Genomic DNA, 56183 nt, shown 5'->3' on the forward strand with positions numbered 1-56183 from the left:
GCAAGACCTTCGACAGCGCTTGCTCTTTGAACTCGACAGAATACGTTTGTTTCGTCTTCAACCTACACCTCTGATTTCTTCAAATTAAAAAAATTCAGAGGCGACAACTACTATGACACCGGGGGAAGGTGAGTGCTATGTCGCAACTTTTGCGGGTGCCTTGGTGGCGACGATTATTTTCAAATCAGTAGAGCAGACCCGCGGGAGTCTATGGCTCGACCGCTCCGATGTTGCCAGCCTTGGCCAATTTGCCGTTGCGCCAGAGTTACGGTCGAAGGGCTTGGGAGCGCGCATGATGGATCTGGTGGAGTCGAGAGGCGTCGAAGCTGGCGCAACTGAACTCGCGTTGGATACGGCGGAGCCGGCCGATCATCTCGTCGCATGGTACCGCCGTCGGGAGTATCGGTTTATAGAATATGCGCAATGGAAGCATACGAATTACCGCAGCGTTATCATGAGCAAAGCAATCTAGCCAGGTCAGCAAATGTTCTCAGCAGCGATCTTCGACATGGACGGCCTGCTGGTCGATTCAGAGCGCGCGATCATGGACACGTGGATCGCGGTGGGATTGGACCTCGGGATTACATTGTCGGCGGGCGATTATCTTCGGATTGTAGGAAAGTCGTCTACGGAATGTGAACTGATCCTGACGGAGTTGCTCGGTGGGGCTGCTACATTTCGGGAGGCGCTGACTCGAGTCCGGCTGCACTTGAGCAAGCCATCCATGCATCCGGTATTCCCGCTGAAATCCGGAGCACGAGTTCTGCTGACTGAGTTATCGCGAGCAGGTATTCCATGCGCTGTCGCTTCGTCATCTTCCGTGGATGAGATCAGATCGCGCCTTGGGGGCGTAGGCGTGCTGCAATTTTTTAAGACGATCGCTGGCGGTGACGAAGTCGAGCGTGGGAAACCCGATCCGGCGGTCTACAAACTTGCAGCCCTTCGGCTTGGCGTGCCGGTGGCTGCCTGTTTAGCCTTTGAAGATAGCGATAACGGCGCGCATGCGGCTGCCAGTGCCGGTATGGCAGTGGTCGTCGTTCCAGACTTAAAACCACCGGCTGCTGAGGTCGCCGAATTGAGCTTTCGGATATTAGGGAAGCTCGACGTAGCCATTGAACACGTTGCTGACTGGTTCACGACGCGCGACCCAAAATTTGCATGAACGTCCGTTGTCGAGAAAGTTTAAGGTCGCCTGAGGGTCGCGTTATGTCTTTCGCATAACGCGCGCACCCGAGGCGATCGTCGGGCACGGTCGTGGGACGCAGTGCGGCCAGTTTCCGGCATTCGACATCGCTATGTAATTCCTCGAGAATCGGCAAGCATCATCAAATTTCTTCTGTTGGCGATTTCAGCCCTAACCAAACTCATGCACCAAGATCAGATACAAATCGCAACCCGAGAAGAGGCGATGAAAGTATGCGAACACTTGCAGGCTTTCAACGCATCAGCTATCGGTGACTATCGCTTCGACCCTGTATGGTTAGTTTGCCGGGGAACAGATGACGATGTGCTCGGGGGCATCGTTGGCGAAGTTATCTTTGGTTGGCTCAATATCAGCGTCCTCTGGGTAGCCGATAAGCACCGTGGGACCGGTCTTGGAGCCGCCTTACTCGCGGCGGCCGAGCGGTTCGCGGTGGAGGGCGGTGCTAGGCACGCTCATCTGGATACCTTCGACTGGCAAGCAGCAGGGTTCTATATGAAGCATGGCTACACTGAGTTTGCACGTCTCAGTGATTTTCCGCCCGGCAGACAGAGGATATTTATGAAAAAGCAATTGCTATCGCACTGACTCTTTGATCCAGCCGATCCCCATCCACGACTGTGCCTCCCCTCTCTGCCAAGCGTCCGTTATCGAGAAAGCCGAGTGTCCCTTGCGGCTCGCAAGCGGTTCTGCGCGATGCAACATCGTCGGCCCGCGTTGCACCTCAATACAGCCAATGGACTTAAATCCAGCGAAAGCGGTTGCGGGCGTCAGTTGCTGGGGCGCGGACGACGCGCCGTCCAATCTAGCCAGCCCCGGCTATCATTGGTGATCCATGCGCGAGCCTCGGCATCGTCAGTAAAGCCGGTGATCTGCTGTTCGTAACCGTCAGGCCACATAGCGCGCACTATGTACTCCGACCGGTCATTAAGCTGCACCGCCTCAAACGTTATGCACTTCGCATCGCTCATGCTGGGCCTCGGCTTTTTGTGATCCGATCATACGGCGCTGGGCGTATGTCTTGTTTGAATCAACACTCCAATCCGGAGGACGGCAGAAGACAGCCGCTCCGACGCGCGTTGAAAGCTTTGGCGGAGAATGAATGAGCGGCAGAATCATGTCGATAACGAGCAGGCCCCCCTTGCACCGAGTTCGCTCAACGGCCATGAAGCGACGGTCGATATCCCTCTCCGAATCGTCGACAATTTTCCCGTCGATGTTCCAATTTGCTCGACTACGCATTACTATCCGTTCCAAACGCCCGAGTAAAGGTCATAGACGGTCAAATGTCGTGGCGCCTCTCGAACCTTTGCCTCCCCCACAGTGTCAAGCAATCGGGTCGGGATAGAAATCCCGACATGCTCTCGCCCAATCGAAAATACTTCGGCTTTATCGTCGAGCAGGGCAAGGCTGCGCTCAACATCGCTCAGGGATGCCCCACGAGTTATAAGTTGAAGGCTCACGACCGCTTCACCCGAACCTCGGCGACGTCTCCGAGCGCTTTTTCCAGCCGACCCTCCAGATCGTCCACAACCGTTTGTCCACGCACGTCATAGTGCGCCACAAACCTTGTCGGCACAGGCACGTGTTGTCGGCCAAAAAGTATCCGCGCCCGTACGAACGCAACGCTTAGGTTTAGTGCATCTTCCGTCTCGACATAGTGATTGGCGATCAGCGTGTGTTCTGTGGCGTCGGTTGCAGAAAACTCTGGCGTAAACATGATATTTTGATCCGAGACATCCCAGACTGTTGAACGGCCGCTTTCGGGAAATCTGAAGGCCCGCTTCGGGCCGCCTTATGCCATTTGCATGAAACGAGTACCCGAAACGATCTTCGAGTTTAGCCGTGGGGCGCAGGTCGGCCACAAACGGCCAGTCGACACAGTCACCTGAATCGCTGACAATCGTCCACAAACCAGCGCTATTGAGGAAGGACCGGCAATGCTTGCCACGTCAAAACGGATAGAACAGTCTGCGGGACGCACGGTTTTCGGTAACGATGCCAACGGCTATGCCGAAGGGCGTCCTGATTACCCCGCCCGCGTCTATGACATTCTGAGGACGACTTGCGGGGCGGGCCCGTCAACTCAGGTGTTCGAGATTGGTCCGGGCACGGGACAAGCAACCGAAAAACTACTCGACCTTGGTTGTACGGTAACGGCAATTGAACCTGACAACCGTCTCGCCGATGTGCTGCGCGCGAAGTGCAAATCAAAGACACCTGGCCACCTCTCTGTGCACATAGCAGCGTTCGAAGACGTGGATTTCCCGGACGCGACGTTTGACCTTGGTATTGCGGCGACTTCGTTTCACTGGCTGGAGCAGGAAAGTGCTCTTGCTATGGTCAAACGACTCCTCAAGCCGGGCGGTCAATGGGCCATGTGGTGGACAATTTTTGGTGATTCCACGCGTGAAGATGGGTTCCAACGTAGAACTCGCTCCCTCTTCGCGAATCTTTGGCGCAGCCCTTCCCGCGATAGTGAGTCGCAAGTCCCGTTTGCTCTTGATGCAGAGACGCGGAAGGCTCAATTACGGGGGGCGGGATTTACATCTGTATCCCATGAAGTTATCCACTGGGCGACGACCCAAACGACGAGCCAGGTACTGGCACTCACAAGTACCTTCTCCCCTGTGGCCCAATTGGCTCAGGAAGAGAGGGAAATCTTGATGGAAAAGCTAGAGCGTATTGCAGACTCGGAATTTGGCGGGGTGGTAGCACGCAATTTTGTCACCGTCGTATATACCGCCTCGTGTCGTTCCGACACTTGACCTAAAGAGCGGGGCGATTCAGCCTCCTGACGTTACTCAGGACTGACGATGCCAAAGTCTCTCGCATATGCTCATCGCATAAGGCAGAGCGCGGCCAGCATGAGACACTCGAATAAGCAGCCTACATAGTCGGCAATCGATCTCCATTTCGCGAACAATGAGGCTTTCCTGTTGATGAGAAGGACACGGCATGCCGGATGGGACACCTAGGCGCAACGCGCGACTCTGGAAGCGGACGCTGTTGGGCAAGTCTGGCGCGGGCGTGAGACCTGCCAATCTTCGCAACGTGACGCGGGAAGACGTACCCTCGCTAGGCGCGCTTCTTTTTGGCGCGTTTCTCGGAACAATCGATGATGCTGGTCAGGCTATATCCCAATACGAATCAAAGGCAACCGCGATTGTCGCCGGTCGGTACGGGGAATGGATTCCGGCTGCATCGTGGGCGATTGAAGAAACTGACGGTCTTCGATCCGCATGCCTCGTTTGCAATTACAAACCGTATGGTTGTCCAGTAATTGCCGTGGTGGCGACCGCGCCTTCGTACAAACGAACGGGTGACGGTGGAAGGTTGGTGGACGCAGCACTGTTGTCGCTCTGGGCGCTCGGTTATCTCGAATGCTGCGCGATGATCCCCGTTGGGAACGATGCATCAGAGCAGCTATTCAAAAGTCGCGGCTTCTCGCCTGAAACTGCAGCCCGAATCGGCACAGCCTGAACTGTGTGTCCGTCTCAGCGCGGCCAGCTACGGACATTCATCCGCACGGTCTAATTTCAACAAGTAGCGACCGGTTTTATGGTCGCTGCATCTCTCACCGAACGTGTGGAATTGAGATTCCTCCATCGACCATAAAGGTCTGCCCAGTAACGAAACGGGCTTCGTCGGTCGAAAGCCAAACGGCAACGTCACCAGCGTCGGCCGGATCTCCGACGCGGCGTAGGGGAGTGAAGGACTCAATCAGATCCACGTGTTCGTCGCCGCCGCGCCTCTCAAACATAGGCGTTCTGATAGCACCGGGGTTGATATTATTAATGCGAATGTTGTGCGGACCATATTCGATCGCCACGGCGCGGATCAGCGCATCAAGGCCGCCCTTGCTGGCAGAATAGGCCGTGGATCCGACAGATGCACCCTTTGCCAGAAAGGAGGATGTATTGACGATCGACCCACCGTTGCCGACGCTTAGCATTGCAGCAATCTCATATTTGATCGACAACCATGCCCCTTTGAGGTTGATGGCAATGACTTCATCAAAGTCGGCCTCTGCCAGTTCCGCAATCGGCGCAAAAGTGCCCTCAACCCCGGCGTTATTGAACGCTGAGTCCAGACGCCCATAGCGTTCGACGGTCACGTCGACCAGCTCGCGCACCTGTTGAGCTATTGCTACGTCCGTGGGAACAGCGCAACCCACACCACCATTCGCAGCAATGAGCCGGACAGTCTCGTCGATGTCCGATTCACGCCGCCCAGCAACAACTACTTTTGCCCCCTCCCTGGAATAAGCCAGGGCAGCGGCACGGCCAATACCGGTTCCGCCACCGGTAACGAGTGCGACCCGTCCTTCAAGACGGCGGGATTGAAACTCCTGTGGCATCTCTTATCTCTCTTGTGGGGAAACGCAAATCGAAAACGGGCAGTAAAAATTCGCCCATGTTTCTTCGAGCATTCTGCCCGAATCGGCGTACAAGAGTACGTCCAGCTTTCGAGGTTGAACGTCTCCTCTCGGGAAAGTCGGAGGGCCGTTGTGGGTCGATCAGAGCCGGTCGTCGAGCTCAGTTCGGCCACGAAGAGACGTTCAACAGTGTCTCTACTGAGACATCTGGACGTCTGGTCCCGGCCATGAGCTGCCCTTGGGGGCGCCTCCTCGCAGGCCGTTCAAACGTCGCATCCACCCTGGCAACGGACATTCGTGCGCCGCTGCGCGTACCGGAACAAGGAGCAAATGACCATCGCAAATGACACCGGCTGCTACGCGAGGCTACTCGGGCAGTAACGTAGCAATGCCAACTGCCACCACTGCCTGGCGAACGCCTGAGGCAGCGATGATCATCGCAGTAGCGATTCTCGTACCGACACGGTCTGCCAGCGCCCCGCGCTGTAGGAACAATGGGTCGTGTGCCGGAATCTGTCGGACGCCTCAGACAACGAAAGCGTTAAAATTCCCGACACAACCCGTTGCTTCTATGTCGACCACTTTTTTGTTGAGACAAGCACGAGCTGCCTCGCGCGTTCGCCGATGGCTTTTTGCTCGAAGCAGGGGGACTTAAAGCGGTACGTTGGACGGCGCGCCATTGCGCGCGTGATCTTCCAGATTGCCACGTGCCGCCTTTGCGTCGTTCGTCGGTAGGGAGCGGGGCGCATCCCGCCATGTCACGGGTTCCTGACGCTCGCGATTCACCGTTAACGAAAACACGTCGTACCGGTTGTAGTAGCCGACCACGTCATGAAACTGCTTGGGCTCGACGCAGCGGTTCAGATCGAATTCGGCGTAAGCGATACCTTCGTCGTCGCTTAACATGTCGCCGACAGGCGACCCCGTCGGATCGACGAACATCGTCGCGGCACGCGGCGAGCCATCGAGCACCGCTGCGGAATCCGGGTCGCGCGCCACGAGATAGTCGCGCATCCCGGCATCCATATAGCCCGCCGAAATGATGCCGAAAGCCTTCGCCTCGAACGAATGCGCGCCGGCACGAAGACGGTTCGCGGCGACATTGTTGAAGTTGCCGCCGCTCGACGGTCGGCGCGTCGGCCATAGCGCTGGCCAGCTCGAAATGTGAATCTGCTCGCCTTGCGCAATCAACGCGTAACGTGCGAGCGGATTCGTATTCTCGCCGCAAATCAGACCACCGATGCGCCCAACCGGGGTATCGACGACTCGCAGACCCGCGCCGTCGCCAGCGGCCCAAACAAGCTTTTCGTAAAATGTCGGCACCAGCTTCCGATGATGATTCACGACCACGCCATGATCGTCGATCAACACGTTCGAGTTCCACAAACAGCCCACACTCGCATGCGAGCGCTCGCTAAAGCCAAGTGACACGAACACGCCGCTGCGCGCCGCTTCGGCGGCAATTTCTGCGATCTCGGGGCCATCCGCGTAGATGCTTTCTTGAGCAAACTTCTCGAACAGATCGTGATTGTCGATAGGCGCCCAAAGCGACCCCCACACCGGAAACGCCGGAATGAACGACTCTGGAAACGCAACCAGCTGCGCGGCATGCTGGCTCGCTTCGCGGATCAGCGAGATCGCTTTTGCGACTGTCGCGCGCTTGTTGAGGAATACCGGCGCCGCATGCGCCGCGGCTACTTTAACAATGGGAAGGCAAGACATTTTCGTTCCGCAAATGAGTCGACAAGATATCAATGATCGAGCGCCGTCACCGCGCCGTAGCCGGTTTCTCTGCGCACGACAAGTTCAGCCCAACGCGAGCGCGCTGTCGTATCGCGCGTGAGCAGGGAGACTAGGAAGACCAGCAGGAAGCCGATAGGGATCGAGATAATCCCGGGATTGCGCAGACCGATCAGCGGCGCTTTCAGCCCGATGATGCTCGCGGCATCCGGCGCAATGTTGCTCGCGGTCGCGAGAGCGGCTGTCCTTTCGGCGACCAGCGCGCTATGTTCAGCGGCGTCGTGAATCGTGGGCAAACGGGAGTCGATCGAGGCGATGTGGTCGAGCGCCGTCTGCCGTACCATAGCCGGGTAGGTCATGTTGGGCGATACGACCACGAGAAAGATAGCGGCCAGCGTCCCGCCGACGATGCCGGCGAGCACGCCTTGCGTCGTGCAACGCTTCCAGTACAAGGTCAGGGCAAGCGCGGGCAGATTGGCCGAAGCCGCGACCGCATAAGCCACCCCCACGAGTTGCGCGACGTTCTGACCGCGCGCCAGAATGCTCACTGAAATCGCGACCGCTCCCACGAATAACGTAGCGATCCGCGCGGCGAACACCTGTTGACGCTCGGTGGCCTGACCGTTGCGCACTGCGCCGACGTACACGTCGTGAGCGAGCGACGATGCCGCGGCTAGCGTCAGACCCGCGACCACCGCGACAATCGTTGCGAACGCAACGGCCGCGATAAACGCCAGCATCAGATCGCCTCCGACACTGTTCGGGCCGCCGGTCAACGCTTGGGCCAGTAACGGCGCGGCCAGATTGCCCCCTTTGTCGAGCGACGAAATCAGAGGCGCCCCCACAAAATACGCAGCAGCAAATCCGATCACGACGATAAACAGATGGCAGCCGCCGATTCCGAGCATCGCCCACATCACCGAGTGGCGCGCAGCGCGCGCATCTTTCACCGTGAAAAAGCGCATCAGGATGTGCGGCATTGCGGCCGTACCGAGCACGAGAGCAAGTCCCAGCGACAGCAGTTCCAGCGGCTTGTTGAGGAAGAGACCCGGTTCAATAAAACGCCAGCCGAGTTCGTCGCCATGCAATGACACCGCAGCCGACATGGTTGCGACATGTGCCTGCACGAGCGGGCTTTGCACGACAGCATTCATGAACGCCGGCACGCGAAAACCGAACGGCAGCCAGGCGAGCACGACCAGAATGAATGACGCGCCGATCAGCAGCACCGCTTTGATTACCTGCACCCAGGTTGTCGCGCGCATGCCGCCGCACGCCACGTAAATAAGCATCAACGCGCCGACGCCGATGACCGAGACGACATAGTCGATACCGACCAGTGCTCGCACGATCACTGCGCCGCCGACGATCTGCGGAATCATGTAGGCAAGCGCGACCACGACGCTCGAGATCGCCGACACCGTTTTGGTCGAGCGGAAACTGTTGCGCATGGCGAGTACGTCGCCAATCGTGTACCGCCCCAGATTCCGGCACGGCTCAGCGATGAACAGCAGAACCGGAATGAACGCCGCGAAAAAGCCGACCAGATAGATGATCCCATCGAAGCCGTACAGCGCAATCAGACCCGACGCGCCCAGAAAAGCCGCGGCAGACAAGTAGTCTCCAGCGATCGCGAGGCCGTTCTTTGCAGGGCTGATCGCGCCGCCTGCCGTGTAGAAATCACCCGCAGTCCGGTTGCGGCGCGAGGCGAACCAAGTAATGAGCAAAGTCGAAAAGATCACGAGACCGAACACGACGAAGGTCAACGCATGATGCGTAATGGCCGTCGTGGCGACCGGCTCGGCGCTGGCCGATGAGGAAACGACCACGGCCGCGCCTGCAAAGCTGGCGGCTTTCTTAGAACGCATGGCTTTCTTCCCGCGACGCGACGAACGTTGTCGTGGGCGCTAGCGTCGTTGCAGCGCGATCGAGTGTCCCGATGCGCCGCAGAAACACGTAGGCAATGACGCCGCCGAATGGGTACTGCTAGATCGCGAACAGCGTCCCCAGATTGATGCCCGGCGCGAGGCGGATCTTGAAGAAGTCGGGTGCCCACGCAATCAACGCGGAAATCGAAAAGTAGTAGACGGCTGCCAGCACACCAAGTGTGACGATCGTATTACGCCGTCTGCGCGCCAGTTGCTGGAAACGCTCGCTGCTGTAGATGGCGTCCCAGTCGATCTCTGCGTCATTCATGGTGATTTCCCTGTGAGGTATGGGGCGCAACCCGGCGCGCTGGAGGCGCTTGAACCGTGCGATAACCTGAGTCTACGGAGGCAGGTATTACCGACAAACTTGAAAACAATCACTGTCCTGTGCAATTTTGCACAGCGACAATGGTCGAACTGGACTCTCCATGACATCCGATGAATCTGAACCGTCTGAGCTGGGACGATCTGCGCGTTTTCCTCGCCGTTGCGCGTGCTGGGAACCTTTCAAAGGCGGGCCGGACGCTCAAGATGGATCACGCGACAGTCGGGAGGCGCGTTTCCGCGCTTGAATTTGCACTGGCGACGCCCGTTTTCGAGCGCGACCGGACGGGTTACCGGCTGAACGCGCAAGGCCGCGACATGCTGACGTTTGTCGAAGCGGTCGAAGCAAACGTGCTTGCGCTCGGCGATACGCTCGACGCGGATCACCCCGGCCTGACCGGGCATGTCAGGATCGCGACGATGGAAGGAATTGCATCGCTGTATCTGAGCGAGCAGTGCGTCGAACTGAAACGGCAGCATCCGTCTATCGCGATCGAACTCGTGACGTCGGCGCACGACGTCCGCATCTCGCATCGCGAAGCTGACATATTTCTGGGCTTCTTCGAACCGCAGGGACCGAACCTTGATATCCGGCGAATCGGACAGTTTCCGCTGCATCTGTACGCGCACGCCGCGTATCTGCGCGAATCCGGCACGCCGAAGTCGGTGAACGATTTGCAGAAGCATCGCTTCGTCGGCTATATCCCTGACCTGATCCAACTCGACGCCGTCCGATGGCTCGACGACGTGATCGTCAATCCATTGATCGGTTTTTTTTCGAGCAGCATGCTCGCGCAGATGTTCGCTGCCGCCTCCGGCGCGGGCATCGTGATGCTGCCGGCTTTCGCGAAGGCGGAACGTTTCGGCCTCGTGCAGATTCTCGAGGGGCAGATCGATGTACGGAGAGACGTGTGGTTAAGTTCACATCAGTATCTGCAACGGGTGCCACGGATGCGCAAAGTTGCCGCGTTTCTCGCTGAAATCATGGCGCGAGATTACCCGGGGCGGTGAGCGGCGCGGTGAACCGCGAACGTACGGAAAGTCCTCGCCTGGTGGACATCCAACGGACGTCTCTGGTCAAGGACCCGCCGGGCGACCAGATCGAGCGGAGGGCCGGAATACTTTAGAAGCGGTCGTTGCGGTCGCGCTGGCCGGAGCGGCAGAAGTGGGTCGGACAGCGACATCCCTGCGGAGCCGAGTGGCCAAGACGGCATCGTCGGTCGGGATGCGGCCAGAAGTCGCCGTTCGCCGACGCTTTGATGTGGACATTCAAGGGCCCCTTCAACTCCGAAAGCGGCCATTGACATGGCCGCCGCTTCCACGGCTGCCGAGATTCGAGTACTGTCTATAGCACTTGCGCAACGATCGGCAGCATTACGGCAATGGACTGGAAGTCGAGTGCGTTGCTAGCCTCTAACGTGCCTCAGAGACAGCATCCCGCGTGCGATCAGGCGAATCGGCGGAACGGAAGCGGCTTCGATAGTCAGCCGGGTTGATTTGCAGTCGCCGCTGGAAGGTGCGGCGCAGCCCATCCGTACCATCGAATCCGCAGCGTCGGGCAACCTCGCGTAGAGGAAGGTCGGTGCTCTCCAGATAGCGCCTTGCGGCGTCGATACGCGCGTTGTTCAGGAACAGTGTCGGACTGAGGCCACATTCCTTCGTGAACAGGCGGGTCATGTTGCGTGCACTCATATGAGCGCGCTCGGCGAGCGATGCAAGCGTATGCTCCACGGCAAGATTGTCGAGCATATATTGCTGGATCTCCACCATCTGAGAATCAGGCGCTGCCTGAGATTCGAGTAGCGGGCTGAATTGCGATTGACCGCCTGCTCGTCGCAGATACACGATCAGATATTTGGCGACATCCAGCGCCATTTTTCGGCCAAAATCTTCCTCGATCATCACCAGGGAAAGATCGATTCCTGCCGTCACTCCTGCCGTCGTGTAAATGCTGCCGTCCTTCACGTAGATGTGATCCGGCTCGATCCGGGCGCGCGGAAACGTGGTGGCCAAACGTGGCACATCCATCCAGTGCGTGGTCACCACGCGGTCGTTGAGCAGCCCCGCAGATCCAAGCGCGAACAGGCCATTGCAAATGGCGGACACGCGCCGGGCATGTTTATATTGTTCCTTGAGCCAGTCACTGAGCGCCGGGTCGTCAAAGGTTTCGAAAATTCCGAGGCCCCCCGGGACCAGCACTGTATCGAAGTGCGGGCACAGGTCGAAGATCGTGCGATCCGGTACGACCGTCAGCCCGCTCGACGACTGCACACTGCCGCGCGTGGTCCCCACAGTGAGCATTTCATATTGGCACTCGCCTTGACTCAATACCTTGACTTCCGCGAACGCATCTTTGGGTCCAGCAACATCCAGCAGCTGGAAGCCTGGGAAGACAATCATGCCGATTTTGATCTGTTTCATCCCGTTCACACGCTCAGGTAGTCATGGTCATGGAGAGTCGGGGGCAGTGTCAGAGCTGGTTTGTGCACGGGTCACGCCGAGGCGGCTTCGCGATCGTACCCCTTCAGTTTATAGAGCAACGCAGACGCCAGCCAGCCGATCACGAACACAGCGACAATGCCATATCCTAGCAAGCCGAAATTGTCGTTGAGACAACCGATGGCCTGCCAGAACGGCCCGGTCAGGCTCAGTTGGTCACCGAGCAGTCCAAGCACCTCGATGCCGCCGATCATCAATGCAACGACCGTGGAAATCAGCGTAATCGTCAGATTGTAGTAAAGCTTGCGCAGGGGCTTGACGAAGGCCCAGCCATAGGCGCCCAGCATCAGGATGCCGTCGGTCGTATCGATGGTTATCATGCCTGCCGCGAACAGGCATGGAAACACCAGGATGGTCCAGATCGAAAAGCCGGCCGAGGCCTGCGCGGCCGACGTGCCGAACAATGCCATTTCGGTGGCGGTTTCGAAGCCGAGTCCAAACAGGATACCCAGCGGCAGCATCAGCCAGCTCGAGCGGACCAGACGAAAGAGCGGCCTGAACAGACGCGCCAGCAGATTGCCCTCGAATTGCGTCAGACGAAGGTCGCCGTCACGGCGCTGGCCGCGACGCATGCGTCCGAACGCGCGGAACAGACCTAGCAGCAGCACGATATTCATGGCGCCGATCATGATCAGGAAGGTCGCTGATACGACGGTGCCGATTGCTTCGCCGGTCTCTTTGAACGCATCAAAGTGATGTGCCAGAGCTTTGGTTGTGAACGCAACCGCCACCGCGCCGAATACCACGGTCAACGAATGGCCAAACGCGAAGAAAAAGCCAACTGCCACGGGACGTTTCCCGTCGTTCATCAGTTTGCGTGTCACGTTGTCGATTGCGGCGATATGGTCCGCGTCCATGGCATGGCGCAAGCCGAAACTGTAGGCGATGAAGGCGGTACCGATCAGCGCGGGTGAAGCGCGCAGTACGATCCATGCCCATGTCCATGCAAGGATGTTGATGAGCGCAAGCGCGACATACATTGCGCCCACCTTCTGACGTGCAGGTGAGCTGAAGCGCGTCATCACGGCGTTAAGCGTTTCCATGTGTTTCTCCTGGGTTGGGACGGACTCAAGTTCAATGGCTGTTCGAGTGCGGAGATTTAGCGGCTGTGCGCGTCGTGGTCGCCCCGCGTCTGGCGACCACGACCTGCGCGAGTTCGTCACGCGACAGGACACCGCTTGAGCCGACCACATCCAGTAGCGCTTCGAGAAAGCGCTCGTAATAGTCCCAGCGAGGCTGACCTTCGCACGGTGCGGATTCCCAGTGCGCAATTGCCGTAATCAGGCTTTGTCGGAAGTCTTCCCACTCGAAATACCCTGCTTTTGAAAGTGACAACGCGAGGCCGAACACATCTCTTTCCCAGCGATTGGAAAAAAACAGCTTGCCGTCCAGCCGAGGGGGAGAATCATCAGCACCGAGCATCGACGCTGCCGCATATTCTTCGAAGCGCGTAAACATGATTAACCTTACGTGGCAGCGGGAGACGCGACCAGCGCGACACCCATCATCGATTCAGGGGTCACGAGCGCAGCCAGTTCCTGCTCGCCCAGGTGCTCGGTGTTCGCGGGACGCTCCGGCACAACGAACCAGCGGATCTGCGCACTGCTATCCCATACCTTGACCTCGGTTTCCGTTGGTACGTCCACACCAAATTCACGTAGCACCGCTCGCGGTTCGCGCACGCCGCGTGCTCGAAATACCGGGTCCTTATACCAGTAGGGTGGCAGGCCAAGCACGGGCCACGGATAACATGAGCACAACGTACAGATGATCAGGTTGTGTACGCCGTCACCGTTTGCAACGGCCGCCATATGTTCACCTTCCGCACCGGCCATGCCGGCTGGCAGGTCCAGTTCGGCGATTGCCTTCGGCGTATCCTCGACGAGGCGCTGCTTGAACGCAGGGTCGACCCACGCACGGGCGACAATCTTTGCCCCGTTGAACGGACCGGCGACGGTTTCGAAATGCTGCAGCACTGCATCGACCGAGTCGCTGCCGATTACACCTTTTTCGATCAGCAATGCTTCGAGTGCGCGTACTTTGGCTGCGCTCGATGCCTCGCGGTCGTCTTCATACTGAAACAGTGGAGTCATGACGATTCCTTTTTGCGCTGGTTAGAGGGTGGCCTGAAGATAGGCTTCGTACAGGTCTGCGTAGATCGTGGTGTGGGGCTCGCTCTTGCCCTCGCCCCAGATGTCGGCGGCGTCGAATGCGACCCGGTAGACCGCCATCGGCTCACCGATTCCGTCTACACCCGTTGAAACGAAGTACGAGAACGTACCAGGATAGACCTCCACCACCTTGCCGGTCTTGCGGCGCAGATAACCCGGTAAACGGGTGTGATCGACCGCTTCAGGATCGGCGACCCGTATTGTTTCTCCGTTCGAGAAGCGCGCCTGGGCACGCCGTTCGTGATAACCGGAATCTCCTTTCTCGAGATACGCATCGATCTGCTGCTTGATCGGAGCACGAGGGCTATCGGGCATCGGAGCCTGGGGATCCGCCCGGTACAGCGAAGTGCGTTCGCTCAATTCATCGGCGGTGATGTACCCCTGATCCACGAAGAACTGCGAGATGCCCATCAGCCATTTCTCGTAGTAGCGGTACTTGAAGTACTCGAAGGGCTGCATGTCTTCAGCGCCGGTGCGCAAAGACGCCCATGTCCACGTGCTTTTGAACGCAGTCGGCAGTTCCTTGATTGGGTAAGCCGGTAACGCATCGCCGAGGTGGCTGCTCTCGGCCATCATTGCCGTGTGAATGCCAAAGATGCGGCGTTCCCACGGTTCCACGAAGACACGCGTTTCGACATTGACGGGGCCCAGATTCTCGATGCCCCCGAGGTGGTGCTGTAGTTTCATGGTTCGCTCCAGAAAGTTAGCGACTGGCAGCCAGTCGGCGTACGCCTTATCCCAGCTTGTGCTCGCGCTTGAATGCAAGTGCGTCGCCCAGCACTTCTGACACGAACCCGAATGCGGCACCCGTTATGAGCGCGGCGGCGGCGACGAGGCCTGGGTTGCTGAGTCCCAAGGTGGTGATGGGCTTGCCTGCGGCCACCGTCGTTCCGACGGTCGATGCAAACCCCCAGACGATGGCTGGCAACACATCCAGCAACTTGATCTTCGACGCCTGTACCATCGCAGCGCTGCCGATGCCGACCAGCACCGCAACCGCCAGTGCGCTACCGTTCGTTGTTGCGATGGCGAGCAGGGTGAGCGAGCTGATCACAGCGCCGACCAGATTCGAGGCCACGCTTTTGACGAAACCCGCGCGCCCGGCGCCTAACACGAAGAACGATGCCCAGGCGATGAACGTGACCCACACGGGCACGGGAAAGACGGTGGCCGTGAGCCATGTATCGGCCACCGCGAGGACACCGATGCTGACGGTGTAGGCTTCTGACTTTTTCATCTTCGTACTCCTGATGTGTGTAACAGCGGTAGGGAAAACGTTTCGTTCAAGCCACGCAACCGAGCAAGCCCTCGCGCATGGCTGGCATGTCCAGGTCGCGCCCGATCATCACGAACTTGCTGTCGCGCGCTTCGTCATGTGCCCACGCTTTTCCAAAGCTCGAGTCGAGCAGCATGTGAACACTGTGGAAATGCAGGCGGCGGCGCTCTTCGTGCAGGTTCAGTACACCTTTCATGCGCAGGAGTTGTTGCCCGTGGGTTTGCACGAGCTGATTGGCCCAGCGATTGAAGCGCGTAGCGTCCAATGGTCCCGGAATGACGAACGAACACGACGCAATGGAGTTGTCGTGCTCATGCTCATGCGCGCCTTCGTCGAGCAGATCGGGCTCGACACGGAGCAACGTATCCAGCGAGAAGTGCTTGATGCCAAAGACTGCTTCGACGTCGACCGCGCCATGACGCGCGATGTCGATCGCCGCGGTGGGATTGAGTGTGCGAATACGTGCGATGAGGCTCGTCACCTCTTTAGCACTGACGAGATCTGTCTTGTTGACAATGATGTGATCCGCAAACACGACCTGCTCACGGGCGATCTCATCGTAGAGCTGCTCATGGAAATGATGAGCGTCCACGACAGCGACCACCGACTCGAGTTCAACGCGTTCCCGTACATCAGGGTCTGCAAGAAATGTTTGCAGTACGGGAGCCGGGTCGGCAAGCCCCGAAGTCTCAACGACCAGCCGCGCTAGAGGCTCGCCGGCGCGTGCCAGTAGTTCGGACACGCTCTTGACGAGGTCTTTGCGGACGGTGCAGCAAACGCAGCCGTTATTGATCTCCACCAGCGCGTCTTCATCGGCGACGATCAGGTTGCCGTCAATGCCGACTTCACCGAATTCATTTACGACGATGCCGACACGCGCCGGTCGCGCATGTTCGAGAAGATGATTGACCAGTGTTGTCTTGCCGGCGCCCAAAAAACCGGTGACGACTGTAGTCGGAATTTTGTTGAGTCGCATCTCCACTCTCCTCATGTTCGTCGGCAGAAATGCCGGAAGATCAGACGGATAGAGCGACTTCCGGGCCGAGAAAACCCGCGTGTCCCAATGCCCGATGCATTTGGCGTGATTCGCCGGGATACGTGGCCAGATTTGTCGAAACAGTGAATTCCAGACAGACAGCGCGCTGTGGCGCACTTTGATGAGCCTGCAATGTCCTCCGCTAACGGACCCTGTATCGGTGCACGTTTCCCAGAAGTTGTGCCGAGAGCGCAGCGAGATGACTCTTGACAGGGCGATCTGATGCGGCGCCTAACCAATAGCAGTAAAAACGACGAGTGTTGACCTATCAGAGCCGGCCGTCGTCGAGCTCAGTTCGGCCACGAAGAGACGTTCAACAGTGTCTCTACTGAGACATCTGGACGTCTGGTCCCGGCAAGAAGCGGCCGCTGGCTGGTCTCTCACACTCCGCCGCTGCCATCGCCCTGCGCGTGACCAACTCGCCGAGCGCAACGTCGGCAAGCGCAATCCCAAGCGATTTGAATACCGTTATATCGGCTTGCGAGCGCTTCCCGGCAACCCTATTGGCGATGACGTCGCCGAGTTCCGCAACGTTGCTCCAGTCAACAACGCCCGGCGCCGCCATCAGCAGATCCCCCGCCTCTTTCTCTGCCTGCTCGAACGATTCGACGACGATCACGCCGGCCCGGGAAAGCGTCGTATCGTCGACTTCGCGTGCGTCCGGCTTGCTGGAGCCGATCGCCGCGACGAAGGTTCCTGGCTTGAGGTCGGCGCCGTCGAAGAGCGGGATCGTGCTGCGCGTCGCTGTGATAACGACGTCGGCTACCGGCACCGCCGTTTCCGCCGTGGAGGCCTCGAAGCGTACATCGGCGTAACGCGCCTGCATGTGCGCAACTGTTTCCCGCGAGCTCTCGATGCCGACTATCAGAACGCGCTCGATGCCCGACTTCTCGACAAGCGCCCGGATGTGGGCTCTCGCCTGCACGCCGGTTCCGAACACGGCGAGAACCTTCGCATCGGCGTGGCCGAACGTATCAAACGCAACGCGGGTCACGGCCGCTGTGCGGTATTCCGTGAGCGCCCCGCCGTGGATGATGGAGAGCAACCTGCCGTCACGCGTGGAGAACAGGGGGATCACGAAATCGAAGAGGCCGTTGTGCGTCGAGTAGACCTTCGCGCCGCACACGCCGGCACCGGGCAGGATTGCCCCCATCGTGCTCAATGACACGTTTTCTCCGAGCGTGCGCACGCGTGGCTGAATCTTCGCTTGCCGGTTGCCTTGTTCAGCAAGCGCGAAGCGTATCGCCTCAATAGCGTCGCTCATCGTGATCAGCCGGTGAACCTGATCGTCGGTAATGATGTACATGGTGTTTCCTGGCGGGTTTCAAAAGCGATAGAAGGCCGCCTGCAAAGCGCGGCGCTCGTCCGGGTGGCTCAGCATCGCCAGCATCAGAAGAATGCGAGCCTTCTGCGGCGGCTGATCGTCGACGACGATCCAGTCATATTCGTCGTCAGGCTGCGCGCCGTTGCGGATGACTACGCCGCTGCCCGTGCGCGAGGCCCGCACCACGTGCAGTCCGCCACGCGTCGCCTCCCGCAGCGGCTCGACCATCTGTTCCGCAATGTTGCCGTTGCCGGTGCCGGCGAAGACAAGGCCGCGCGCTTCCGCCGCAATGGCGCGGACGAGATCGCTGTCTAGCGCGCCATAGGCATACACGACGTCGACTTTCGGCAACGCCTCGATGTCGTCGACGGACCAAGGGGTAGAAATAGTGTGATCCCGCGAAGGCGTACGGTAGTAGCGAGGCCTGCCTTCGGTCACGTAACCGAGCGCGCCGTAGGGCGAGCGGAATGCCTCGAGCTTGAAGCTGTTTGTCTTCGTGACGTCTCGGGCCGTGTGGATTTCCTCGTTTGCGACGACAAGCGTTCCTTTTCCGCGCGAGGACGGATGAATGGCCACCGCAATCGCGTCGTAGAGATTCAGCGATGCGTCGGAGCTCATCGCCGAGGGCGGCCTCATCGAACCGACGACGACGACGGGCTTCACGCTCTTTAACGTCAGATGCAAAAAGTACGCGGTCTCCTCGATGGTGTCAGTGCCGTGCGTGAGAACGACGCCGTCTACCGTGTCGTTCCTGAGCACCTCGGATACCCGTTTGCCGATCATGAGCAGGTGCTGTTCGTTGAAGTTCTCCGAGCCCGCCTGCAGCAATTGTTCGGCACTCAGGTTCGCGAGCGATGACGCTTCCGGAATAGCCGACAGGATTTCGTCGATCCCGACCACTGAGCAGGCATAGGCTGAGGTGTCCGCGGCGCTTGCGCCACGGCCGGCAATTGTGCCGCCCGTGCCGATGACCACGATATTGGGCTTGTCTTTCATTCGATCAAATTCGAGACATTTAGGGTGAGTTCAGTCGTGCGCCATGTGATGCACGACTCATTGCGCGTGCATGAAGAGGTGCGACAGCGACGGATCGGGCCGCCCGTTGATCCAGCCGGCAAGCAGCGCGGCCGATCCTGAGGCCAACGTGAAGCCGAGCGCGCCGTGCCCGATGTTGAGCCAGAGATTCCGGTAACGCGTGGGCCCGATGATCGGCGTGCCGCGCGGGGTGGCGGGACGCAGCCCGGTCCATTCCGTCGCGCCGGCATCACCGGCTGCGACCTGTGGAAAGAGCCCGGCGGTCTCCGCGCGCAGCGCGGCTAAGCGCGATGGATCAGGCTTCAGGGAGTAGCCGTCGAGGTCGGCCATACCTGCCACGCGCAATCGATCGCCAAGCCGCGCATAGACCACTTTGTGTGCGTAATCGGTGACGCTCAACGCCGGGGCTATTGCATGCGGTCCCAGCGGGTAGGTCAGGCTGTAGCCCTTGAGCGGATATACGGGCACATGAAGGCCCAAAGGCCGCAGCAGACGCGTTGCGCCGGCCCCAGCCGCCACGACGACGTGGTCCGCGTCGAGCGTTCTGCCGCTGCTGCGCGCCACGATGTGTCCGCCCTGGGCGAACTCCAGTGAGTCGACGTGCGTATTCATCGAGAACCGTACACCGCGCGACCTCAAAATGACTTCAAGACCTTTGCTGAAGCGATGGCAATCGGCCGTCTCTTCGCTGCGCGTATAGATGCCGCCGGCAATGCGGGCACGTACATCCGCCAGCGCGGGTTCGAGCGCGACGCATTCGTCGGCGGACAGCACCTCCTGCTCGCAGCCGAGCGAGCGCTGGAAATCAAGCAGATCAATGGCGCCCCGCATGGCGGCAACGTCGCGGTGCAGGACGAGCTTGCCGGAGCGCCGAAAGTCGAAGTCGAGCGTGGGTTCGTCGCGCACGAGTTGCTGCATGAGGGCACGGCTTGCGAACGAGAGGGCGAGCAGATCGCGTGTGGTGAGGTTGCTGCGCCGCCGCGTGCAGGCAAGCACGAATTTCAGGCACCAGAGCCACTGCTCCGTGCTCACGGATGGCCGGAAGCGTACTGGGGAATCCCGTCTGGCGAGCCACGCCGGCAGTTTCGTCAGCACGCCCGGTCCGGCAAGCGGTGCGACGTAGCTATACGACAGCTGACCGCCGGCGCCGAAACTCGTTTCGGCTGCGACTTCGCCGTGCTGGTCGACGACGATGACCTGATGTCCGGCACGGTTCAGATAATAGGCGCTTGCCAGACCGATGACGCCCGCGCCCAATACGGCAATCTGCATGTCGCTCATCTCCCTGTTTCATGGCGCACTCGCACCAAACAGGATGTTGAGCCAGGCAACACTGGCGGGATTGCACCGATGAGCAAAAAAATAGAAGAAACGCGACAACGAAGCGCTGCCAGCGAGACGCGCAGCGGCTGTGTTGCTTCGTGGGCGCAGGCTAGTCTGCGGCCGGACCTGTACGCGAGCTGCGTAGCTTCCCCGGCGTGACACCGTAGGCTTCGCGAAAAACCCTGATGAAATGCGCGGAATCGGCGAAACCGCACTCGTAGGCGATGTCTGTGACCTTGCGGGCGGTATTCAGCAGCATCCAGCGTGCGTAGCGTAGCCGCATGCCGCGATAGAACTCATTCGGCGACACCTTCATTTCGGCCATGAACGCCCGTTCGAGCTGACGCACGCTCGTGCCGATCATCTTCGCGATCACCGCGATGTTCAGCGGCGCTTCGAGATTTTCCTCCATGAGCAGCGCAGCATGGCGCACGGTTGCGTCGTCCACCGACAGGTAGCCTAACGCGCGGCGGCGCTCGATGAACGAGGCGCCGGCCTGCCGGCTGACGGTCATCTGGTGAATTACCTTCGATGCGCGGTCAGGCCCGCAATGCAGATTGACGAGTCGCGCGGCGAGTTCGATGACCGAGATGCCGCCCGCGCACGTGATGCGATCGCCGTCGATCAGGTAGTCGGCATGCGTGACGACCCGCAGCTCGGGAAACATGTTGCGGTAGTCGTCGAAGTGAAAACTGTGTACGCACGCGACGTGATCCTGCATGAACCCACCATGGGCGAGAACGAAGCTACCGGTGCAGATGCCGACGAGGGGAACACCCGCTTGTGCGGCGGCGACCAGATAGTCCCAGTAGCGCCTGTCCACCTTCTCGAGATACGGCAGCAGGCCACCGATGATGACGATGTAGTCGAACTGCCGGGCGTCCGGGAAGGCGGCCTGGACCGGTACAGCGATACCGCAGCTCGATTCGACGGTGGTGTCGGGCGCGCCGATCGTCGTCCAGAGACAGCGCAACTGGCGACTCTGATCGCTGCGGTCGGCTGCGTGACGCAACGCGTCACAGAGCCCGCCGAGCGACAGGAGCGGAAAGCGCGGCCATAGCAGGATTCCGACGTTGAGCTCTGCGCCTGCGCGCCCCTGAGGCGATTCGGGTGCCGTAGAAAGTAAGTCAAGCCGATCCACCAGTTCGTGGGCCGGCGGTGCTTTGGCCAGGGCGTCGTGGGAGGGAAGCATGGGCGGGCGCGAATAATCGGTGTCGCGCCATTATAGGACCGCACGACACGGATCGCCGCTGTCGCATTTCTTCTGTTTTCTGGCAAATCGGTGCAATGCCGCTGGTTTGTGTCCGCATAAATTTATCTCGCCAGCGCAGACCACCTGCCGCGCGGTACAACGACGGAGGCGACGGAGACCATCCAGCGGATCGCCCTCGATGCGGATAACTATCGATGAGGTAATGCAATGATCAATAGAAAAGTATGGGGTCGCCGGGCGACGACCTTCGGCATTCTGGGGGCACTGGTCGCCGCTTCCGCAGGGGCGGCGCATGCCGAGGAAGCCGCGAAGATCGGTGAAGTCGCGCCGCTGACCGGTCCCGCTTCCTATCTGGGCAAGGACACTGAGAACGGTGCAAGGCTCGCCGTCGAGGAAATCAACGAAAAGGGGCTTGTGGTCGGTGGAAAGAAAGTCACGCTGGTTCTCGATGCCGAGGACGATGCCGGCGATCCGCGCCAGGCCACGCAGGTCGCACAAAAACTTGTGGACGCGAAAGTCGTGGCGATAGTCGGTCACATGAATTCGGGAACGACGATTCCAGCCTCCAGAATCTACAGTGACGCAGGCATCGTGCAGGTCTCGCCGTCGGCTACGAATCCTGCGTACACGCAACAGGGCTTCAAGACTGCATACCGCGTGGTTGCGACCGATGCCCAGCAAGGGCCGGCCCTCGCCGATTACGCGACGCGGACGATAAAAGTCAGGACGGTCGCTATCGTCGACGATGCCACCGCATACGGGCAGGGTCTGGCCAATGAGTTCGAGAAGCGCGCGAAGGCGGACGGCCTCTCGGTGGTTTCGCACGACGCGACCAACGACAAGGCGACCGACTTCCGCGCTATCCTGACAAAAATCAAGGGCGCGCATCCAGACATCATCATGTATGGCGGCCTCGACGCAACGGGCGGCCCGTTCGCGAAGCAAGCCAGGCAGCTCGGCATGATGCAGAAGATTCTTGCGGGTGACGGCCTGTGCGCCGACGACCTTTCGAAACTCGCCGGCGACGCAGCCGATGATGTGATTTGCTCCATCGCGGGCTCGCCGCTCGAAAAGATGCCGAAGGGCCCCGCCTTCATACAGCGCTACGAAAAGCGCTTCGGTACGCACCCCGTCCTGAACTCGCCATTCGCTTACGACGCGGTGTACGTCATCGCCGAAGCGATGAAGCGTGCGGGTTCGACCGCTCCCGACCAGATTCTTGCCGCAATGCCCGCGACGAACTATGAGGGCGTGCTCGGCCAGACACAGTTCGACTCGAAGGGCGATCTGGTTCACGGGACGATTTCTCTCTACAAGTACGTCGGCGGAAAGCAAACGCTCCTCGACTACGTGAAGAACTAATCCACCAGGGTTTGCTGGTCAAACTGGCGCAGCCGCAGCGAAGCGGATGCGCCGGTTGTGCGTCCTCGCTCCTTTCTCATCCCCGCCGCACGACTTACGGAAACGCCGTCTGCCGGCGCTATTCCATGGCACACGACGTCACTCCGTGAGCGCACAACGGCCGGACGTTTCGAACCGGATATAGACATCTTTCTTCAGCAGTTGATCAACGGATTGGTGATTGGCAGCGTTTACCCGACGCGTGTCGCTCGACACGGTACGCAGCCAGATTCGCACCGTTCTGAGAAAAACGGGGGCTTCCGGACTACGCGATTTCGAACGGATCATCGCGTTGAGCTCGACAATGCATACGACGGGTTCGCTTTACGTTCGATGCTCCGAGAATGACAGCTTTCGAGCGCGGAGTTGACCTGCATGCAAATGGAGCCGCGCGAACTGCCGTTGATGAGCGCGGGCACTGTAGTAGGAAAACTATCCTGATAGCAAGTTGACGTTGCGTTTTCCGGGTATCTGAAGATCGCAGGACGGAGTTCGCAGCGCCGCTTTTCGGAACCAGAGTTTCCGGGGCCGATGGAGAAGACGGACTGAATTTTGCCGGCTGGGCGAAGAAACTTATTGGCGTGGCCACTATAAGCGTCGGCTCAGTCGGCCTGGATGGCGACGTGATTGGCGTTTTCCAGAGCGAAAGCTCCAGGCCAGCTAGCCTTGGTGCTCTTGTTCGTCGGGTTGAACGCGAACGATTCGATCTTATCGCGGTCGGCAGGGCCAGTACTCGATCCGCTGCGGGTAGTTAAAGTTCGTTCAGGTAATACAGCTGAACTTAAGGGCTTCAGCCTGGCGGCTTTACGTGAGCTATTTGATATTGACTTGCCCGACTGAAGCTTGCTGAAATACTCCTCGTCGGCGAGCGCGTAACTTTCGTCGGACGCGTCGAATCGGCGCGATTTTCGGATATGGAAATCCGGGCCTCCCTTCAGCGATTTCTGATGGTGTGAGGCTCGTTTTTTTGCCCGGCTCGCTCCCTTTACGCCTGCGCTGGACGGACTGCTCCCAGCGAGCGCACACGCATGAAGTTTTCGGCGGCCGTGATCAGAACGAACATCCGGTCGACCTTCTGCGACCCACGCCCCACCACCTGCCGCATGCGTTCTATCGTCTTGGCCCAGCCAAAGCCTACTTGATGAGCGTGTGCTTTTTTGCTGCGACAGCGCATAGCAGCGTAGAAGGGGGCGCTGGTAAAGGCAGTACGCCTGAGGTGAAGGTTTTGTTGGGCGCATGGAAAAACCACGAGCAAGGGGGCGGCTTGTATATTTACCGCGGCACGGCGAATCACACTGAACCGCGCCGGGGCGGTTCACACCGAGTCGCCGGCCGGAGCTGTCTTGCGTCTTAGCAGATAGACGAGCCCGATTGCCGCGCTGGTCAGTCCCGCCAGCGCACCGACGCCGAGCGCCCAGCGTGGCCCCACGTGATCCGCGATCCAGCCGACCACCGGTGCGCCGAGCGGAGTGCCGCCGAGCGCGGCCGCTAGCAGGATCGCGATCACGCGGCCGCGCATCGCGGGCTCGGTCGACAGCTGGACGAAACTGTTCGTCGACGTCGTGACCGTCTGCGCAGCGATGCCGACGATCACGAGCGCCGCTCCGAAAAGTGTGTAGACCGGCATCACCGCCGCGAGCGCGCAGCCCGCGCCGAACAGCGCGGCGCTCGCAAACAGCAGGCCGATGCGCGGCTTGTCGCGCCGCGCGGCTAGCAGTGCGCCGCTGACCGAACCGATCGCCATCATCGACGTGAGCAGGCCGTAACGGCCCGCGCCCACGTGAAAGACGGTTATTGACATCGTCGAAATGAAGATCGGAAAATTCAGCCCGAATGTGCCGATCAGGAACAGCATGAACAGCACGGTCCGCAGGTCGTCGCGCCGCCACACGTAGCGAAAACCGTCGATCAGGCTACCGCGCCTGCGCTTCGCGCGCTCGTTGCGATTGAGGTCCGCGACGCGCAGTCGCGTCATCGCGACGATCACCGCGCCGAACGATACGGCGTTGATCACGAACACCCAGCCCGAGCCGACTACGGCGATCAGCAGCCCTGCGACGGCCGGGCCGATCATCCTGCCGATGTTGAACGACGTCGAATTTAGCGCGACCGCATTCCACAGGTCGGTCTCGCCGACGAGTTCGCCGACGAACGTCTGCCGCGCCGGCGTATCGAACGCCGTCACGCAGCCGAGCGCAAACGCGAAGCCGTAAACGTGCCATAGCCGAACGGCGCCCGTCAGCGTGAGCAGCCCGAGCGCGAGCGCCAGCAGTCCGAGCGCGCCCTGCGTGACGAACAGCAGGCAGCGCCGATTGAAATGGTCAGCGGCGAAGCCGGTCTGCGCGATCAGCAGCATCTGCGGCGCGAACTGCAGCGCCATTACGACGCCGACCGCGCCCGCGCTGTGCTGCGTGAGGCCGGTCAGGACCAGCCAGTCCTGCGCGGTGCGTTGCATCCACGTGCCGACGTTCGACACGATGGCCCCGCTCGCCCAAAGCCGGTAGTTGTAGATTCTCAACGAACGAAACATCGTGTCTATGTGGATTCCCCAGGAGCCTGCTGTGCGCACCGGCGGTCGGCGCGTTGACGGAGCCTAATCTAATTAGGTAGAATGAGAAAGTCAATAGTTTCGGGAGCCATACGCCGCCATGAAAGTAGATATCGACCGTATCCGCTGCGAGGCGACCGCGCTCGCGAACAAGAACGGCATCGACGGCTTGTCGATGAACGACCTCGCCGCGGCGCTTGGCGTTCGCGCGCCATCGCTCTACGCGCATGTTGATGGCCTCCACGCGGTGCGGCGCCTGCTTGCGCTGCATGGGCTCGCTGAACTCGAAGGTGGTGTCGCGCGGTTGACGGCCGGCAAGTCGGGACCCGATGCCGTACGCGCGCTAATGAACGGATATCGGAACTTCGCGCGCAAGAACCCCGGCGTCTACGCAGCGATGTTGCCGACGCCGCCGCGCACCGACAGCGCATGGCGTGAAGGGGTGGACCGCCTGGTGCAAACGCTGGTCGCGTCGCTGCATGGCTATCGTCTCGAAGCGCCGGACCGCGTCCACGTGCTGAGAGGGATGCGTAGCGTCGTGCATGGCTTCGTGTCGCTCGAATCGTCCGGGGCGCTGAACAATCCGGTGAGCCGCGACGCGAGTTTCGAATGGCTGGTCGAAGCGTTCCTGCAGATGCTGGAACCGTTCGAAGTACAGACGTCGATGGCGCGCAAGGAGTGAAGTGGCGATGAGCGAAGTCCTCGTGCGTATGCGGTTCGGTGCGTTTGCGCTGTCCAGCGCGATGCTGCTCGGCGGCTGCGCAGGCCACGCCGCGACGGCGCAAGTAGTCCTGCAGCCGGCAAACGGAAGCACGCTCGCGCGGCCAAGCATCGTGTACGTCGATACGTTCGATGTCGATCCAGCGCTGGTGCAGTCGGGCGCGGGTCTCTTCGCGCGCATGCAGTCGACGTGGTCCGGGCAGGCGGATGCCGGCGCGCGCGCAACGCTGGCGCACGATGTGCAGGACGCGGCGGCGAACGAGATTGTCAGCCGTCTGCAGACAGCGGGGCTCGCGGCGATGCGCGTGGCGGCCACATCCCCGCCGGGGCGCGATGCTCTGGTGATCAAGGGGCGGTTCGAGCGCGTCGATGCGGGCAACAAGGCGCGGCGCGTGGTGATCGGCCTCGGCGCCGGCAAGAGCACAGTCAGCGTCGCGATCGAAGTGTGGTATCTCGCGGCAGACGGACGAACCGAACTCGTCGAGACGTCGGAGTCGTCCGCGGACAGCGGCCGCGCGCCGGGGCTCGCCGAATCGCTCGGCGCGGGCGCTGCCGCCGATCATATCGCGCAGTCCGCAGCGGTCGGCGGCGTGGTTCACCACGACGCCGAGGCGAAGCGGCCGCCGCCCGTCGACGAAGCGCGCCGGATCGGCGATGCGGCAGCCGACGAAGTTCGCAAGCTCTGTGTGACGCGCGGGTGGCTGAAGGCCGCTTCGTAACGCGGTTATCTCCAGTGGCCGCTGTGCCAATAGCCGGCGTAGCCGGGGTAATAGCCGCCGGGGTAACCGCCGTGATAGCCGTAATACGCCGAGTGATACGTGACGACCACCGACGCGTGAGGCACGACGCCGTAGACCGGCGCCGCGGCGATCGGAGCGGGCACGACGACGGCGGCTGGACCCGCCGCGATCACTGCAGGCGCGGCAACGATCGCTGTTTTCGTCGCAACCACAGTCGCTGCGTGCTGTGTGCGCGGACGGTGGGCCTTCGCAATGGCGGGCGTAGGACCGCAGGTGAAACCGGCATGCACGGGGACAGCCGGCGGCGATAGCGACGTGGCCACCACAGGCGCCAGCGACGCGGAGGCAGCCGCTGCGACGGCCGGTATTTGCGGCGGGGCCTTCGCCGCGGCCCGAACCTTGCCGGAGACGAACCACGTTGCGGCCGAAGACGCCGACATCGCAAGCGCGACGAGTAATACCCAAAGACGATACGTCATCATTTCCTCGATCGATGCAGCGCAGATTGACTGCTCGCGCAGACTATAGCGACGCTTTTCCGTTCGATCTCTTGTCAATGTATGTCACCGTGTTTCAGCGCAGATTCTTGTTGACTAAAACTAATTCAATTAGGTAAATTGATATTCTGTATAGGCCGGAGGCGGTGACTCGCCCAGGAACCGGCCATCACGGAGCTATCATGTCCGATTCTGCGATCCGTAAGTTTTCTCTGCACGACCTGATGCGGCCCGAGCTGCGTGCCAATCCGTATCCCTGGTACCGACGCTTGCGCGACGAGGACCCGGTGCACGAAGACCCGCGCGGCCACGGCTGGCTCGTGACGCGGTACGACGACGTCGTTGCGGTGCTCGACGACGCACGCTTTTCGGCGGAACGTCTGACCGCGTGTAACGAGCAGGATGCGTCCGCGCAACTGGTCATGCAGACGCTGTCGCGGCAGATGCTGTTTCTCGATCCGCCCGATCACACGCGGTTGCGCAAGCTGTTTGCGAAGTCGTTCACGCCGCGCCGCATCGAAGCGTTCCGGCCGCAGATAGAAGCGCTGACGCACGAACTGCTGACCACGTGTTGCGGCCGGCCGGTCAATTTCATTAAGGACTTTGCAGTTCCGCTGCCGGTCATGGTGATAGCCATGATGCTCGGCGTGCCGGTGGAAGATCGCGTACAACTGCGCGCATGGTCCGCCGCGTTCGGTAGCTTGCTCAGCGGCCGGCCAATGCTGGCCGGCGAGCTTGCGCATGCGCAGCAGGGCATCGTGGCCTTCGAGCAGTATTTCGCGCGTCTGATCGCGCTGCGCCGCGCGATGCCGGAAGACGACATGCTGAGCGATCTGGTCGCCGCCGAAGAGGCCGGTGACCGGCTAAGCGAGCAAGAGCTGATCTCGAACCTGATCTTGCTGCTGGCCGCCGGGCACGGCACGACCACGCATCTGCTCGGCAACGGATTGCTCGCGCTGGCGGGCGAGCGCGAGCAGTGGAATCTGTTCGTCAGCGATCCGGACCTGGCGCCATCGCTCGTCAACGAAGTGCTGCGCTTCGAACCGCCGGTTCAGGTGACCGGCCGCGAAGCCACGGACGACGTCGAACTTGGCGGTCAGACGATTCGCAAAGGTGAGCGCGTGCGCGTGCTGCTCGGTGCAGCGAATCGCGACGAGCGCCATTTCGTTGCACCGGACACGCTGAACGTCCAGCGCTTCAGTCCGCGCGTGCTGTCGTTCGGGCACGGCGTGCACTCCTGCATTGGAGCAATGCTGGCCCGCTTCGAGGCGCAGATCGTGTTTGCCGAACTGGCGGCCCGCTTTCCGGGCGTCGAAGTTGCTGTGGACCGCGCCGAGCGCACATCGAGCGTCGCGTTCCGGGGACTCCGTAGCTTGCCGGTGACGCTGCGCTGATTGCCTGTTTATTCCTTCAACCCGTAACCTTCGATTCGTCGATTAATCCATGCACTACATCACTCTCTTTCTCGCCGGCGCTTTTCTGTGCAACTGCATTCCGCATCTGAGCGCCGGTCTGCAGGGGCGGCCGTTTCCGACGCCGTTTGCGAAGCCGCGCGGCGTCGGCGATTCGTCGCCGCTGGTCAATTTTCTGTGGGGTGCGTTCAATCTGCTGATCGCGCTCGTACGGCTCGCACGGCATCCGGTGACACTCGGCGCGAACTTCGAATGTCTCGCGCTCGCGCTAGGCGGGCTCGTGATCGGCCTGCACCTCGCAAAGCATTTCGGTAACGTGCAGCAGAAGAGGGTCGGCGGCCTGTAAAACACCATTCCGGATTCGGGAATTGAGAATGGACGACCGTTGCCATTTATTCGCATGCGTCGCGCGCTCATAATCGCAGCACTTTGTCGAAGTTGCGACCCGAACTGAAGGAGAGGAAATGATGCAGACGCGTACGCTGGGCAAGAGTGGGCTAACGGTGTCGTCGCTGGGGCTCGGCTGCATGGGCATGAGCTGGGCTTATGGCATAGCCGGCGACCGGCAGGACATGATCAGGCTGATTCGCGACGCGGTGGACCTCGGAGTCACGTTTTTCGACACTGCCGAGGTCTACGGGCCGAAAGTCAACGAGGAGCTGGTCGGCGACGCGTTACAGCCGTTGCGCGACCGTGTCGTCATCGCGACGAAGTTTGGCTTCGCGCTCGACCCGGACGGCGGTCCGATGCCGGTCGGCGTGAACAGCCGGCCCGAGCACATCAAGGCGGTCGCGGACGCCGCGTTGAAGCGGCTGCGCACCGACCATATCGACCTGTTTTATCAGCATCGTGTCGATCCGAACGTGCCGATCGAAGACGTCGCCGGCGCAGTCGGCGACCTCGTCAAGGCCGGCAAGGTCAAGTATTTCGGGCTGTCCGAAGCGGGTGTCGCGACGATCCGCAACGCGCACGCCGTGCATCCGGTCGCGGCCGTGCAGTCCGAATACTCGCTGTGGACGCGCGACCCCGAAGCTGAACTGTTCGCGGCGCTCGAAGAGCTCGGTATCGGTTTCGTCGCGTATAGCCCGCTCGGCCGCGGTTTTCTGGCCGGCGCGTTCCGCGATATAAGCGCGCTCGCCGACAACGATCTGCGCAACCGGCATCCGCGTTTCCAGCCTGACGCGGTGAGGAAAAACCTCGCGCTCGTCGAAAGCCTGAGCGCGATCGCCGTGGGCAAGGGCATCACCGTCGGCCAGCTTGCGCTTGCGTGGGTGCTCGCGCAGAAGCCGTGGATTGTCGCGATTCCAGGTACGCGCAAGCGTTCGCGCCTCGAAGAAAATCTCGGCGCGGCCGGTGTGACGCTGACTCAGCCGGAGCTCGCCGCGATCGACGCCGCGCTTGCCGAACACGGCGTCGAAGGCGCGCGGTACGGCGAGAAAGAGATGTCGATGCTGAACCTCTGATGCAGGCGGGCCGCGTTGCAATGCGGCCCGTCTCGGCGCGTACAGCCACGCTTACGCGCGCGACGTCGCTGCCGCCAGCTGTGTCACGAGTTCGTCGAACACGACGCGAACCCGTTTCGGCACCGGCCCGCGCTGCGGCCTGTACACGTGCAGTTTCCATGGTTCCGGTTCGAGCTTCGGCAATACGCGCACCAGTTGGCGGCCCTCGACATAAGGGCGGATCAGATATTCCGCGCACTGGCTGAAACCGACGCCCGCGCAGGCGGCGTCGATTTCAGCTTCGGTATCGTCGGTCACGAAGGCTGGCGACGGCGGCTGGAAATGCCGCTCACCGCGAAAGATCCACGGCCACGGGCGTCCGCTCGTCTGATCGATCAGGCTCGTGACCGGCCGCGCTTCCAGTTCCTTCAGATTCTTCGGCTCGCCGACCGCGTCGATCAGTGCGGGCGCGCCGACTACCCACATCGGCAACGGCCCGACTACGCGCGCGACGAACCGGTTGTCGCCGATCGAACCCGCGCGGATGCCGACGTCGATCTGGTCGTCGACGACCGCTGACGGCGCATCCGACAGCCGCAAGTCGGGCACGAGACCCGGGTGCCGTGTCATCAGGTCGAGCAGCACCGGCTGCACGTAACGCCGCCCGAGCCCGGACGGCGCAGTGATCCGCACGACACCGACCGCTTCGTCGGTGCGTGCGTTCGCGGGACCGAACAGCCCGTCGACGGCCGCCAGTGCCGCCTGCGCGCTGACCGCGAACGACTGCCCGAACGTCGTGATCTGCACGCGCCGCGTATTGCGGTGAAACAGCGTTTCGCCGAGCGTCTGTTCCAGTTCGCGCACCGCGCGCGTAACGACCTGCGGCGACACGCCGAGCCGCTTCGCGGCTTCGCGGAACGTGGGACAGGTGGCGGCCGCCGAGAAGATCTTCAGGATTTCGAGCCGGTTGAGCATGACTATTCCGCAAACAAGAATGGTGACGACGCGAGCGTTCCGCGATGACATTGTCGTCAGCGGCCGGGGCCGCAGTCAAGCATGGCATTGATATGGGAGTTCCGCGCGGTTTTAAGGTTCCTGTTTAAGGAATTTTAAATGCCGAACTGTTCCATTTATCTGCATCGACGAAGTACCCATACTTCGCAGCAGGCGTGAGGCGCGGAATACGGAAAAACGCATCGCGGCCGACGAAACCCGGCAGTCATGCCGACACACGAACCTACTTAGAGGAATGAATCATGAACACAAACACAACCCAACGCCCGCTCGCCGGCCGCATTGCGCTGGTGACCGGCGCCAGCTCCGGTATCGGCCGCGCGTCGGCGGCGGAACTTGCGCGGCGCGGCGCGAAGGTGGTCGTCGCGGCGCGGCGTCAGCCGGAACTCGACCAGCTCGTCGAAGAAATCGCGGACGCTGGCGGCGAAGCACGCGCGTTTGTCGCCGACGTCGCGAAGGAAAACGACATCCACCAGCTTGTCGACTTCACGGTGGCCACGTACGGCCGCCTCGACATCGCGTTCAACAACGCAGGCACCGAAGGCGTGTTCGCGCCGCTCGTCGAGCAAACCGCCGAACGCTTCGACATGGTGTTCGAGCCGAACGTGCGCGGCGTGCTGAACTCGATGAAATACGAGGCCGAAGTGATGCTGCGCCAGGGCTCGGGCAGCATCATCAACAACGCATCGATGGGCGGGCTGATCGGCTTCGAGAACGCTTCGGTGTACATCGCCAGCAAGCACGCGGTGGTCGGCATGACGAAGACCGCGTCGATCGAATGGTTCCGCAAGGGCGTGCGCGTGAACGCGCTGTGCCCGGGGCTCATCGAAACGCCGTTTCACCATCGCGGCATCTGGCCGTCGGTCGACGTGCAGGAGGCGTTCGCGGCCGGCACGCCGGCGGGCCGCTGGGGCTCTGCCGACGAGATGGCGACGATCGTCGCGTTCTTGGCGTCGGACGATTCGAGCTATGTGTCGGGCCACGCGCTCGTCGCGGACGGCGGTTATTCGATCGCGTGACCTACAACTGAGCGAGCAGCGGCGGCCGTGCCGCCGCTTCGTCGCTGTTCATTCCAGAAGGCATCCATCATGACTTTGTTCGAACCGATCTCGCTGCGCGGCGTCACGCTGCGCAACCGTCTCGCGATTTCCCCGATGTGCCAGTACTCGGCCGTCGACGGCGTCGCGAACGACTATCACCTCGTGCATCTCGGGCGCTTTGCGCTCGGCGGCTTCGGCCTCGTGATCGTCGAGGCCACCGGCGTCGTGCCCGAAGGGCGTATCACGCACGGTGACCTCGGACTGTGGTCCGACGCACAGATTCCGGCGCTCGCGCGCATCGTCGACACGCTGAAGGCCGCCGGTGCGGCGGCCGGCATCCAGCTCGCGCATGCGGGGCCGAAGGCCAGCATGCAGCGTCCGTGGTTCGGCAACGGCCCGCTCGGCGCGGCCGATTTCGCGCGCGGCGATCTGCCTTGGACCGTGTACGCGGCGTCCGCGCAGCCGGTCGGCGACGGCTGGCTGACGCCCGAAGCGTTGTCGCTCGCGCAGATTGCTGCCACGAAAGCGGCGTTCGTTGCCGCCGCGCGGCGCGCGCATGCGGCCGGCTTCGACGTGATCGAACTGCACTGTGCGCACGGTTATCTGCTGAACAGTTTCCTGTCGCCGCTGACGAACCGGCGCACTGACCAGTACGGCGGCGATCTCGAAGGGCGGATGCGGCTGCCGCTCGAAATCGCGCAGGCGCTGCGCGAAGCATGGCCGCAGGACAAGCCGCTGTTCGTGCGCGTATCGACAGTGGACGGTCTGCGCGCGGGCACGACGCCGGACGATACGGTCGCGTTCGCGAAGCGTTTGAAGGCGCTCGGCGTCGACGTCGTCGACTGCTCGTCGGGCGGCACCGGTAACGGCTACGAGTATCCGGTCGGATACGGTTATCAGGTGCCGTACGCATCGCGCGTGCGCAAGGAGGCGGGTGTCGCGAGCATGGCGGTCGGGCTGATCGTCGACGCGCATCAGGCGCAGGCGATTGTGGAAGACGGGCATGCGGACCTCGTCGCGATCGGCCGCGAGGCGCTCGCCGATCCGAACTGGGCGCTGCACGCGCAAGCGGAACTCGGCGCGAACGATCCGGCCGATCCGTTCGCGTCGTGGCCGCGGCAGACGGACTGGTGGCTCGCGGGCCGCGCAAAGGAGATCGCGAAGCTCGACGCGGCGGTATGCGCCGTGCAAACCGCGGTCCCAAGCGAAGCCTGAAAAAGAGGGGAAGCGGCTGGAGCGCCCCGCCTCGACACCGCTCGCAGGCGACCAATGAAACGGTCAGCGCACGACGACGACTCCGCGCCCCCAATACCCGGCGCGGACCGTCACCGCCGGATACGCGGGCGCGACATAAACCGGCGGCAGCGCGACCGGCAGCGGCGCGACGATCACCGGCGGCGGCGGCACCACGACCGCCGGCGCGGCGACGACGACCGCCGCGGGGGGCGGTGCATACACCGGCACTGCCGGCGAGACCGGAATGGTCACGCCGACGGCCACGCCGGCATACGAAGCCTGCGCGAGCAGCGCAAGCGGCAGTGTGGTGGCGGCAACAATCAGGAAACGCAGTTTCATCGCACGTCCTTGTAACGGGTGGGTTATCGAAAGCCTGACCCGAAGCGTACGGATGCCGTCGATGAAAATCTGTCTGCAAAATATGTCATTCCATTTCGCGTTTTGGGATGCTGGCCGCCCGACATTGCTTGACATGAATTGCTAACAGCTATTGGGTGCGGACCTCTCTACAGTTGCGGCGTCGATGCTTTACGTCACCTGGTAGGAGGGTCGAAATTCATGAGAAACATCGTTGTGGCCGCCGCGCCGGCGCTGCTCGCGCTGGCGATGGCGAGCAATCCCGCCGGCGCACACCTCGTCGATTACGGCACCGCGTACACCGCGCGCGGCCCGTACAGCGGCGCGCGCTTCGCATCCTGCAGTGGCGGCAGTTGCACGCACGCGGGCGGGTTCGTCGGGCCGCGCGGCGGCGTCGTGACGAATCGCGGCACCGTCACGCGCACTGGCACCGGGCAGTTCACGGACAGCGGTACCGCGACCGGTCCGAACGGCGCGCAGTACGCGCACAGCGGAACGACAACCTGCGCCGGCGCGACCTGCACGCACAACGGCAGCGTGACCGGTCCGAATGGGCACACGGTCACGACGTCGGGCAGCGTGACGCGGACCGGAACCGGGCAGTACACGTCGTCGGGCACGGTCGATACGGCGAACGGGACTTACTCGCACGCGGCGTCGACGAACTGCGCAGGCGGCGTGTGCAACCGCTCGGCGAGCGTCACCGGTCCCGGCGGCGATACGGTCACTCATACGGGTAGCGCGGTGCGCGTGGCGCCGGGCGTCGTCGCGACGTCGGGCAGCACAACCGGCCTGCATGGCGGCACGGTCGCGACCGGCGGCGTGGTCGTCGCCGGCGGTGCGCGGGTCAACGTCGTTGCGCCCGCGCCCGCGCCAGCGCCCGCGGTCGCCGTGACCGTCGCGCCGCCGCCTGCGGCCGTGATCGCACCACCTGTTGTCGTGGCGGTCGCGCCTGCGCCGGTTGCCGTTGCACCTGCTGTGCCGATTGCCGTTGCCGGGCCCGCGCCCGTCGTCGTGGTCCGTGCGCCGCCGCCGGTGGTCGTCGTGCGTCCGCATGTCTGGGTGCGCGCGCACTGGGTTGGCAACGTTCTGGTGCCGGGGCACTGGTCCTGAGTCCTGCGCGTTGCCTGTCGCTCCAGCGGGCGTCGTCGTTCGCCGTCCATCGTTTTTCATTCCGATTCCTGTTCATGTCCGATCACCGTTCGAAATCCGTCGTGCCATTCCGCGCTGGCCGTTGTCGCATCGCGGTGTCCACGGCGTTTGCCGTTTTTACGTTTGCCGGCGCAAGCGCCGCGCGCGCTGTCGTCGTCCAGCGGCAGTTTCAGCCTCGACGTGACCGCGCTGCAGAGCTACCCCGGCGCGAGCGGCTATCGCGTCCCGCCGCTGCCCTCGCTGTCGGTACCGAGCCAGGTGCAGCCGGGTCTCAGCTTTTTCGCGGAGGGGCTCGACGGTGGCGTCGCGTACCGCTTCTGAACGCATTCCCGTCACTACTGAACGAGAGCACATCATGACGAACCCATCTCTGGCACGCCGCTGCGCTGCCCTTTTCATCGCTGCAGGCGCGCTGTGCGCGCTGGCTGGCTGCGCGGTCGTCCCGCCGAGTTATCCGACCGTCGAGGCCCTGCCGGCGCAAGGCAAGACGCTCCAGGACTTCGAGCAGGACGACACCGGCTGCCGTACCTACGCGGCGCAGATCGTGAATCCGCTGGTTGCGAATCGGTCGCCTGCACAGTCCGGCGCGGCGGCGCCGGTAGTCGGCACGGCCGGCGGCGCTGCCGCCGGCGCATTGATCGGCGCCGGAACCGGCAACGCGGGTGCGGGCGCTGCGATCGGCGCTGGCGTCGGATTGCTGCTCGGCGCGGCTGCCGGTGCGAACCAACATGGGCAGACGCAGGCCGCGCTGCAGCGCCAGTACGACAACGCGTACGCGCAGTGCATCGTTGCGAAGGGCAACACGATCGCAATTCCGCCGCGCCCGGCCGTGGCCGCGCCGGCCGTCGTCTACACGAGCCCGGTCTATTACTACTACGCGTACTGAGCGCGTGACATAACTTGACATCATGTATTACACGGTGAAACCCGCGCGGCGGGCGACCCCGTTAGACTGCCGGGCGCTTTTTGAAAACGGAGAATCCGATGAAACGTTTCTGCTTGATGTTGGTTGCGGCACTTGCAGTATCGTCCGTATATGCACAGGACGCGATGGCCGACAAGCTGCAGGCGCGCTTCGCCGCAGCCGACATCGACCACGACGGCAAGCTGACGCTCGCCGAGGCGCAGGCTGGCATGCCGCGCGTCGCCGCCCACTTTGCGCAGATCGACGCGGACCACAAGGGCTATGTGACGCTCGACGATATCGAACGTTATGCCGCGCAGCGTCGGCAGCAGGGTCAGCAGTAAGCGCGGCGGCGCCGCGCATAACACGCCAGGGAGGTTCGCGATCGCCACGTCTAATGTCACCGCGTCGCAGTCCGGGCGCATCCTCGTGCTCGACGACGAAGCGGAAATCCGCAACATGCTCGAGCGCTATCTGGTCTCGCACGGCTTCGACGTGCGGACGGCCAAGAACGGCATGCAGCTCGCGACGTTCATCGAACGCCATCCGTTCGACCTGCTGATTCTCGACGTGATGATGCCCGGCGAGGACGGCCTGTCGATCTGCAAGCGGCTGCGCGGGCAGGGGGAGACGTTGCCGATCCTGATGCTGACCGCGCGAGGCGATCCGATCGACCGCGTGGTCGGCCTCGAACTCGGCGCCGACGATTACCTCGCGAAGCCATTCCTGCCGAGCGAGCTGCTGGCGCGCGTGCGCGCAATGCTGCGGCGCCGGCAGATCCTGCTGCACCAGCGCAATACCATCGAGGGTGCGGTGTACGAGCGCGAAACCGGCGTGCTGCGCTTCGGCTGCTTTACGCTCGACGTCGGGCAGCAGACTATGCACCGCGACGGCAATACACGCGTCGACATCGGCGGCGCCGAAATGCGGCTGCTGTGCGCGCTCGCGCAGACGCCTAACCGCCCGGTGAGTCGCATGAACCTGATCGAGCGCGCGCGCGGCCCGCACCACGATGCGACCGAGCGCAGCGTCGACGTGCAGGTGTTGCGCATCCGCCAGATCGTCGAGGCCGACGCGGCGTCGCCGCGCTACATCCGCACCGTCTGGGGTGTCGGCTACATGCTGATCGCGGAGTTCGACGTATGACGATCCCGTGGCCACGCTCGCTGCTCGGGCGCAATTTGCTGCTGCTGGTGTTCGTCGTGTTCGCGAGCGAACTGTCGGCGTTCGCGATTTTTTTCGTCTTTGTGCAGAACCCGCGCGTCGACGAAGCGGCCGCGCTCGTCGCGTCGCAAACGCGGCTGGCCGCGCAATTGCTGGGCGCACTGCCGCCGGACGCGCGGCGCGCGGAGCTGGCCGCGATCAACGGTCCCGGGCGGAGCGAGCCGTCGAGCGAAGCGCGTCTGCATACGTACAGCTATGTCGCGTATCGCTTCATGCGCTCGCTTATGCAACGGCTGCCGCCTGGCACGCAGGTGCGCTGGGAACGCGACGAAGGCAATCGCGTCTGGGTGCGGCTGCGGATCGGCGACGAGTTCGCGTGGGTGACGCTGCCGCCCGTGACATCCGGGATCGGTAGTCCGATGCCATGGAGCGCTGTGATCTGGCTGCTGACGCTCGCAGCGTTTCCGGCGCTCGGCGCGTGGCTGATCCAGCGGCATACCGCGGGCTGGTTGCAACGGCTCGCGCGCGCGGCCGCGACGGTCGAGCGTGGAGCGTGGCCGGAGCCCGTGCCGGTCGATGGGCCACTCGAACTCGCGACCGTCGCCGACACGTTCAACCGGATGGTCGCGTCGCTCGCCGAGCTGGACGCGACCCGCACCGAAATGCTAGCCGGCATTTCGCACGATATCCGCACGCCGCTCACGAAGCTGCGCATGGCGATTGCCGCGCCGGAGGCGTTCGACGCTCCGTCCGCGAGCGCGGAGCGCTTCGTCGCGGAGATTGATGCGATCGTCGAGCAGTTCATCGACTTCGCGCGCGGCTGGGATAACGAGCCAGCCGTGCCCGGCGATCTCAACGCGCTGGCCGGTCAGCTCGCGGCCGATTACACGGGCTTGGGCTACATGTTCGAACTGGCGCTCGCGCCGCTGCCGCCGGTCGCGTTCCGGCCGGTCGGCATGCAGCGGCTGCTGATGAATCTGATGCACAACGCAGCAATCCACGGTCGTACGGGCCTCGCGATCCGCACGTGGATTGAGCCCGACCACGTCGCGCTTGCCGTCGAGGACACGGGGCCAGGCGTGCCCGAGGCGCAACTGTCACTGCTGAAGCAGCCGTTCTGGCGCGTCGAGCAGCAGGACAAGCCGGGCGGCACTGGCCTCGGCCTCGCGATCGCCGAGCGCATCGCTAGGCAGCACGGCGGCCGGCTCGATCTCGCGCTGCGCGACTGCGGAGGGCTAGTGGCGATGCTGCGTCTACCGCGCACATAGCTTGTGTTGCGCGACATCGGTCATGCACCGGGAGTGCCGTATCTCCGACTGAATATCCTGTGTGATGTCCAGCATTGGGTACATCGGATTACCGCCGACACCAACACGCGTCACGCGTAGGGGCAAAAAGCTGAGGTCATCTTCTGTCATGGATTGCGTCCGCAAAGTGAGGTTGCGGACGCAATCGTGAGCCTTCTCAACAACGCAAGCCAGGTGTGCGAAATTGCGCGCTTACGATTAACGAGGCGGCAACGGGGGTATCGCAGTGGGGGAAGGCGACCCGGATATACCGCGCTACCGACCCGCAGCACTTCGTGTTCAGTCACACCCGGACGTTGACCGAATCCGCGCTGATAGCTGGCGTCGCTTTGATCCGTCTCGGCTGCTTGGTGTTTCGCATGACGCGCCGCCGGTCGCTAAGACGAGGACGTTAGGAGGGGCAATTTATGAGCGGCCGTGACGTCCGCTATAGAGCGGATCAGTTGACCGCTTAGGGTCGGCTACTTCCGACGCCACCTATCGCACGGTTCACACTGCGCATGTCGATTGCATGAGATAACGGGCGGCCAGAAGTAAACTTTCAAATGGCCGCCCAAACATAACCGGGCCGGCAGATTGCGCACGGACACGCGCCGCTGCTTCGTATGTCTGGCCTCGACGATCACGCGTCGCCATGCCGATATAGCTGCGCTCCGGAATCCCGGGAATGGCTACACCCATCACCACCCTTACTGCTGCTTCGTCAGATCCTGCCCAATTGCGGCGACGACTGCCTGCTCACAATCCTTAAGGCCTGCGACTGACTGATCGAATTGTTCGATCAAGGTGCCGAAACTACCATAGTGATATTTGGCATCCGCTACGACATGAACAGAGTTGCCCTTGATGTCCCAACCGCAGGCGAATGTCTTGAAGTACATGTCTTGCTTGGACTTCGAGTCGAGCAGGCGAGCGCGGATAACGACCCACGGAATGAAATCACTCGATGCCGGCGGGGATGCGTAACCTAACGAAGTGATCCACACGCTCAGGATGGCGTCGGCGGTGGTCTTGACATCGGAAAAGTCGTCGGACTTGCCGTCGCTCGAGAGCTTGGCGTGCTGGTCGTGCAACACAACGATTTCATAGCCATCACTGGATAGTCGCGTGGTCAGGCCATCGTTGACAACGGGAGCGAAGGCGATCTTTTCGCTCGCCACATGCTGCGTGTACGTACTCGTATGACTGGAGTTGACTCCGCCTTGCACCAATCCACCAATCAATCCGAATGCACCGGCAGCACCACCGAAGTTGGCCACGTTCTCTCCGCGCGGTTCGGCGACATCCAGCATGGCGATCGAATGGAGCTTTTCACGATTGTCGCTGGCGAGATCTGTTTTCGGAAGCGAAGTACAGCCCGTGAGTAGCGTTGTTGCAACGACAAAACCCGCAAGTGCAGAAGTTGAAAGCGTTTTGTTATTCATGGCCTTTTATTTGTGGATTGAGAGCGCGGACGCTATTTGCCAGTGTCTTTGAATGGAGGTCAGCCTCACAGCAAATTAAAAACGGGCAAGCTATTTATCGGCGCTGTTTGCACAAACTTTAAGTTTTTAACTGAGTGCATCACTCTCAATAAAAGAACCATGCGCTATTGCTTAATGACGGAAGGTAGATCGTGAGTTGACGGAACATGCCGAGCTATTCCTGTATCCATGCGCGCCGCATTATTTCGTAGATTCCAGCTTGCCGTTTCGATGACGCTGTCGCCTCGAACCTCTTGTCAGCCATTGATGCTGCGTGACAGTCGGGCCTGGGCGTCGGAGGCCCACAAGTTCGTCGTCGCGAAACCAGGACACTTTTGGGCGGCTGACGAGCACACAAAGATGCGTACGTTTTCTGCGCCGTTGCACGACGCTTCAACTGCGTCGGGTTACTGCCGGACCACGCTCTTTTTCATTCCTACGCCGGTAAAAGTCCGGCGGCCCGATAGCTGTCGATCAAGGCGTCGTAGAGCTTGATATCGGCACGGCCTCGCGCCATCAGTTGCGCGCCCGCGACCGCAGCGAATATGGCGCGAGCCCGCTTCCTGGCGTCCCTGGGGCCGACGATTTTCGCCTCCACAAGCGTCTTGCCAAGCCACGCGACGTTGACGTCGGTAAAGGTCTGGACCTCCTTCTTCACGATCTCGGGCAGGTCGTCATACTCCGCCGTCATGAAGCTGGCCATGCACATACGGTTGTCGTTCTCCAGCGCCGCACGAAACGTCCCCGGGAATTCGCGCAGGCGATCAGCGGCATCAGGCGTTTCTGCCGACAGCGCCTCCAGCGACGCTGCAGCGTCTTCCCAGTAACGCTTTGCGACGGCGGCGGCCAGGTCGGCCTTGCTCGGGAAATGGTGGTAGAGGCTCGCGGCCTTGATACCCACCTCTTGCGCCAGGGTACGAAGGTTCAATCCGCCGTAGCCGTGCGCCTGCGCGATCTTTGTCGCGACTGCCAGAATTTTGTCGCTGGAACTGATACCGGCCTCGTTCACCACGAATTTCCCCTCGATGAAGATCAGCCGCCCCGGATCGTGCATCCGGGCGGCTCAAAGGATGTTGACAGGACGAAGTATAACGCCTACGCTTCGACTAACAAACGTTAGGTAGGATTCGCGCCTGAATTTGTCAGCTAATTTCCCAACCTTTTAAAAGGCTTCGTATGAGCATCGAACTTATTTCCCAGGACGCAACAAGGCTGGCTGAACTGATCCGCAACAAGGAAGTTTCGCCGGTAGAGGTCATGCAGGCGCATCTCGACCGCATCGATGCAGTCGATTCCAGGATCAATGCCATCGTCACGGTCGCCGACGGCGCGCTTGACGCCGCGAGAGCCGCAGAGGCCGCGGTGATGGCCGGTGAAGAACTGGGGCCGCTGCATGGCGTTCCCTTCACGGCGAAGGATTCCATTGACACTGCCGGCGTGCTGACGCAACGTGCTTCGCCCATCTTCAAGGGCCGCGTGCCCGACACCGATGCAACCAGCGTGATTCGCATGAAGAAGGCGGGCGGCATCCTGCTCGCAAAAACCAACCACCCCGAATTCTCGTTCTGGATTGAAACCGATAACCTGCTTTCGGGACGCACGAGAAACCCGTGGAATCTGGATCGCACGCCGGGCGGATCGAGCGGTGGCGAATCTGCGGCGGTCGCAGCGCTGATGTCGCCGCTGGGTCTCGCAACCGACGTCGCCATTTCCGTGCGCGGCCCGGCAGCCCTGACGGGCGTCGTCGGTCTCAAAGCCACGCACGGGCGCATTCCCATGACGGGTATCTGGCCGCGCGTGCCCCGTCGTTTCTGGCATATCGGTCCGATTGCGCGCAGCGTTCGCGATATCGCGCTTGCCTATTCGCTGCTGGCAGGACCTGACGGCGCGGACGGCTTTTCGACGGCGCCGCTCAAGCTCGATGCCGGCGTGGGATCCACACCGGGCCGGCCGCTTCGGGTGGGCTTGCTCATCGATGCTTTCGCGCCCGTAGATACCGATGTCGCAGCGACCGTGCAAGCCTCGGCCGAAGCGCTGAAGGGGCTGGGCGTCACCGTGGAGCCGGTGCGTATTCCCGTGCTCGAGCAGATCAACGCGTTGGAGCTGCTGTGGAAACTTCAGGTCATGGAAACCAAGCCCGCCTTCCGGAAGGTGACGGCCGGACACGAAGACAAGATCTTCAAGCACGTCCAGAGCGTCTATGACACGCCGGATACTTCAATCGCCGATTTCGTCGACGCTGAGCAGCAGGCCGAACAACTGCGCGACGGCTTCGCGGAGTACTTCCAGCGCTACGACGCGTTGCTCTGCCCGGTGACGCCGGTGCCGGCACACGCGCACGACGCCGCGGAATTCAACATCAACGGCCAGACGGTATCGTCGTTGCACGTGATGACTGCAACCGCGCCTCTGAATGTGACCGGGCTTCCGGGCATGACGCTGCGCTTCGGCACGAGCCGCGAAGGGCTGCCGGTTGGCGTGCAACTGGTAGCACCGTGGATGGCGGAGTCGACGCTCCTGTATCTCGCCTCGCTGCTGGAAGCGGTGAGTCCGGTGCGCGGTCTTTATCCTGACCTGTCAAACATCTGAGCCGGGCCGCGATCTCCATCGCTCTCGAGCAATTTAACTCGCGTCTATCATTGGCCGTTGCTTGCCGACGGCCTTTTTTCCAGAGGTAGCACCATGTCAAAGCAGGCGCCACGCCGCGTTGATCGTCATCGACGTGCAGAATGAATACATCACCGGCAATTTCCGTATCGAATACCCGCCGATGGCGTCATCGCCCATGCCCTGAAACCAGCCTTGCTCCATCGAAAGCCGCTCAGTTTTAAAGAAGCGCCGCGGATTGCCGCACGTCCAGCAACTGCAGGAAGTTGGAATATCCACGACGCGCCCCGCCTCAGGCGTCCTTGCGCCTGCTTTTCATTCGCTCTCTCGGTATCCGGCTGCCGGAATACACCAGATGCGAGGTTGAAATTCCCTTGATGGAGCCGAGCCGCTATTGCGTATAGATTGTCGCCAGTGCTACAGCGCGTCCGCGCAGATTGTTTGCGTTGAAAGTTACAGTCGGATCGATGTCTGCAACGCCGTGGTTCGTGTTTCCGTCATATACGAGCACGTCACCGGATAGTGCATCCGCCTCGGAATCAACAATCTTACCGTCGACTGTGGCGAAGGCGCCGCCGTGGTGATAATCCGTGCCACGCTCGGTCAAAAGGAGCACCATTTGGATGTAAGCCGCGCGTGATCCGTCTGGAAGATTAGATATTGCTCGCGAGTCAACGTGCGCGCCCATAAAGCCGCCACCGGACGGATAAATCTGCACGCGACAGCCGTTGTAGCGATCAGGCGCGAGTGATTCATCCGATTGTATGTCGCGCCCGGCCAAAGCATCGCGAATAGCAATCACGCGTCGAAAGATATTTCTGAGCCGCCAAGTGTCGTCTTGCCACATTGGGTTATAGAGCGTTAGCATAAATCGAGGCAAGCCGGCCTGAGACTGGCTGTGGCCACCAATCGACCATTTCGTCATGTTGACGCGAATCTCCTCTGGCGAGACACCGGCTGAAGGTTTATGCGAAGCGCTATTCACATAGTCATAAACGGCAGCCATTGCTTCACGGATTTCTTCCCTGACAAACATTCCACGGATCGTCGAAAATCCTTTTCGTCTAACGGTGTCGACGATGTCTTCTCTGGCAGCCTTGATTTCTGATGGATCATCAAAATTGAAAATGCTCATATCCGTAAAAAACGCCGATTAGTTAAGGATTTTCCGTGCGCTAACTATAGCAAACATCTGTTCCACGCCACCGAATTTGAGCCCGTCAAAAGTCCGCCGCTAGTTTTACGCGTGCTGCTTCATTGATACCCGTTACGTGTCGCGCACAACATCACACCGACCCACCACCATCCAGCTCACCACCCCGCACGCGCCCCTCTACATTGCCGGCAAAAACAATTTCCACTGCCCTTCGGAAGCAACCCGGACGGTACCCCGGTCCACCACGACGGCACTCTGGTCATCAATGGCATAAACCGGCGCCGGTATTTTGGCGGCCCATTTTTCAGCATTCTGCAAGGACGCATCCGGATGATCCGGGTTGTCGAAATGCGGGATCAATGCAAAGTCGACCCATCCCGCTCCGCGCGCCGTAATCAGGAGGCTTGCGACTTCGCTCTCCGCAGTGGCGAACGAGAAGTTCTCGGACGTCAGGGCATCGCGATGACCACTGGGCGGATGGGTGTAGTTTTCTGCAAATGTCGAAGACACCGCCATGCTGCCGGCGCTCACGCCCACGTAAACGAGTTCTTTCGCAGTGAAGGTAACAGTTTGGTGAGGCCGGAGCGACGCATCCAGTCGGCCAGATAGATAGGGTCGCCGCCCCACACCAACAGGACGTCTGCCTCTTCCACCAAAGGAATCCAATCTTCTTTAGCAAGGCCCGGCAGCGTGGTGAGTTCCAGAACGCCCAGCGATCTCCAGCCCAGTTCGCACAAAGGGCTTCGCGCTTTTCCAGCGAACGCCTGCCAAGCCACGGCAGCATGGCGCGGATAGGCATACATGGCAGTAGGAATGAAGAGCGCGTTGCACTCGGCGATGGGTTTCCCCAACAGTTCGACCAAGGCCGCGTGAATACTGGCGTTGGTAATCCCGCCTGACGTCAGAAGAAATTTCATACGGTTTCCCTTGTTTCGCTGAGCGAGTTCAGCATTCATCAGGTCGACGAACGGCGACTACCGTATTCGACAAGTGGTCCGATTTATTTTTCAAATGTGGATTCCGGTAGTGGGCTGCGCAGCACGCCGGCGCGGGCCTCGCTTCATGCCTGCGTTGACCGCTTTGGGGCGTTCGACACAAGCACCTGATCGATGACAATGGACAATCGAACCCATTGCAATCTTCAGCGTCGCGTCTGCAAACCCTGCGCGCATCGAGCTTGGCTAACCCATACTTTACATATGTCGTTACCAACACCAACGCTGCATACCGCTCGCCTTCCATGATGGCGAGTGTAAAGAAACCAGCCTGAGTCGATGGGCCAGCCACGACCATCCGTCAACAAAAAAGCGTGAAGACGCTCGTCAGTTGTCCAAACCCATCTGCACCTTGTCGTTCACCACACCGCCTCTGCGTCGATTTTTGACCATGTTGACAACTGAAAATACGGCGCTTTAGACTTTCCCCACACCTCGCGGCCTGACAAAGACGTCCGCCCCGGGACCCGGCACAGAAGCCCTCTGACGAACATGAGTTCGCCAGAGGGCTTTTTTTTGTCTGCATTTTTCCCTGTCTAGCGCTCACTTCTGGAGAATCCGCATGTTGCTGAAGCCGTCGGGCTGGATGCTTCTCGCCCTTACCGCAGGACTTGCACTGACTTCGCTCGCATCGAGTGCCGCCGATCCCGTGAAAATCGGCTTGCTGGAAGACGCCTCGGGTAATTTCGCACTGGCGACCATTCCGAAGATCCACGCCACGCAGCTTGCGGTCGAGGAGATCAACGCGAAGGGCGGCATTCTCGGCCGCCCCGTGCAGTTGATTGCCTACGACACCCAGTCGGACAACACCAAGTTTCAGGAACTCGCACGACGTCTCGTCCAGACCGACAAGCCGGACGTCATCTTCGGCGCGTTCTCCAGCGCCTCGCGCGAGGCGATCCGTCCGATCATGGACCGCGCGCATCAGCTGTACTGGTACGACAACCAGTACGAGGGCGGTGTGTGCGATACCAACACCTTTGTGACCGGCGCGGTGCCCGAGCAGCAATTCTCGACGCTCATTCCCTGGATGATGCAGAAGTACGGCAAGAAGGTGTACACCATCGCAGCCGACTACAACTTCGGGCAGATTTCCGCCGAGTGGGTACGCAACATCGTCAAGGAAAACGGCGGCACGATGGTCGGCGAGGAATTCATTCCGCTCTCGGTCTCGCAGTTTGGCCAGACGATCCAGAACATCCAGAAGGCGAAACCCGATTTCGTGGTCACGCTGCTGGTCGGTGCGAACCAGTCGTCGTATTACGAGCAGCAGGCTTCCGCGCATCTGAATCTGCCAATGGCGAGTTCCGTGAACGTCGGTCAGGCGTATGAGCACAAGCGCTTCAAACCGCCGGCACTCAAGGACATGTACGTGACGGCGAACTACGTCGAAGAAGTCGATACCCCGGCGAGCAACGACTTCAAGAAGCGTTTTCACGCGAAGTTCCCCAACGAGCCGTACATCAACCAGGAAGCGGCCAACGCCTACGACGCCATCTATCTGTACAAGGCCGCCGTCGAAAAAGCCGGTTCGACGAATCAGGACGCGGTGCGCAAGGCGCTCGAAAGCGGCACCATCTGCACGGAAGGCGAGCAGGGCAAGGTCTGTATCGACCCAAAGAGCCATCACGCGAGCCACACCATCTTCCTCGTGCACGTGAAGGAGGACCACTCCGTCGAGATTCCGAAGGTATGGGCCGACGTGCAGCCGTATTGGCTCGGCAAGGTCGGCTGCGATCTGCCGAACAAACCGGATCATCGTCAGTACACGCCGTCGAATCTCCCCAAGAAGTCGTGATTTGAACGGGCGCGCGGCGACAGACGCATGGCCGCCGCGCGCCCGTTCCTGAACGTGGAGCATGCATGGCCACCTTATCGGTTCTCTATTCGCTCATCTATCAGTTCGGCGACAGCTTCGCTTATCTGGTGCTCGCGGCGCTCGGCCTCGCGGTGATCTTCGGCATGATGGGCGTCATCAATCTCGCGCATGGCGAGTTCATCATGTGCGGCGCATACGTCACGATCATCGCGGCCAAACGCGGCGTGCCGTTGCCTCTCGCGATGCTGCTCGGCGCCATTGCGGCCGCGCTGGCGGGCGTGGTGATCGAGCGGCTCGTGATCCGTCACCTGTATGACCGTCTGTTCGATTCCGTCGTCGCGACATGGGCCATCAGCCTCATCGTGCAGCAGACCATGCTGCTCGTCGCCGGCCCTTCGCTCGAAGGCATCAGCACGCCGTTCGGGTCATTCTCGCTTGGCGAGTATTCGTTTTCGACCTATCGCGCCGTGCTGCCCGGCATCGCGCTGGCGATCCTGTTCGCCCTCTATCTGCTGTTCTTCAAGACCAATTACGGCGTTTGCGCGCGGGCGACGATCCTGAACCCCAATATGGCGCAATGCCTCGGCCTGCGCACCGACCGGCTTTATACATTGACCTTCGCGCTCGGCGCGGGTCTCGCGGGCCTCACCGGCGCGCTCTACGCGCCCACCATGACCCTGGTGCCGACCATGGGCAGCAACTTCATCGTGCAGGCCTTCGTGTCGGTGGTCGTGGGCGGCGCCAATGTGATCGCCGGCACGACGCCGGCCGCCGCGGTGCTCGCCGTCATCCAGACCGCGCTCACGGCGTCCTACGGTCAACTGTTTGGTCAGATCGGACTGCTGGTCACGGTCATCGTCGTGATCCGGCTGATGCCGCAGGGTCTCGGCAACCTCTTCACCCGCTTGCGCTAGGAGGCAGACGTGAAGCAAACGAAGCTGCCTTCGACGCGCGTCACCGCGCGCGCGCTGCCTTATGTGCCGTGGCTCGTGGCGCTCTGCCTGCCGCTCGTGGTCGATGCGAACACCAGTGGCAATCTCGCATACTGCCTGCTATGGGCCTTCAGCGCCGTCGGGCTCGCCGCGATGTGGGGCTACGGCGGCATCCTGTCATTCGGGCAGACTGCCTTCTTCGGACTGTCGGGCTATAGCTACGGCATTTTCACGCTGAACTACGGCGATACGTGGTTCGAATCGTGGCTGGGTCTGGGTGCGGGGCTGGTGGTGAGCGTCATCGTCGCGGCGCTGATCGGCTACATGATTTTTTATGGTCGTATCAAGGGCGTGTTCATCGGTATCGTCACGCTGTCGGTGACGCTCGTGCTCGAAACTTTCATGTCGCAGACTGCAGGCCCGCAGTGGGCCATCGGCGAGGCGCGGCTGAACGGTTATAACGGCATGGGTGGCATGCCGCAACTGACGATCCCGTGGCCAGGCGGGCCGCTTACGCTCGAAAACGCCAGCTTCTATTATCTCGTGCTGATCCTGCTGATCGTGGTCTATGCCGCGATGCGCAAGCTGCTCGACGGCACCTTCGGCCTCACGCTGATCGCCATTCGCGAGAATCCGCAGCGTGCGGAGATGCTGGGCGTCGATATCCGCCGTCATCAATGGCTCGTGTTCGTGCTCGGCTGCACGCTGGGCGGTTTGTCGGGCGCGCTCTACACGATCTGGGGCTCCTACATCACACCATCGACGATGGGGCTCACGGCCGCCGCGATGCCCGTCATCTGGGTCGCGACGTCAGGCAGGAAGAGCCTCGGCGGCGCCATTCTCGGCACGGCGCTGCTCGTCTGGCTTTCGCAGAATCTCGCGGTGTACGGCAGCCAGTATGCGTTGATTCTGCTCGGCGCAATTCTGCTGATCGTCGTGCTGGCCGCGCCGGAAGGGCTGCTGCCGTTCGTCACGCGGCATCTGCGGCGCGTCTCGGGCCGCGCGCGCGAGGGCGCGAGCCATCGGAGCGCACGCCTCAAGCGGGAGGAAGGCAAGTCATGACCACGCTACTGGAAACACGCGGGCTCAAGAAGCACTTCGGCGGCGCGCATGTCATCAACGGAATCGACTTCAGGATCGACGCAGGCGAGATTCGTTGCGTGATCGGGCCGAACGGCGCCGGAAAAAGCACCTTCTTCAAGCTCATTACCGGCGAGCATCGGCCGTCGGAAGGCAACGTGATGTTTCTCGGCGAAGACATGAGTCATGTGCTGCCGCACGAGCGCATCCGCATGGGCATGAGCATCAAGTTCCAGATTCCTGGTGTGTTTCCGGATCTGAGCGTGCGCCAGCATCTGCAATTGTCGCTGCATCGCGCCAGGGACGACCGGCCCGAAAGTCTCGCCGAGCTGTTGCAGCGCTTCATGCTGGAAAACGAGGAACACGTGCTCGCGCGCAATCTGTCGCACGGCAAGAAACAGTGGCTCGAAATTGCCATGGCGGTGTCCTTGCGTCCGAAGCTGCTGTTTCTCGATGAGCCCGTCGCGGGCATGTCGGTCGAGGAGACGCATGCGACCGGCGAACTCATCAAGCGTCTATCGGCAGCCGGTCTCACGATGATGGTCGTCGAGCACGACATGACCTTCGTCAAGCAGATCGCCTCGCGCGTGACGGTGCTGCATGGCGGGCGTGTACTCGCCGACGGTCCGCTCGACGAGATTCTCGCGCGCGACGACGTCGCCGAAGTCTATCTGGGGAAGCGGAAATGAGCGCGCTGCTCGATGTGTCAGGCGTGGAGGCGGGCTACGGCGGCGGCCGCGTGCTCAATGGCGTGTCGTTCAGCGTGGGCCAAGGCGAGGTGCTTGCGTTGATTGGCCGCAACGGCGTGGGCAAGACCACGTTGATGCGCGCGCTGATTGGCCTCATCACACTCGACGCCGGTGAAATCACGCTCGACGGCGCTGCGATCGGCCACCGCAAACCCTACGTTCGCGCCCAGCAAGGCATGGGCTATGTGCCACAAGGCCGAGAGATTTTTGGTGCGTTGACCGTCGCCGAGAACCTTCAGGTCGGCGCGCAGGCGAATCGCGCGCAGGCGGCGCGCATGCGAGAGAAAGTGGTGGGCTACTTTCCGGTTCTGAAGCAGCGCTACGCGCAGAAAGCGGGAACCATGAGCGGCGGCGAGCAACAGCAATTGGCGATCGCGCGCGCACTCATCAGCTCGCCGAAAGTGCTGCTGCTGGATGAACCATCGGAAGGCATTCAGCCCTCCATCGTCGATCTGATTGGCGAGACGCTACAGCAGATTGCGAGCGAGACGGGTATCGGCGTCGTGCTGGTCGAGCAGGATATGGGCATGGTTGAGCGCATCGCCACGCGCTGCTGCGTGATGGACAAGGGCCGCATTGTGGAGACATTGAGCCCCGCGCAGCTTAACGACGAACAACTGATTCGCCAGTATATGGCACTGTAACGGAGAGCAGAACATGAAATGGCTTGAGGAGTCGATCATGATGAAGCGCGGTGTCGGCGCACATCGTGAGCCTGTGGAGCATCATCTGACCGAGGAGTTGCAGCAGACCTATCACTACACCATCGGGCCGTATTCGCAGCCGGTGCTGCATGTCAAGCCAGGGGATCGCGTCGTGGTCGAAACGCGCGACGCCTTCGAAGGCAAGATCAAGGAAGAGACCGACAAGCCGTCGCAGGTGTTGCAAGTGCCATTTCTGAATCCGCAGAACGGGCCCATCATGATCGAGGGCGCGGAGAAGGGTGATGTGGTTGCGGTATACATCGAAAAAATGGCGCCGCGCGGCGACGATCCGCACGGCTTCTGCTGCATGATTCCGAACTTCGGCGGCCTGACCGGCACCGACTACACCGCGCTGCTCAACGAGCCTTTGCCGGAAATCGTCCGCAAGATCAAGATCGACGAAGAGAATGTGTACTGGAGCAAACGCAACACGCTTCCGTACAAGCCGCATATCGGCACGCTGAGTCTTTCGCCCGAGATCGATTCCATCAATTCGCTTACGCCCGACAATCACGGCGGCAACATGGACGTGCCCGATATGGGGCCGGGCAGCATCACGTATCTGCCGGTGCGCTCGCCCGGCGGACGGCTTTTTATCGGCGATGCGCACGCCTGTCAGGGCGACGGCGAAGTGTGCGGCACGGCCGTCGAGTATCAGAGCACGACCACGGTACGGGTGGATCTGATCAAGAACTGGCAAATCGCGTGGCCGCGACTCGAGAATGAGGATGCGCTGATGAGCATCGGCAGCGCGCGGCCGCTGGAGGACGCGACGCGCATCGCCTATCGCGAGCTGGTGCTGTGGATGGCTGCGGAATATGGCTTCGATAAATGGGACGCGTACATGATGCTCAGCCAGGTGGGCAAGGTTCGCCTTGGTAATTTTGTCGATCCAAAATACACCGTTGGCGCGATGGTCGCCAAGCACTACCTCAAGTAACGGCACACGCAGTAAATCAAGGCAGACAAGCGCGGGGCACCCGCTCCGCGCGCTTTCGAGGGCGCGTCACGAAATGGCTTTGTCCGATGTCATCCGAGTAGGCCTGCTTTGCTCGACGAGCGGCTCGACCGCCTTGCTCGAACAGTCCCAGTGGCGCGGCGCGTGCCTCGCCATCGAGGAGATCAACGCGCGCGGCGGCATTGAGGGCCGCGAACTCATCGCCCTTCACTACGATCCCGCTTCCGACCCCGCCGTATTTCGTGAACTTGCCGAGCGGCTGATTCTGCAGGATGGCGTCAACGTCATTTTTGGCGGATACACCTCGACGAGCCGCAAGGCCATGCTGCCTGTGGTGGAAAAGCACAACCGGCTGCTGATCTATTCTCAGCAGTACGAAGGCTTCGAATACTCGGACAACATCATCTATAGCGGCGCCTCGCCGAATCAGAACGGCGTGCAGCTCGCCGATTTCATGACGGAAGCCTATGGCGCGCGCGTTTATTTCATCGGTTCGCGCTACGTCTATCCATACGAATGCAATCGCACGATGCAGGAACTGCTGCTGCAGCATCCCGAAGGCGCGATTCTCGGCGAGCGTTATTTGCCGCTCGACGCCACGCGCGATCAGTTCGCGCAGGTCGTCGCGGACATCAGGCGCAAGTCGCCCGACTGGATCTTCAGCACGGTTATCGGCGCGACCGTGCCCTATCTCTACGATGCCTATGCGCATGCGGACCTCGATCCGTCGCGTATGCCGATTGGCAGCCTGAATACCTCCGAAACCGAGATTCATGCCATGGAGCGCGGCATCGCGGCCGGACATTACACGGCGGCGCCTTATTTTCAAAGCGTCGACACGGCGGAGAATCATCGCGCGGTGCGGCATCATCAGTCGCGCTTCGGCGCGGACACGCCCACGGATATGAACTGGGAGGCTGCGTACTATCAAATGCACATGTTCGCGGAAGCCTGCGCGCGTGCAGGCTCGGACGACATCGGCACCATCATGCCGCATCTGCTCGGCTCGGAATTCGCCGCGCCGCAAGGCCGGGTACGCATCGATCCGGTCAATCATCACATGGCGCTTTATCCGCGCATCGGCCGCGCCAATGCGGACGGCCAGTTCACCATTCTGCGCGAATCGAAATTCGCAGTCGGTCCCGATCCGTACATGACGCGTCAAACGCTCGGTGACTGGGTCACGAAGTTGAGCACGCGGGACTACTGACGTGAACACGCGAGCCGACCGAGGCCAACGCAGCCTCACCAGTTCGATCCTCGAGCGCACGGCGCGTGTGGTCGTGTTCCATCCGGACGACAGCGACGGGCAGACGCTTACCAACCACCTGCGGCGCATGGGCTTTCAGGTGGAACGGTGCTGGCCGCCAACGGATACGCTGCCCGAGCGAACCGACCTGGTGTTTCGCGCGTTGTTGCCGGAAGAGCGCGCGCCGAAGAGCGAGTGGTCCGGACCCGATGCGCCACCCGTCATCTGCGTGGTGAGCTACGAGAATCCGACCTTTATCGATCAGGCCATCAAAATGGGCTCGGACGGCATCGTGACGACACCGATTCGCGCCTCGGGTTTGCTGTCCACTGTGGTGATGGCGCTGTATCACGCCAAGCGTTCGCGTCAGCATACCCAGCGCATTGCGAGACTCGAACAGAAGCTGCTCGACAGCCGGCATCTGCAGGAAGCGAAAGGGATTCTGATGACCATGCACCATGTGAGCGAAAACGAGGCCTACGACATGCTCCGCGCGCAGGCGATGGAAAAGCGCGTGACTGTCGACGATATCTGCCACTCCGTCATTCAGGCGGGCGAAGTGTTGCAGATTGCGCGTGGCATGGCATCGGAAGAGGGGCGCGGCAAGGAGTGAGCGCGCCGTTGAAACGTTGAGCGACAGGCAATGGAGCGACGAGCATGGATCTACAACTGAAGGGCCTGAAGGCGATCGTGACCGGTGGCACCAAGGGCATTGGTCTCGCGATCGCCCAGACACTTGCCGCCGAAGGCGCGGACGTCGCCATCTGCGCGCGCGACGAAGCCGGCGTGAGGTCGACCGTTAGCGCGCTGGCGGAACTGAACGGCGCATGCGCGTCGGGCGCGGCGGTCGACGTATCGGATGGTGCGGCGCTGAAGGCATGGGTGGAACGCGTGGGATCGGAGTGGGGCGGACTCGATATTGTCGTGGCCAACGTCAGCGCGCTCGCCATCGGTAACGACATCGAATCGTGGCGCAAGGAGTTCGAAACGGATCTGCTCGGCACCGTCAATCTCGTCGATGCCGCCATGCCGTTTCTTGCGGCGAGCAAGGCCGCCTCGATCATCGCCATATCGAGCGTCTCGGGCCGCGAGATCGATTTCGCCGCAGGGCCATATGGCGTCTTCAAAGCCGCGCTCGTTCATTACATGCAGGGGCTCGCGCATCAACTGGCATCGAAGGGCATTCGTGCGAATACGGTCTCGCCCGGCAATGTGTACTTCGAAGGCGGCGTGTGGGACTGGATCGAGCATAACGATCCGGCGCTGTACGAACGATCGCTTGCATTGAATCCGACCGGACGCATGGCAAGGCCTCAGGAAATCGCCAATGCGGTGGCGTTCGTCGCGAGTCCGGCGGCCAGTTTCATCAGCGGCGCGAACATCGTGGTGGATGGCGCGCTCACGCGTGGCGTACAGCTTTGAGGCGAGCGCCGACTCAACAGGAGCATGGAATGGAACCAGGCAGTGCGAAGCATATCGAGCTAGATAATCTGACCGTGGACGCTGTGCAGGCTGCGTTTGCGAGCGGCAGTTTCAGTGCCGAACAACTGGCGCGGGCCTGCTTCGACAGGATCGAGCGCTACAACGCGAAATACAACGCGCTGATCTTTCTGAACCCGGCGGCCGTGGACGATGCACGCAAGATCGACGAGCGCCGTGCTGCCGGCGAGCCACTCGGCCCGCTCGCGGGCGTGCCGGTCGTCATCAAGGACCCGATGGACATGGTCGGATTCCCGACCACGGCGGGATGGGCGAAGCTGTACAGCAAGAAAGGCGGTATCGATCTGTTTCCCGAGCGCGATTCGCCGGTGGTCGCGCGCATGCGGCGCGCCGGCGCCATTCTGCTCGGCAAGACGAATGTTCCCGTGTTGAGCCACACCGGCACGCACGCGAACGACAGTTGGGCGGGGCCGACAATCAATGTGGTGATGCCCGAACGGGCGCCTGGCGGCAGCAGCGCGGGGACGGCCTCGGCGGTGGCATCCGCGATGGCGGTTCTCGGGCTCGCCGAAGAAACCGGCGGCTCGATCCAGAACCCCGCGTCGGCCCAGGACCTTGTCGGCATCAAGCCGACCATCGGGCTGGTGCCGAATGCGGGCGTGGTGCCGCTGTCGGCGAATCGGGATGTGGTGGGGCCCATTGCCCGGAACGTGAGAGACGCGGCATTGTGCCTCGACGTCCTCGCGGGCTATTCGAGTGAGGACCCGAAGACGCTCGCCAGCGTCGGGCGGCAACCGGAGGGCGGTTATGCGGCGGGACTGGACGGCCAGGCACTGGCAGGCAGGCGCATCGGTTTGTATGGGCCAGGCTGGCGCGACCAGCCGCTCTCCGACGAAGCCGCGGCGCTGTATGAACGCGTCAAGGGCGAGCTAACCGCGCTCGGCGCAACCCTGATCGACGATCCGTTCAAAGGCTCGGGGTTCGCCGAATTGCGGCAGCCGACCCCGCCACTTGCGAACTTCGATGCACGCGGCCTCGAGTCGATTCCATACGACATCGAAAAATATCTGCAACGGCTCGGCAAGCATGCGTCGCTGAAGACTTTCGCAGCATTCGCCGAAGCGACCAAAGACGAAGACGCTTTCGGACCGAACGGCGTGCTGCACTATATGCCTAGCCTCGTGGATTTCAAGGCGGCGCTGGCCGATCCGTCGTCGCCACCCGAGATGTCCGAATTCGTCGAACTGAAGGCACGCTATCTGCGCATCTTCGAAGCGGTCATGACGGCGCACCGTCTCGATGCACTCGTCTTTCCGCAAATGCGATGTGAGCTTCCTCCACTTCACGGCAAGAGCACGATCCAGGAAACGACGGTAGGCGAGATCAATATTGCAGGACTGCCGGGTATCGCCGTGCCGGCAGGCTATTACGCGTCGGGTTCGCCATTTGGGCTGATCTTCGTGGGCCGCCAGTGGGATGAGGCGGCGCTGCTTGGATATGCCTATGCATATGAAAAAGGCGCCCACCACCGCAAGGCGCCAATACTGGAGTGAACGGTTCGATCGCCGCCGGGTCGGACGACGCCGGTCTATTGCACGGGCTGTACGATCGGCACTTCGGCGTTCGTCTTCTTTTTCCGCGCCAGAAACTTCACGTAGGCCGCAGTGGCGAGCGGCGACAGTAACGACGTGATGATCGTCGACGCCGCGATCTGGGGCGTCGCAATCGCCACCAGCGACGCAAGGTGCGGATCGACGGTCGCGATCGCGGTGGGTGTCGCGACGGCGTTGCCCGCAGTCGTCGAGACGGCCGCTCCCGCTACGCCTGAGCCGCCGGCAAGACGCGAAGCGATGATGTTCACGACGCAACCCAACGTGAGTGTCACGAGCCCGAGCAGAATGCCCGACAAGCCCGCGGAGAGAATCGCATGCAGGTTGATCCCCACGCCGAGGCCGAAGGCAAAAAACGGGATCAGCAGATGGCCGCCGGCTTTCAGGAACCTGCGCATGTCGCTATCGAGGTTGCCAAGCACCATGCCGATCAAAATCGGCAGGATCGTGGCGATAAGTTCGGTGTACGGAATTTTTGCGAGTCCCGACACACCGAGCGCAACCATCGTCATGAACGGGCCTTCCTGAATCGACAGCACCGCGAGCGCGCCGCGATCGACCTCGTCGCCGAATTGCTGCGTGAGTGCTGCATACAGGCCCATGTTCGCGTTGGTCATCGCCGCGATGATCGCCACGCTGGACAATCCGAGCACCTCATGTCCCTTGAAAAAATAGCTGACGAACAGACCGATAGCAATGCCGACCGCGAGCTTCGAGATCGTGATTACGGCGCCCTGTTTCAGCGCGCGCGGTGCAGTCTTTAGCTGGATTTCAGCGCCCATGCAGACGAAGAACACCGCGAGAATCGGCAGCGCGCCATGCGCAAGCTGCGTCGAGAAACTGCCGATTGCTAGTACGTGCGGGAAATACGTATTGAGGATGCTGCCCCACAGCAGGGGAATCACCATCATGCCACCGGGAAATTTCTCGATGGTTTCCTTGATCTTCATTGCATTGTCTCCGTCGGGCACCGTATTCGTATGGACCGGCGCTCAGGCGTATAGGCCGCAGACGGCCATTGATGTAAGGGGGGAAGCCC

General features: G+C 61.4%; 58 protein-coding genes. 31 read left to right on the forward strand and 27 right to left on the reverse strand.

What is annotated here, in order from left to right:
• The first annotated feature begins 112 nt into the window (after window positions 1-112).
• The 3 genes from FQ755_RS27795 to FQ755_RS27805 all read left to right on the forward strand — a co-directional run bounded on the left by FQ755_RS27795 (window position 113) and on the right by FQ755_RS27805 (window position 1789).
• Window positions 113-472 carry a GNAT family N-acetyltransferase gene (locus FQ755_RS27795; RefSeq protein ID WP_144158355.1) on the forward strand — a complete coding sequence of 120 codons (360 nt, stop codon included), beginning with the start codon at window positions 113-115 and terminating at the stop codon, window positions 470-472.
• A gap of 12 nt (window positions 473-484) precedes the next feature.
• Window positions 485-1162, forward strand: a complete 678-nt coding sequence (locus FQ755_RS27800; RefSeq protein WP_144158358.1) for an HAD family hydrolase — start codon at window positions 485-487, stop codon at window positions 1160-1162.
• Window positions 1163-1408: 246 nt separating this feature from the next.
• Complete coding sequence (locus tag FQ755_RS27805) at window positions 1409-1789, forward strand: GNAT family N-acetyltransferase (RefSeq protein ID WP_186308682.1); 381 nt, start codon at window positions 1409-1411, stop codon at window positions 1787-1789.
• Window positions 1790-1971: 182 nt separating this feature from the next.
• Here FQ755_RS27805 and FQ755_RS27810 read toward each other — a convergent pair whose 3' ends face one another.
• On the reverse strand, window positions 1972-2172 hold the full coding sequence (locus FQ755_RS27810) for a hypothetical protein (RefSeq protein ID WP_144158364.1): 201 nt from the start codon (window positions 2170-2172) through the stop codon (window positions 1972-1974).
• 488 nt (window positions 2173-2660) lie between these two features.
• A complete protein-coding gene (locus FQ755_RS27815) occupies window positions 2661-2921 on the reverse strand; it encodes a hypothetical protein (protein ID WP_144158367.1) in 261 nt (86 codons plus the stop codon).
• Between the two features lie 220 nt (window positions 2922-3141).
• Here FQ755_RS27815 and FQ755_RS27820 point away from each other — a divergent pair, with 220 nt between their 5' ends.
• Both FQ755_RS27820 and FQ755_RS27825 read left to right on the forward strand, forming a co-directional pair.
• Window positions 3142-3969: a class I SAM-dependent methyltransferase gene (locus FQ755_RS27820; protein WP_144158370.1), complete on the forward strand. Its 828-nt coding sequence runs from the start codon at window positions 3142-3144 to the stop codon at window positions 3967-3969.
• A gap of 262 nt (window positions 3970-4231) precedes the next feature.
• On the forward strand, window positions 4232-4684 hold the full coding sequence (locus FQ755_RS27825; RefSeq protein WP_144158376.1) for a hypothetical protein: 453 nt from the start codon (window positions 4232-4234) through the stop codon (window positions 4682-4684).
• Window positions 4685-4778: 94 nt separating this feature from the next.
• Here the strand turns inward: FQ755_RS27825 and FQ755_RS27830 are convergent, their stop codons facing one another.
• The 4 genes from FQ755_RS27830 to FQ755_RS27845 all read right to left on the reverse strand — a co-directional run bounded on the left by FQ755_RS27830 (window position 4779) and on the right by FQ755_RS27845 (window position 9515).
• Window positions 4779-5561: an SDR family NAD(P)-dependent oxidoreductase gene (locus tag FQ755_RS27830; protein WP_144158378.1), complete on the reverse strand. Its 783-nt coding sequence runs from the start codon at window positions 5559-5561 to the stop codon at window positions 4779-4781.
• A 669-nt stretch (window positions 5562-6230) separates the two neighbouring features.
• The gene (locus FQ755_RS27835) at window positions 6231-7301 is read right to left on the reverse strand and encodes a carbon-nitrogen hydrolase family protein (protein WP_144158380.1); all 1071 of its coding nucleotides are present in this window, start codon (window positions 7299-7301) and stop codon (window positions 6231-6233) included.
• Window positions 7302-7330: 29 nt separating this feature from the next.
• On the reverse strand, window positions 7331-9187 hold the full coding sequence (locus FQ755_RS27840) for a cation acetate symporter (RefSeq protein WP_144158382.1): 1857 nt from the start codon (window positions 9185-9187) through the stop codon (window positions 7331-7333).
• 118 nt (window positions 9188-9305) lie between these two features.
• A complete protein-coding gene (locus FQ755_RS27845; protein ID WP_144158384.1) occupies window positions 9306-9515 on the reverse strand; it encodes a DUF485 domain-containing protein in 210 nt (69 codons plus the stop codon).
• 170 nt (window positions 9516-9685) lie between these two features.
• Here FQ755_RS27845 and FQ755_RS27850 point away from each other — a divergent pair, with 170 nt between their 5' ends.
• Window positions 9686-10582, forward strand: a complete 897-nt coding sequence (locus FQ755_RS27850) for a LysR family transcriptional regulator (RefSeq protein ID WP_144158386.1) — start codon at window positions 9686-9688, stop codon at window positions 10580-10582.
• A 402-nt stretch (window positions 10583-10984) separates the two neighbouring features.
• Here the strand turns inward: FQ755_RS27850 and FQ755_RS27855 are convergent, their stop codons facing one another.
• The 11 genes from FQ755_RS27855 to FQ755_RS27905 all read right to left on the reverse strand — a co-directional run bounded on the left by FQ755_RS27855 (window position 10985) and on the right by FQ755_RS27905 (window position 21427).
• Window positions 10985-11992: a GlxA family transcriptional regulator gene (locus tag FQ755_RS27855; RefSeq protein ID WP_144158388.1), complete on the reverse strand. Its 1008-nt coding sequence runs from the start codon at window positions 11990-11992 to the stop codon at window positions 10985-10987.
• 71 nt (window positions 11993-12063) lie between these two features.
• Window positions 12064-13113 carry a HoxN/HupN/NixA family nickel/cobalt transporter gene (locus FQ755_RS27860; protein WP_144158390.1) on the reverse strand — a complete coding sequence of 350 codons (1050 nt, stop codon included), beginning with the start codon at window positions 13111-13113 and terminating at the stop codon, window positions 12064-12066.
• A gap of 31 nt (window positions 13114-13144) precedes the next feature.
• Complete coding sequence (locus FQ755_RS27865; protein ID WP_144158392.1) at window positions 13145-13528, reverse strand: nitrile hydratase accessory protein; 384 nt, start codon at window positions 13526-13528, stop codon at window positions 13145-13147.
• 8 nt (window positions 13529-13536) lie between these two features.
• The gene (nthA, locus tag FQ755_RS27870) at window positions 13537-14163 is read right to left on the reverse strand and encodes a nitrile hydratase subunit alpha (protein ID WP_144158394.1); all 627 of its coding nucleotides are present in this window, start codon (window positions 14161-14163) and stop codon (window positions 13537-13539) included.
• Window positions 14164-14184: 21 nt separating this feature from the next.
• Window positions 14185-14928 carry a nitrile hydratase subunit beta gene (nthB, locus tag FQ755_RS27875; RefSeq protein WP_144158397.1) on the reverse strand — a complete coding sequence of 248 codons (744 nt, stop codon included), beginning with the start codon at window positions 14926-14928 and terminating at the stop codon, window positions 14185-14187.
• 46 nt (window positions 14929-14974) lie between these two features.
• Entirely contained in the window at window positions 14975-15478 is a 504-nt protein-coding gene (locus FQ755_RS27880) for a DUF1097 domain-containing protein (RefSeq protein ID WP_144158400.1), read from the reverse strand.
• A 46-nt stretch (window positions 15479-15524) separates the two neighbouring features.
• Window positions 15525-16670 (reverse strand): CobW family GTP-binding protein, encoded by a 1146-nt coding sequence (locus FQ755_RS27885; RefSeq protein WP_260858893.1) that lies wholly within the window; start codon window positions 16668-16670, stop codon window positions 15525-15527.
• A gap of 208 nt (window positions 16671-16878) precedes the next feature.
• A complete protein-coding gene (locus tag FQ755_RS27890) occupies window positions 16879-17859 on the reverse strand; it encodes an ornithine cyclodeaminase family protein (protein ID WP_144158403.1) in 981 nt (326 codons plus the stop codon).
• A gap of 18 nt (window positions 17860-17877) precedes the next feature.
• Complete coding sequence (locus FQ755_RS27895) at window positions 17878-18873, reverse strand: asparaginase (RefSeq protein ID WP_144158406.1); 996 nt, start codon at window positions 18871-18873, stop codon at window positions 17878-17880.
• Window positions 18874-18930: 57 nt separating this feature from the next.
• Window positions 18931-20184, reverse strand: coding sequence for a D-amino acid dehydrogenase (locus FQ755_RS27900; protein WP_144159159.1), 1254 nt, complete (start codon window positions 20182-20184; stop codon window positions 18931-18933).
• Window positions 20185-20344: 160 nt separating this feature from the next.
• Window positions 20345-21427, reverse strand: coding sequence for a GlxA family transcriptional regulator (locus tag FQ755_RS27905; protein ID WP_144158409.1), 1083 nt, complete (start codon window positions 21425-21427; stop codon window positions 20345-20347).
• Between the two features lie 228 nt (window positions 21428-21655).
• Here FQ755_RS27905 and FQ755_RS27910 point away from each other — a divergent pair, with 228 nt between their 5' ends.
• The gene (locus FQ755_RS27910) at window positions 21656-22810 is read left to right on the forward strand and encodes a branched-chain amino acid ABC transporter substrate-binding protein (protein ID WP_144158412.1); all 1155 of its coding nucleotides are present in this window, start codon (window positions 21656-21658) and stop codon (window positions 22808-22810) included.
• Window positions 22811-24164: 1354 nt separating this feature from the next.
• Here the strand turns inward: FQ755_RS27910 and FQ755_RS27920 are convergent.
• Window positions 24165-25388, reverse strand: coding sequence for an MFS transporter (locus FQ755_RS27920; RefSeq protein ID WP_144159162.1), 1224 nt, complete (start codon window positions 25386-25388; stop codon window positions 24165-24167).
• Between the two features lie 109 nt (window positions 25389-25497).
• On the opposite strand from FQ755_RS27920, the gene FQ755_RS27925 reads away from it, so the two are divergent.
• On the forward strand, window positions 25498-26079 hold the full coding sequence (locus tag FQ755_RS27925) for a TetR/AcrR family transcriptional regulator (RefSeq protein WP_144158415.1): 582 nt from the start codon (window positions 25498-25500) through the stop codon (window positions 26077-26079).
• Between the two features lie 7 nt (window positions 26080-26086).
• The gene (locus FQ755_RS27930; RefSeq protein ID WP_144158418.1) at window positions 26087-26836 is read left to right on the forward strand and encodes a DUF4410 domain-containing protein; all 750 of its coding nucleotides are present in this window, start codon (window positions 26087-26089) and stop codon (window positions 26834-26836) included.
• Window positions 26837-26841: 5 nt separating this feature from the next.
• Here the strand turns inward: FQ755_RS27930 and FQ755_RS27935 are convergent, their stop codons facing one another.
• Window positions 26842-27339 (reverse strand): hypothetical protein, encoded by a 498-nt coding sequence (locus FQ755_RS27935; RefSeq protein WP_144158421.1) that lies wholly within the window; start codon window positions 27337-27339, stop codon window positions 26842-26844.
• Window positions 27340-27536: 197 nt separating this feature from the next.
• Between FQ755_RS27935 and FQ755_RS27940 the strand changes: the two genes are divergently transcribed.
• The 3 genes from FQ755_RS27940 (at window position 27537) to FQ755_RS27950 (ending at window position 30229) form a co-directional block, all read left to right on the forward strand.
• On the forward strand, window positions 27537-28748 hold the full coding sequence (locus tag FQ755_RS27940) for a cytochrome P450 (protein ID WP_144158424.1): 1212 nt from the start codon (window positions 27537-27539) through the stop codon (window positions 28746-28748).
• A 49-nt stretch (window positions 28749-28797) separates the two neighbouring features.
• Window positions 28798-29112 carry a hypothetical protein gene (locus FQ755_RS27945; RefSeq protein WP_144158428.1) on the forward strand — a complete coding sequence of 105 codons (315 nt, stop codon included), beginning with the start codon at window positions 28798-28800 and terminating at the stop codon, window positions 29110-29112.
• Between the two features lie 121 nt (window positions 29113-29233).
• Entirely contained in the window at window positions 29234-30229 is a 996-nt protein-coding gene (locus FQ755_RS27950; RefSeq protein ID WP_144159165.1) for an aldo/keto reductase, read from the forward strand.
• 51 nt (window positions 30230-30280) lie between these two features.
• Here FQ755_RS27950 and FQ755_RS27955 read toward each other — a convergent pair whose 3' ends face one another.
• Window positions 30281-31183: a LysR family transcriptional regulator gene (locus FQ755_RS27955; protein ID WP_144158431.1), complete on the reverse strand. Its 903-nt coding sequence runs from the start codon at window positions 31181-31183 to the stop codon at window positions 30281-30283.
• Between the two features lie 281 nt (window positions 31184-31464).
• Here FQ755_RS27955 and FQ755_RS27960 point away from each other — a divergent pair, with 281 nt between their 5' ends.
• Window positions 31465-32241, forward strand: coding sequence for an SDR family NAD(P)-dependent oxidoreductase (locus FQ755_RS27960; RefSeq protein WP_144158434.1), 777 nt, complete (start codon window positions 31465-31467; stop codon window positions 32239-32241).
• A gap of 69 nt (window positions 32242-32310) precedes the next feature.
• Window positions 32311-33477, forward strand: a complete 1167-nt coding sequence (locus FQ755_RS27965) for an NADH:flavin oxidoreductase/NADH oxidase (protein ID WP_144158436.1) — start codon at window positions 32311-32313, stop codon at window positions 33475-33477.
• A gap of 63 nt (window positions 33478-33540) precedes the next feature.
• Here the strand turns inward: FQ755_RS27965 and FQ755_RS27970 are convergent, their stop codons facing one another.
• Window positions 33541-33837: a hypothetical protein gene (locus FQ755_RS27970; protein ID WP_144158439.1), complete on the reverse strand. Its 297-nt coding sequence runs from the start codon at window positions 33835-33837 to the stop codon at window positions 33541-33543.
• 219 nt (window positions 33838-34056) lie between these two features.
• On the opposite strand from FQ755_RS27970, the gene FQ755_RS27975 reads away from it, so the two are divergent.
• From FQ755_RS27975 to FQ755_RS28000, 6 genes are all read left to right on the forward strand, one after another.
• On the forward strand, window positions 34057-34968 hold the full coding sequence (locus tag FQ755_RS27975) for a hypothetical protein (RefSeq protein ID WP_144158442.1): 912 nt from the start codon (window positions 34057-34059) through the stop codon (window positions 34966-34968).
• 147 nt (window positions 34969-35115) lie between these two features.
• Window positions 35116-35328 (forward strand): hypothetical protein, encoded by a 213-nt coding sequence (locus FQ755_RS27980; RefSeq protein ID WP_144158445.1) that lies wholly within the window; start codon window positions 35116-35118, stop codon window positions 35326-35328.
• A gap of 34 nt (window positions 35329-35362) precedes the next feature.
• On the forward strand, window positions 35363-35893 hold the full coding sequence (locus FQ755_RS27985) for a glycine zipper domain-containing protein (protein WP_144158448.1): 531 nt from the start codon (window positions 35363-35365) through the stop codon (window positions 35891-35893).
• A gap of 98 nt (window positions 35894-35991) precedes the next feature.
• Window positions 35992-36255, forward strand: coding sequence for an EF-hand domain-containing protein (locus FQ755_RS27990; RefSeq protein ID WP_144158451.1), 264 nt, complete (start codon window positions 35992-35994; stop codon window positions 36253-36255).
• The gene (locus FQ755_RS27995; RefSeq protein WP_144158454.1) at window positions 36221-37057 is read left to right on the forward strand and encodes a response regulator; all 837 of its coding nucleotides are present in this window, start codon (window positions 36221-36223) and stop codon (window positions 37055-37057) included. The genes FQ755_RS27990 and FQ755_RS27995 overlap by 35 nt, the downstream gene beginning before the upstream one ends.
• Entirely contained in the window at window positions 37054-38343 is a 1290-nt protein-coding gene (locus FQ755_RS28000; protein ID WP_144158457.1) for an ATP-binding protein, read from the forward strand. The genes FQ755_RS27995 and FQ755_RS28000 overlap by 4 nt, the downstream gene beginning before the upstream one ends.
• A gap of 728 nt (window positions 38344-39071) precedes the next feature.
• Here the strand turns inward: FQ755_RS28000 and FQ755_RS28005 are convergent.
• Together FQ755_RS28005 and FQ755_RS28010 are read right to left on the reverse strand one after the other, a co-directional pair.
• Window positions 39072-39806, reverse strand: a complete 735-nt coding sequence (locus FQ755_RS28005) for a hypothetical protein (protein ID WP_260858894.1) — start codon at window positions 39804-39806, stop codon at window positions 39072-39074.
• 475 nt (window positions 39807-40281) lie between these two features.
• Window positions 40282-40899, reverse strand: coding sequence for a TetR/AcrR family transcriptional regulator (locus FQ755_RS28010; RefSeq protein WP_144158460.1), 618 nt, complete (start codon window positions 40897-40899; stop codon window positions 40282-40284).
• 122 nt (window positions 40900-41021) lie between these two features.
• On the opposite strand from FQ755_RS28010, the gene FQ755_RS28015 reads away from it, so the two are divergent.
• Window positions 41022-42434, forward strand: a complete 1413-nt coding sequence (locus FQ755_RS28015; protein WP_144158463.1) for an amidase — start codon at window positions 41022-41024, stop codon at window positions 42432-42434.
• 409 nt (window positions 42435-42843) lie between these two features.
• Here FQ755_RS28015 and FQ755_RS28025 read toward each other — a convergent pair whose 3' ends face one another.
• The 3 genes from FQ755_RS28025 to FQ755_RS37865 form a co-directional block, all read right to left on the reverse strand.
• On the reverse strand, window positions 42844-43587 hold the full coding sequence (locus FQ755_RS28025; RefSeq protein WP_144158466.1) for a hypothetical protein: 744 nt from the start codon (window positions 43585-43587) through the stop codon (window positions 42844-42846).
• Between the two features lie 198 nt (window positions 43588-43785).
• Window positions 43786-44145: a hypothetical protein gene (locus tag FQ755_RS37860; RefSeq protein ID WP_222105790.1), complete on the reverse strand. Its 360-nt coding sequence runs from the start codon at window positions 44143-44145 to the stop codon at window positions 43786-43788.
• On the reverse strand, window positions 44136-44525 hold the full coding sequence (locus FQ755_RS37865; protein ID WP_222105791.1) for a Type 1 glutamine amidotransferase-like domain-containing protein: 390 nt from the start codon (window positions 44523-44525) through the stop codon (window positions 44136-44138). Before FQ755_RS37865 ends, FQ755_RS37860 begins: the two co-directional genes overlap by 10 nt.
• A gap of 640 nt (window positions 44526-45165) precedes the next feature.
• Between FQ755_RS37865 and FQ755_RS28035 the strand changes: the two genes are divergently transcribed.
• The 10 genes from FQ755_RS28035 to FQ755_RS28080 all read left to right on the forward strand — a co-directional run bounded on the left by FQ755_RS28035 (window position 45166) and on the right by FQ755_RS28080 (window position 55087).
• Window positions 45166-46401, forward strand: coding sequence for an urea ABC transporter substrate-binding protein (locus tag FQ755_RS28035; RefSeq protein ID WP_144158469.1), 1236 nt, complete (start codon window positions 45166-45168; stop codon window positions 46399-46401).
• Window positions 46402-46466: 65 nt separating this feature from the next.
• Window positions 46467-47336: an ABC transporter permease subunit gene (locus FQ755_RS28040; protein WP_144158472.1), complete on the forward strand. Its 870-nt coding sequence runs from the start codon at window positions 46467-46469 to the stop codon at window positions 47334-47336.
• Window positions 47337-47345: 9 nt separating this feature from the next.
• Window positions 47346-48416 carry an ABC transporter permease subunit gene (locus FQ755_RS28045; protein WP_144158475.1) on the forward strand — a complete coding sequence of 357 codons (1071 nt, stop codon included), beginning with the start codon at window positions 47346-47348 and terminating at the stop codon, window positions 48414-48416.
• Window positions 48413-49123: an ABC transporter ATP-binding protein gene (locus FQ755_RS28050; RefSeq protein ID WP_144158478.1), complete on the forward strand. Its 711-nt coding sequence runs from the start codon at window positions 48413-48415 to the stop codon at window positions 49121-49123. Before FQ755_RS28045 ends, FQ755_RS28050 begins: the two co-directional genes overlap by 4 nt.
• Window positions 49120-49827, forward strand: coding sequence for an ABC transporter ATP-binding protein (locus FQ755_RS28055; RefSeq protein WP_144158481.1), 708 nt, complete (start codon window positions 49120-49122; stop codon window positions 49825-49827). The genes FQ755_RS28050 and FQ755_RS28055 overlap by 4 nt, the downstream gene beginning before the upstream one ends.
• A gap of 13 nt (window positions 49828-49840) precedes the next feature.
• Window positions 49841-50827: an acetamidase/formamidase family protein gene (locus tag FQ755_RS28060; RefSeq protein WP_144158484.1), complete on the forward strand. Its 987-nt coding sequence runs from the start codon at window positions 49841-49843 to the stop codon at window positions 50825-50827.
• Between the two features lie 73 nt (window positions 50828-50900).
• Window positions 50901-52055 (forward strand): transporter substrate-binding domain-containing protein, encoded by a 1155-nt coding sequence (locus FQ755_RS28065; RefSeq protein WP_144158487.1) that lies wholly within the window; start codon window positions 50901-50903, stop codon window positions 52053-52055.
• A gap of 1 nt (window position 52056) precedes the next feature.
• The gene (locus tag FQ755_RS28070) at window positions 52057-52707 is read left to right on the forward strand and encodes an ANTAR domain-containing response regulator (RefSeq protein WP_144158491.1); all 651 of its coding nucleotides are present in this window, start codon (window positions 52057-52059) and stop codon (window positions 52705-52707) included.
• Window positions 52708-52751: 44 nt separating this feature from the next.
• The gene (locus FQ755_RS28075; protein WP_144158494.1) at window positions 52752-53516 is read left to right on the forward strand and encodes an SDR family NAD(P)-dependent oxidoreductase; all 765 of its coding nucleotides are present in this window, start codon (window positions 52752-52754) and stop codon (window positions 53514-53516) included.
• A gap of 29 nt (window positions 53517-53545) precedes the next feature.
• Window positions 53546-55087 carry an amidase gene (locus tag FQ755_RS28080; protein ID WP_144158497.1) on the forward strand — a complete coding sequence of 514 codons (1542 nt, stop codon included), beginning with the start codon at window positions 53546-53548 and terminating at the stop codon, window positions 55085-55087.
• A gap of 35 nt (window positions 55088-55122) precedes the next feature.
• Here FQ755_RS28080 and FQ755_RS28085 read toward each other — a convergent pair whose 3' ends face one another.
• Entirely contained in the window at window positions 55123-56094 is a 972-nt protein-coding gene (locus FQ755_RS28085) for a 2-keto-3-deoxygluconate permease (RefSeq protein ID WP_144158500.1), read from the reverse strand.
• Between the last annotated feature and the right edge of the window lie 89 nt (window positions 56095-56183).

Source organism: Paraburkholderia sp. BCC1885 (assembly GCF_900996235.1).
Lineage (GTDB): Bacteria > Pseudomonadota > Gammaproteobacteria > Burkholderiales > Burkholderiaceae > Paraburkholderia.

Coding starts and splice junctions, on each gene's coding strand:
- FQ755_RS27795 (WP_144158355.1), top strand. CDS start 113: ATGACACCGGGGGAAGGTGAGTGCTATGTCGCAACTTTTGCGGGTGCC.
- FQ755_RS27800 (WP_144158358.1), top strand. CDS start 485: ATGTTCTCAGCAGCGATCTTCGACATGGACGGCCTGCTGGTCGATTCA.
- FQ755_RS27805 (WP_186308682.1), top strand. CDS start 1,409: ATGAAAGTATGCGAACACTTGCAGGCTTTCAACGCATCAGCTATCGGT.
- FQ755_RS27810 (WP_144158364.1), bottom strand. CDS start 2,172: ATGAGCGATGCGAAGTGCATAACGTTTGAGGCGGTGCAGCTTAATGAC.
- FQ755_RS27815 (WP_144158367.1), bottom strand. CDS start 2,921: ATGTTTACGCCAGAGTTTTCTGCAACCGACGCCACAGAACACACGCTG.
- FQ755_RS27820 (WP_144158370.1), top strand. CDS start 3,142: ATGCTTGCCACGTCAAAACGGATAGAACAGTCTGCGGGACGCACGGTT.
- FQ755_RS27830 (WP_144158378.1), bottom strand. CDS start 5,561: ATGCCACAGGAGTTTCAATCCCGCCGTCTTGAAGGACGGGTCGCACTC.
- FQ755_RS27835 (WP_144158380.1), bottom strand. CDS start 7,301: ATGTCTTGCCTTCCCATTGTTAAAGTAGCCGCGGCGCATGCGGCGCCG.
- FQ755_RS27840 (WP_144158382.1), bottom strand. CDS start 9,187: ATGCGTTCTAAGAAAGCCGCCAGCTTTGCAGGCGCGGCCGTGGTCGTT.
- FQ755_RS27845 (WP_144158384.1), bottom strand. CDS start 9,515: ATGAATGACGCAGAGATCGACTGGGACGCCATCTACAGCAGCGAGCGT.
- FQ755_RS27850 (WP_144158386.1), top strand. CDS start 9,686: ATGAATCTGAACCGTCTGAGCTGGGACGATCTGCGCGTTTTCCTCGCC.
- FQ755_RS27855 (WP_144158388.1), bottom strand. CDS start 11,992: ATGAAACAGATCAAAATCGGCATGATTGTCTTCCCAGGCTTCCAGCTG.
- FQ755_RS27860 (WP_144158390.1), bottom strand. CDS start 13,113: ATGGAAACGCTTAACGCCGTGATGACGCGCTTCAGCTCACCTGCACGT.
- FQ755_RS27865 (WP_144158392.1), bottom strand. CDS start 13,528: ATGTTTACGCGCTTCGAAGAATATGCGGCAGCGTCGATGCTCGGTGCT.
- nthA (WP_144158394.1), bottom strand. CDS start 14,163: ATGACTCCACTGTTTCAGTATGAAGACGACCGCGAGGCATCGAGCGCA.
- nthB (WP_144158397.1), bottom strand. CDS start 14,928: ATGAAACTACAGCACCACCTCGGGGGCATCGAGAATCTGGGCCCCGTC.
- FQ755_RS27880 (WP_144158400.1), bottom strand. CDS start 15,478: ATGAAAAAGTCAGAAGCCTACACCGTCAGCATCGGTGTCCTCGCGGTG.
- FQ755_RS27890 (WP_144158403.1), bottom strand. CDS start 17,859: ATGTACATCATTACCGACGATCAGGTTCACCGGCTGATCACGATGAGC.
- FQ755_RS27895 (WP_144158406.1), bottom strand. CDS start 18,873: ATGAAAGACAAGCCCAATATCGTGGTCATCGGCACGGGCGGCACAATT.
- FQ755_RS27900 (WP_144159159.1), bottom strand. CDS start 20,184: ATGCAGATTGCCGTATTGGGCGCGGGCGTCATCGGTCTGGCAAGCGCC.
- FQ755_RS27905 (WP_144158409.1), bottom strand. CDS start 21,427: ATGCTTCCCTCCCACGACGCCCTGGCCAAAGCACCGCCGGCCCACGAA.
- FQ755_RS27910 (WP_144158412.1), top strand. CDS start 21,656: ATGATCAATAGAAAAGTATGGGGTCGCCGGGCGACGACCTTCGGCATT.
- FQ755_RS27925 (WP_144158415.1), top strand. CDS start 25,498: ATGAAAGTAGATATCGACCGTATCCGCTGCGAGGCGACCGCGCTCGCG.
- FQ755_RS27930 (WP_144158418.1), top strand. CDS start 26,087: ATGAGCGAAGTCCTCGTGCGTATGCGGTTCGGTGCGTTTGCGCTGTCC.
- FQ755_RS27935 (WP_144158421.1), bottom strand. CDS start 27,339: ATGATGACGTATCGTCTTTGGGTATTACTCGTCGCGCTTGCGATGTCG.
- FQ755_RS27940 (WP_144158424.1), top strand. CDS start 27,537: ATGTCCGATTCTGCGATCCGTAAGTTTTCTCTGCACGACCTGATGCGG.
- FQ755_RS27945 (WP_144158428.1), top strand. CDS start 28,798: ATGCACTACATCACTCTCTTTCTCGCCGGCGCTTTTCTGTGCAACTGC.
- FQ755_RS27950 (WP_144159165.1), top strand. CDS start 29,234: ATGCAGACGCGTACGCTGGGCAAGAGTGGGCTAACGGTGTCGTCGCTG.
- FQ755_RS27955 (WP_144158431.1), bottom strand. CDS start 31,183: ATGCTCAACCGGCTCGAAATCCTGAAGATCTTCTCGGCGGCCGCCACC.
- FQ755_RS27960 (WP_144158434.1), top strand. CDS start 31,465: ATGAACACAAACACAACCCAACGCCCGCTCGCCGGCCGCATTGCGCTG.
- FQ755_RS27965 (WP_144158436.1), top strand. CDS start 32,311: ATGACTTTGTTCGAACCGATCTCGCTGCGCGGCGTCACGCTGCGCAAC.
- FQ755_RS27970 (WP_144158439.1), bottom strand. CDS start 33,837: ATGAAACTGCGTTTCCTGATTGTTGCCGCCACCACACTGCCGCTTGCG.
- FQ755_RS27975 (WP_144158442.1), top strand. CDS start 34,057: ATGAGAAACATCGTTGTGGCCGCCGCGCCGGCGCTGCTCGCGCTGGCG.
- FQ755_RS27985 (WP_144158448.1), top strand. CDS start 35,363: ATGACGAACCCATCTCTGGCACGCCGCTGCGCTGCCCTTTTCATCGCT.
- FQ755_RS27990 (WP_144158451.1), top strand. CDS start 35,992: ATGAAACGTTTCTGCTTGATGTTGGTTGCGGCACTTGCAGTATCGTCC.
- FQ755_RS27995 (WP_144158454.1), top strand. CDS start 36,221: ATGCCGCGCAGCGTCGGCAGCAGGGTCAGCAGTAAGCGCGGCGGCGCC.
- FQ755_RS28000 (WP_144158457.1), top strand. CDS start 37,054: ATGACGATCCCGTGGCCACGCTCGCTGCTCGGGCGCAATTTGCTGCTG.
- FQ755_RS28005 (WP_260858894.1), bottom strand. CDS start 39,806: ATGAATAACAAAACGCTTTCAACTTCTGCACTTGCGGGTTTTGTCGTT.
- FQ755_RS28010 (WP_144158460.1), bottom strand. CDS start 40,899: ATGCACGATCCGGGGCGGCTGATCTTCATCGAGGGGAAATTCGTGGTG.
- FQ755_RS28015 (WP_144158463.1), top strand. CDS start 41,022: ATGAGCATCGAACTTATTTCCCAGGACGCAACAAGGCTGGCTGAACTG.
- FQ755_RS28025 (WP_144158466.1), bottom strand. CDS start 43,587: ATGAGCATTTTCAATTTTGATGATCCATCAGAAATCAAGGCTGCCAGA.
- FQ755_RS37865 (WP_222105791.1), bottom strand. CDS start 44,525: ATGAAATTTCTTCTGACGTCAGGCGGGATTACCAACGCCAGTATTCAC.
- FQ755_RS28035 (WP_144158469.1), top strand. CDS start 45,166: ATGTTGCTGAAGCCGTCGGGCTGGATGCTTCTCGCCCTTACCGCAGGA.
- FQ755_RS28040 (WP_144158472.1), top strand. CDS start 46,467: ATGGCCACCTTATCGGTTCTCTATTCGCTCATCTATCAGTTCGGCGAC.
- FQ755_RS28050 (WP_144158478.1), top strand. CDS start 48,413: ATGACCACGCTACTGGAAACACGCGGGCTCAAGAAGCACTTCGGCGGC.
- FQ755_RS28055 (WP_144158481.1), top strand. CDS start 49,120: ATGAGCGCGCTGCTCGATGTGTCAGGCGTGGAGGCGGGCTACGGCGGC.
- FQ755_RS28060 (WP_144158484.1), top strand. CDS start 49,841: ATGAAATGGCTTGAGGAGTCGATCATGATGAAGCGCGGTGTCGGCGCA.
- FQ755_RS28065 (WP_144158487.1), top strand. CDS start 50,901: ATGGCTTTGTCCGATGTCATCCGAGTAGGCCTGCTTTGCTCGACGAGC.
- FQ755_RS28075 (WP_144158494.1), top strand. CDS start 52,752: ATGGATCTACAACTGAAGGGCCTGAAGGCGATCGTGACCGGTGGCACC.
- FQ755_RS28080 (WP_144158497.1), top strand. CDS start 53,546: ATGGAACCAGGCAGTGCGAAGCATATCGAGCTAGATAATCTGACCGTG.
- FQ755_RS28085 (WP_144158500.1), bottom strand. CDS start 56,094: ATGAAGATCAAGGAAACCATCGAGAAATTTCCCGGTGGCATGATGGTG.